The 54927-nt window shown below is 68.5% G+C and carries 59 protein-coding genes and 1 tRNA gene (1 of these 60 only partly in view); 34 read left to right on the top strand and 26 right to left on the bottom strand.

Annotation, left to right across the window (positions count from 1 at the left end):
- On the bottom strand, positions 1-295 hold the 5' portion of the coding sequence (locus ABZX37_RS36775; RefSeq protein ID WP_354747544.1) for a GntR family transcriptional regulator. The gene continues 467 nt to the left of window position 1, outside the view; only the first 295 of its 762 coding nucleotides appear in the window; the start codon lies at positions 293-295; the stop codon falls past the left edge of the window.
- Positions 296-392: 97 nt separating this feature from the next.
- Here ABZX37_RS36775 and ABZX37_RS36770 point away from each other — a divergent pair, with 97 nt between their 5' ends.
- Positions 393-680, top strand: coding sequence for a hypothetical protein (locus ABZX37_RS36770; RefSeq protein ID WP_354747542.1), 288 nt, complete (start codon positions 393-395; stop codon positions 678-680).
- Positions 681-779: 99 nt separating this feature from the next.
- Positions 780-1097 carry a helix-turn-helix transcriptional regulator gene (locus tag ABZX37_RS36765; protein ID WP_354747540.1) on the top strand — a complete coding sequence of 106 codons (318 nt, stop codon included), beginning with the start codon at positions 780-782 and terminating at the stop codon, positions 1095-1097.
- A 42-nt stretch (positions 1098-1139) separates the two neighbouring features.
- On the opposite strand, the gene ABZX37_RS36760 is transcribed toward ABZX37_RS36765, so the two are convergent.
- Positions 1140-1562: a nuclear transport factor 2 family protein gene (locus ABZX37_RS36760; RefSeq protein WP_354747538.1), complete on the bottom strand. Its 423-nt coding sequence runs from the start codon at positions 1560-1562 to the stop codon at positions 1140-1142.
- A gap of 102 nt (positions 1563-1664) precedes the next feature.
- On the opposite strand from ABZX37_RS36760, the gene ABZX37_RS36755 reads away from it, so the two are divergent.
- The 4 genes from ABZX37_RS36755 to ABZX37_RS36740 all read left to right on the top strand — a co-directional run bounded on the left by ABZX37_RS36755 (position 1665) and on the right by ABZX37_RS36740 (position 4803).
- Positions 1665-2039, top strand: a complete 375-nt coding sequence (locus ABZX37_RS36755; RefSeq protein ID WP_354747536.1) for a YciI family protein — start codon at positions 1665-1667, stop codon at positions 2037-2039.
- Positions 2036-3229 carry a DUF6596 domain-containing protein gene (locus tag ABZX37_RS36750; protein ID WP_354747534.1) on the top strand — a complete coding sequence of 398 codons (1194 nt, stop codon included), beginning with the start codon at positions 2036-2038 and terminating at the stop codon, positions 3227-3229. The genes ABZX37_RS36755 and ABZX37_RS36750 overlap by 4 nt, the downstream gene beginning before the upstream one ends.
- 109 nt (positions 3230-3338) lie before the next feature.
- The gene (locus ABZX37_RS36745; RefSeq protein WP_354747532.1) at positions 3339-3998 is read left to right on the top strand and encodes a DedA family protein; all 660 of its coding nucleotides are present in this window, start codon (positions 3339-3341) and stop codon (positions 3996-3998) included.
- Between the two features lie 175 nt (positions 3999-4173).
- Complete coding sequence (locus ABZX37_RS36740; protein ID WP_354747530.1) at positions 4174-4803, top strand: hypothetical protein; 630 nt, start codon at positions 4174-4176, stop codon at positions 4801-4803.
- Positions 4804-4806: 3 nt separating this feature from the next.
- Here ABZX37_RS36740 and ABZX37_RS36735 read toward each other — a convergent pair whose 3' ends face one another.
- Positions 4807-5706, bottom strand: coding sequence for an EamA family transporter (locus ABZX37_RS36735; RefSeq protein ID WP_354747528.1), 900 nt, complete (start codon positions 5704-5706; stop codon positions 4807-4809).
- Positions 5707-5793: 87 nt separating this feature from the next.
- On the opposite strand from ABZX37_RS36735, the gene ABZX37_RS36730 reads away from it, so the two are divergent.
- A complete protein-coding gene (locus ABZX37_RS36730; RefSeq protein ID WP_354747526.1) occupies positions 5794-6699 on the top strand; it encodes a LysR family transcriptional regulator in 906 nt (301 codons plus the stop codon).
- Here the strand turns inward: ABZX37_RS36730 and ABZX37_RS36725 are convergent.
- Positions 6696-7250: a TetR family transcriptional regulator gene (locus ABZX37_RS36725; RefSeq protein WP_354747524.1), complete on the bottom strand. Its 555-nt coding sequence runs from the start codon at positions 7248-7250 to the stop codon at positions 6696-6698. The two genes, ABZX37_RS36730 and ABZX37_RS36725, sit on opposite strands and share 4 nt — an antisense overlap.
- A 64-nt stretch (positions 7251-7314) precedes the next feature.
- On the opposite strand from ABZX37_RS36725, the gene ABZX37_RS36720 reads away from it, so the two are divergent.
- Positions 7315-8445, top strand: coding sequence for a serine hydrolase domain-containing protein (locus ABZX37_RS36720; protein WP_354747522.1), 1131 nt, complete (start codon positions 7315-7317; stop codon positions 8443-8445).
- Here the strand turns inward: ABZX37_RS36720 and ABZX37_RS36715 are convergent.
- Positions 8399-8959 carry a DedA family protein gene (locus ABZX37_RS36715; protein WP_354747520.1) on the bottom strand — a complete coding sequence of 187 codons (561 nt, stop codon included), beginning with the start codon at positions 8957-8959 and terminating at the stop codon, positions 8399-8401. The two genes, ABZX37_RS36720 and ABZX37_RS36715, sit on opposite strands and share 47 nt — an antisense overlap.
- A 155-nt stretch (positions 8960-9114) precedes the next feature.
- Between ABZX37_RS36715 and ABZX37_RS36710 the strand changes: the two genes are divergently transcribed.
- Positions 9115-10032: an SDR family oxidoreductase gene (locus ABZX37_RS36710; RefSeq protein ID WP_354747518.1), complete on the top strand. Its 918-nt coding sequence runs from the start codon at positions 9115-9117 to the stop codon at positions 10030-10032.
- Between the two features lie 55 nt (positions 10033-10087).
- Here the strand turns inward: ABZX37_RS36710 and ABZX37_RS36705 are convergent, their stop codons facing one another.
- Both ABZX37_RS36705 and leuA read right to left on the bottom strand, forming a co-directional pair.
- The gene (locus tag ABZX37_RS36705; protein WP_354747516.1) at positions 10088-11056 is read right to left on the bottom strand and encodes a WYL domain-containing protein; all 969 of its coding nucleotides are present in this window, start codon (positions 11054-11056) and stop codon (positions 10088-10090) included.
- 128 nt (positions 11057-11184) lie between these two features.
- Positions 11185-12969, bottom strand: coding sequence for a 2-isopropylmalate synthase (gene leuA, locus ABZX37_RS36700; protein WP_354747514.1), 1785 nt, complete (start codon positions 12967-12969; stop codon positions 11185-11187).
- A gap of 244 nt (positions 12970-13213) precedes the next feature.
- Here leuA and ABZX37_RS36695 point away from each other — a divergent pair, with 244 nt between their 5' ends.
- Positions 13214-13591: a hypothetical protein gene (locus ABZX37_RS36695; RefSeq protein WP_354747512.1), complete on the top strand. Its 378-nt coding sequence runs from the start codon at positions 13214-13216 to the stop codon at positions 13589-13591.
- Positions 13592-13940: 349 nt separating this feature from the next.
- Here ABZX37_RS36695 and ABZX37_RS36690 read toward each other — a convergent pair whose 3' ends face one another.
- On the bottom strand, positions 13941-14606 hold the full coding sequence (locus tag ABZX37_RS36690; protein WP_354747510.1) for a hypothetical protein: 666 nt from the start codon (positions 14604-14606) through the stop codon (positions 13941-13943).
- Positions 14607-14713: 107 nt separating this feature from the next.
- A complete protein-coding gene (locus ABZX37_RS36685; RefSeq protein ID WP_354747508.1) occupies positions 14714-15304 on the bottom strand; it encodes a nitroreductase family protein in 591 nt (196 codons plus the stop codon).
- A gap of 236 nt (positions 15305-15540) precedes the next feature.
- On the opposite strand from ABZX37_RS36685, the gene ABZX37_RS36680 reads away from it, so the two are divergent.
- Both ABZX37_RS36680 and ABZX37_RS36675 read left to right on the top strand, forming a co-directional pair.
- On the top strand, positions 15541-16806 hold the full coding sequence (locus ABZX37_RS36680) for an aspartate kinase (protein ID WP_344265876.1): 1266 nt from the start codon (positions 15541-15543) through the stop codon (positions 16804-16806).
- The gene (locus ABZX37_RS36675) at positions 16806-17846 is read left to right on the top strand and encodes an aspartate-semialdehyde dehydrogenase (protein WP_354747506.1); all 1041 of its coding nucleotides are present in this window, start codon (positions 16806-16808) and stop codon (positions 17844-17846) included. Before ABZX37_RS36680 ends, ABZX37_RS36675 begins: the two co-directional genes overlap by 1 nt.
- A gap of 71 nt (positions 17847-17917) precedes the next feature.
- On the opposite strand, the gene ABZX37_RS36670 is transcribed toward ABZX37_RS36675, so the two are convergent.
- Together ABZX37_RS36670 and ABZX37_RS36665 are read right to left on the bottom strand one after the other, a co-directional pair.
- Positions 17918-18973: a DUF4034 domain-containing protein gene (locus ABZX37_RS36670; protein WP_354747504.1), complete on the bottom strand. Its 1056-nt coding sequence runs from the start codon at positions 18971-18973 to the stop codon at positions 17918-17920.
- 56 nt (positions 18974-19029) lie between these two features.
- Positions 19030-20478, bottom strand: coding sequence for a M48 family metalloprotease (locus ABZX37_RS36665; protein ID WP_354747502.1), 1449 nt, complete (start codon positions 20476-20478; stop codon positions 19030-19032).
- 176 nt (positions 20479-20654) lie between these two features.
- On the opposite strand from ABZX37_RS36665, the gene ABZX37_RS36660 reads away from it, so the two are divergent.
- Both ABZX37_RS36660 and ABZX37_RS36655 read left to right on the top strand, forming a co-directional pair.
- A complete protein-coding gene (locus ABZX37_RS36660; RefSeq protein ID WP_354747500.1) occupies positions 20655-21845 on the top strand; it encodes an RtcB family protein in 1191 nt (396 codons plus the stop codon).
- A gap of 58 nt (positions 21846-21903) precedes the next feature.
- The gene (locus tag ABZX37_RS36655) at positions 21904-22281 is read left to right on the top strand and encodes a hypothetical protein (RefSeq protein WP_354747498.1); all 378 of its coding nucleotides are present in this window, start codon (positions 21904-21906) and stop codon (positions 22279-22281) included.
- Positions 22282-22482: 201 nt separating this feature from the next.
- Here ABZX37_RS36655 and ABZX37_RS36650 read toward each other — a convergent pair whose 3' ends face one another.
- Positions 22483-23640: an MFS transporter gene (locus ABZX37_RS36650; protein WP_354747574.1), complete on the bottom strand. Its 1158-nt coding sequence runs from the start codon at positions 23638-23640 to the stop codon at positions 22483-22485.
- A gap of 662 nt (positions 23641-24302) precedes the next feature.
- On the opposite strand from ABZX37_RS36650, the gene ABZX37_RS36645 reads away from it, so the two are divergent.
- Entirely contained in the window at positions 24303-24848 is a 546-nt protein-coding gene (locus tag ABZX37_RS36645; protein WP_354747496.1) for a hypothetical protein, read from the top strand.
- Between the two features lie 112 nt (positions 24849-24960).
- On the opposite strand, the gene ABZX37_RS36640 is transcribed toward ABZX37_RS36645, so the two are convergent.
- Positions 24961-26013 (bottom strand): alpha/beta hydrolase, encoded by a 1053-nt coding sequence (locus ABZX37_RS36640; protein WP_354747494.1) that lies wholly within the window; start codon positions 26011-26013, stop codon positions 24961-24963.
- Positions 26014-26142: 129 nt separating this feature from the next.
- Here ABZX37_RS36640 and ABZX37_RS36635 point away from each other — a divergent pair, with 129 nt between their 5' ends.
- The 5 genes from ABZX37_RS36635 to ABZX37_RS36615 all read left to right on the top strand — a co-directional run bounded on the left by ABZX37_RS36635 (position 26143) and on the right by ABZX37_RS36615 (position 29914).
- Entirely contained in the window at positions 26143-26715 is a 573-nt protein-coding gene (locus tag ABZX37_RS36635; protein WP_354747492.1) for an NADPH-dependent FMN reductase, read from the top strand.
- A 133-nt stretch (positions 26716-26848) separates the two neighbouring features.
- Entirely contained in the window at positions 26849-27271 is a 423-nt protein-coding gene (locus tag ABZX37_RS36630) for an organic hydroperoxide resistance protein (protein WP_354747490.1), read from the top strand.
- A gap of 26 nt (positions 27272-27297) precedes the next feature.
- A complete protein-coding gene (locus tag ABZX37_RS36625; RefSeq protein WP_354747488.1) occupies positions 27298-27774 on the top strand; it encodes a DNA starvation/stationary phase protection protein in 477 nt (158 codons plus the stop codon).
- A 94-nt stretch (positions 27775-27868) separates the two neighbouring features.
- Complete coding sequence (locus tag ABZX37_RS36620; RefSeq protein ID WP_354747486.1) at positions 27869-29260, top strand: glutamate decarboxylase; 1392 nt, start codon at positions 27869-27871, stop codon at positions 29258-29260.
- A gap of 27 nt (positions 29261-29287) precedes the next feature.
- On the top strand, positions 29288-29914 hold the full coding sequence (locus tag ABZX37_RS36615) for a TIGR03085 family metal-binding protein (RefSeq protein ID WP_354747484.1): 627 nt from the start codon (positions 29288-29290) through the stop codon (positions 29912-29914).
- An 18-nt stretch (positions 29915-29932) separates the two neighbouring features.
- Here the strand turns inward: ABZX37_RS36615 and ABZX37_RS36610 are convergent, their stop codons facing one another.
- Positions 29933-31033 (bottom strand): hypothetical protein, encoded by a 1101-nt coding sequence (locus ABZX37_RS36610; protein WP_354747482.1) that lies wholly within the window; start codon positions 31031-31033, stop codon positions 29933-29935.
- An 88-nt stretch (positions 31034-31121) separates the two neighbouring features.
- A complete protein-coding gene (locus tag ABZX37_RS36605; protein ID WP_354747480.1) occupies positions 31122-32969 on the bottom strand; it encodes a prolyl oligopeptidase family serine peptidase in 1848 nt (615 codons plus the stop codon).
- A gap of 39 nt (positions 32970-33008) precedes the next feature.
- On the opposite strand from ABZX37_RS36605, the gene ABZX37_RS36600 reads away from it, so the two are divergent.
- Positions 33009-33752 (top strand): methyltransferase domain-containing protein, encoded by a 744-nt coding sequence (locus ABZX37_RS36600; protein WP_354747478.1) that lies wholly within the window; start codon positions 33009-33011, stop codon positions 33750-33752.
- Positions 33753-33763: 11 nt separating this feature from the next.
- Here the strand turns inward: ABZX37_RS36600 and ABZX37_RS36595 are convergent, their stop codons facing one another.
- The 4 genes from ABZX37_RS36595 to ABZX37_RS36580 all read right to left on the bottom strand — a co-directional run bounded on the left by ABZX37_RS36595 (position 33764) and on the right by ABZX37_RS36580 (position 37836).
- Positions 33764-34078 (bottom strand): hypothetical protein, encoded by a 315-nt coding sequence (locus ABZX37_RS36595; RefSeq protein WP_354747476.1) that lies wholly within the window; start codon positions 34076-34078, stop codon positions 33764-33766.
- Positions 34079-34337: 259 nt separating this feature from the next.
- Positions 34338-34411, bottom strand: a tRNA-Pro gene (locus ABZX37_RS36590).
- A gap of 29 nt (positions 34412-34440) precedes the next feature.
- The gene (locus ABZX37_RS36585) at positions 34441-35421 is read right to left on the bottom strand and encodes a metallophosphoesterase (protein ID WP_354747474.1); all 981 of its coding nucleotides are present in this window, start codon (positions 35419-35421) and stop codon (positions 34441-34443) included.
- Positions 35422-35682: 261 nt separating this feature from the next.
- Positions 35683-37836: a transglycosylase domain-containing protein gene (locus ABZX37_RS36580; RefSeq protein ID WP_354747472.1), complete on the bottom strand. Its 2154-nt coding sequence runs from the start codon at positions 37834-37836 to the stop codon at positions 35683-35685.
- Between the two features lie 337 nt (positions 37837-38173).
- Here ABZX37_RS36580 and ABZX37_RS36575 point away from each other — a divergent pair, with 337 nt between their 5' ends.
- Complete coding sequence (locus ABZX37_RS36575) at positions 38174-38467, top strand: WhiB family transcriptional regulator (RefSeq protein WP_116205781.1); 294 nt, start codon at positions 38174-38176, stop codon at positions 38465-38467.
- Positions 38468-38504: 37 nt separating this feature from the next.
- Here the strand turns inward: ABZX37_RS36575 and ABZX37_RS36570 are convergent, their stop codons facing one another.
- Genes ABZX37_RS36570 through ABZX37_RS36560 form a run of 3 tightly spaced genes read right to left on the bottom strand, consistent with a single transcriptional unit; the run spans position 38505 to position 40898 of the window.
- Positions 38505-39623, bottom strand: a complete 1119-nt coding sequence (locus ABZX37_RS36570; protein ID WP_354747469.1) for an ArsA family ATPase — start codon at positions 39621-39623, stop codon at positions 38505-38507.
- The gene (locus tag ABZX37_RS36565; protein WP_116205783.1) at positions 39623-40627 is read right to left on the bottom strand and encodes an ArsA-related P-loop ATPase; all 1005 of its coding nucleotides are present in this window, start codon (positions 40625-40627) and stop codon (positions 39623-39625) included. Before ABZX37_RS36565 ends, ABZX37_RS36570 begins: the two co-directional genes overlap by 1 nt.
- A gap of 22 nt (positions 40628-40649) precedes the next feature.
- Positions 40650-40898 carry a hypothetical protein gene (locus tag ABZX37_RS36560; protein WP_354747467.1) on the bottom strand — a complete coding sequence of 83 codons (249 nt, stop codon included), beginning with the start codon at positions 40896-40898 and terminating at the stop codon, positions 40650-40652.
- A gap of 141 nt (positions 40899-41039) precedes the next feature.
- On the opposite strand from ABZX37_RS36560, the gene ABZX37_RS36555 reads away from it, so the two are divergent.
- From ABZX37_RS36555 to ABZX37_RS36525, 7 genes are all read left to right on the top strand, one after another.
- Positions 41040-41201, top strand: coding sequence for a DUF4177 domain-containing protein (locus ABZX37_RS36555; protein WP_020664158.1), 162 nt, complete (start codon positions 41040-41042; stop codon positions 41199-41201).
- A 10-nt stretch (positions 41202-41211) separates the two neighbouring features.
- Positions 41212-41667 (top strand): RidA family protein, encoded by a 456-nt coding sequence (locus ABZX37_RS36550; protein WP_116205785.1) that lies wholly within the window; start codon positions 41212-41214, stop codon positions 41665-41667.
- Positions 41667-42296 (top strand): hypothetical protein, encoded by a 630-nt coding sequence (locus ABZX37_RS36545; RefSeq protein ID WP_037808399.1) that lies wholly within the window; start codon positions 41667-41669, stop codon positions 42294-42296. The genes ABZX37_RS36550 and ABZX37_RS36545 overlap by 1 nt, the downstream gene beginning before the upstream one ends.
- A 38-nt stretch (positions 42297-42334) precedes the next feature.
- Entirely contained in the window at positions 42335-43519 is a 1185-nt protein-coding gene (locus ABZX37_RS36540; protein ID WP_354747464.1) for a hypothetical protein, read from the top strand.
- A 295-nt stretch (positions 43520-43814) separates the two neighbouring features.
- Positions 43815-44639, top strand: coding sequence for an NUDIX hydrolase (locus ABZX37_RS36535; protein WP_354747462.1), 825 nt, complete (start codon positions 43815-43817; stop codon positions 44637-44639).
- Complete coding sequence (locus tag ABZX37_RS36530) at positions 44640-45416, top strand: MBL fold metallo-hydrolase (protein ID WP_354747460.1); 777 nt, start codon at positions 44640-44642, stop codon at positions 45414-45416.
- Positions 45413-45667 (top strand): glutaredoxin domain-containing protein, encoded by a 255-nt coding sequence (locus ABZX37_RS36525; RefSeq protein ID WP_344265796.1) that lies wholly within the window; start codon positions 45413-45415, stop codon positions 45665-45667. The genes ABZX37_RS36530 and ABZX37_RS36525 overlap by 4 nt, the downstream gene beginning before the upstream one ends.
- A gap of 517 nt (positions 45668-46184) precedes the next feature.
- Here the strand turns inward: ABZX37_RS36525 and ABZX37_RS36520 are convergent.
- Positions 46185-47258: a DNA polymerase III subunit beta gene (locus ABZX37_RS36520; RefSeq protein ID WP_354747458.1), complete on the bottom strand. Its 1074-nt coding sequence runs from the start codon at positions 47256-47258 to the stop codon at positions 46185-46187.
- Between the two features lie 101 nt (positions 47259-47359).
- On the bottom strand, positions 47360-48619 hold the full coding sequence (locus ABZX37_RS36515; protein WP_354747456.1) for an MFS transporter: 1260 nt from the start codon (positions 48617-48619) through the stop codon (positions 47360-47362).
- Between the two features lie 92 nt (positions 48620-48711).
- On the opposite strand from ABZX37_RS36515, the gene ABZX37_RS36510 reads away from it, so the two are divergent.
- The gene (locus tag ABZX37_RS36510; RefSeq protein ID WP_354747454.1) at positions 48712-49869 is read left to right on the top strand and encodes a glycosyltransferase; all 1158 of its coding nucleotides are present in this window, start codon (positions 48712-48714) and stop codon (positions 49867-49869) included.
- Between the two features lie 411 nt (positions 49870-50280).
- On the opposite strand, the gene ABZX37_RS36505 is transcribed toward ABZX37_RS36510, so the two are convergent.
- Positions 50281-50955: a Crp/Fnr family transcriptional regulator gene (locus tag ABZX37_RS36505; RefSeq protein ID WP_009084463.1), complete on the bottom strand. Its 675-nt coding sequence runs from the start codon at positions 50953-50955 to the stop codon at positions 50281-50283.
- 159 nt (positions 50956-51114) lie between these two features.
- On the bottom strand, positions 51115-51366 hold the full coding sequence (locus ABZX37_RS36500; protein ID WP_037369289.1) for a hypothetical protein: 252 nt from the start codon (positions 51364-51366) through the stop codon (positions 51115-51117).
- Between the two features lie 237 nt (positions 51367-51603).
- On the opposite strand from ABZX37_RS36500, the gene nth reads away from it, so the two are divergent.
- From nth to ABZX37_RS36480, 4 genes are read left to right on the top strand one after another with little or no spacing between them, the layout of a single operon-like run.
- Entirely contained in the window at positions 51604-52287 is a 684-nt protein-coding gene (nth, locus tag ABZX37_RS36495) for an endonuclease III (protein WP_354747572.1), read from the top strand.
- Positions 52284-52886, top strand: a complete 603-nt coding sequence (locus ABZX37_RS36490; RefSeq protein ID WP_354747452.1) for a TlpA disulfide reductase family protein — start codon at positions 52284-52286, stop codon at positions 52884-52886. The genes nth and ABZX37_RS36490 overlap by 4 nt, the downstream gene beginning before the upstream one ends.
- Positions 52883-53596: a CoA pyrophosphatase gene (locus ABZX37_RS36485; RefSeq protein ID WP_354747450.1), complete on the top strand. Its 714-nt coding sequence runs from the start codon at positions 52883-52885 to the stop codon at positions 53594-53596. Before ABZX37_RS36490 ends, ABZX37_RS36485 begins: the two co-directional genes overlap by 4 nt.
- Before the next feature lie 7 nt (positions 53597-53603).
- Positions 53604-54788, top strand: a complete 1185-nt coding sequence (locus ABZX37_RS36480) for a MarP family serine protease (RefSeq protein ID WP_354747448.1) — start codon at positions 53604-53606, stop codon at positions 54786-54788.
- Positions 54789-54927 lie beyond the last annotated feature (139 nt).

Genomic DNA, 54927 nt, shown 5'->3' with positions numbered 1-54927 from the left:
ATGCGCCGCGGTTCTTCGCCCGCGCCTCTTTCGACAGACGAGACCGGGCGATGCGCTGAATGCTGGCGGGCGGCCGCACGAACACGCCGCGACCATGTTCAGCGATCACGAGACCCTCACGCCGCAACACGTCCACCGCGTCGCGCACCGTCGGACGGGACACGCTGTAGACATCCACCAATTCGCGTTCGCTCGGCAGCTGATCGCCTGGCGCGTACTGACCGGCTGCGATCTTCTCGCGAAGGTCGGCCGCCACCTGTCGAAACGCGGGAACTCCGCTCGTGCGATCCACCATGCACCCATTCTGCCACTGGTCCGCTTGTCTTGACCAGTTGCGAGTGACGTGCGACGGTTGGTGGATAAGACGTCAATACCAGTTGGCGAGGTGGGATGTGGAAGCGATACGGATCGCGGGCGAGCTGCCCTCCGGCGAGGTGGCCACGGTGATTTATTCGGTGCACAGGTGGACGTGTGACGGCTGGAACCATCAGTTCGAACGGAAGCTGTTCACTCCTGGGGCGGAAGTGTTCTGGCCGAAGTGCACGTCCGGCTTGCAGCTGCCGCAACGGATGGCATTCGCCGATGAACTGTCCGAGGAACTGGGGTCGGACCGCGACCATCGCTACGACTGCCGGACGTGCTTCTGCAAAGGACTGCGCAGTCCGAAACGGGCGTGGTGAGCGTGGGCCATTGGATCCAGTACGACGGCACCGAGATCGTCACCGATCCCGATACTGGCGAGATCATCGCCGACAGGACCGAAGAGCAGGACACGACGAGTGAGCACGAACGACCCGGAGGGCCAACCGAATCTGTTGCCGAAGATGGTGGGCAGCGCGCTCCGCGAAGCCCGGGAGGCAAAAAAGTGGGGCGTCCGCGAGCTTGCCCGGCGGATCGGCGTCTCTCCCGGGGCTATCCCCGAGTGGGAGCAGGGGCGGCGCACGCCTAGTCCGTTGATCGTCGCGCGCATCCTCGGCTCGCTCGGCACCGTCGGCGATGAGCAGGAACGGATCTTGAACCTTGCGCTCCATTACCGGCTCCGAAAAATCGTGTCCGCCTACCCGATCTGTACCTGCCGCGACGACCCCGACGCCTGAACTCCCGGCCGCCGAGATCCTCCGACTGTCCTTCACGGCTTTTCAGGGCTGGAGATCGACGGCGGCGCGGAACGAACCGTCCATGTGGAACGGCGTCGAGCTGTGCTCGTGCGAGATCAGCCAGCTGTTTTCGCGACACTGCAAGGCAAACGTGCTGCGGAACCAGAGAGTGAACGATTCGCTTTGGCCTTGCGGGGTCGCGGTCAGCTTGGTCAGCGCCGTCACCACCGCCAGATCGCCGGACACGGTGATCTCCTCGTCGTGGTAGGTGCGGGAAATCGGCCCGTCGAAGGTGCTGAACCACTGCGTGACGTACTCCGCGGAAGCGCCGGTCGTGCGCAGCGGCGGGGCGAGGTCGAACCGGACCGCCTTGTCCGCGTAGCAGGCGACGAGCCGCTGCGGGTCCTTCGCGTGCGTCGCGGCGGTGTGCTCGGCCAGCAGGTCGCGGATCTCGTTCTCGGACATTTTGTGTTCTCCTTTTCCCGGATGGTGCGTTCGTCCGGGACGTCGAAGCTGTCCGCGCGGCTTCGACATCAGGGGTAGAAAACTTTTTCGAGGAGGCTTCGGATGAAGTATCTGGTCCTGATCTACGGCAACCCGGCGTCGCGCGCGGCCTGGGCGGGGATGACCGACGAGCAGAAGGCCGAGGGCCTGCGCGCCTACCAGCGGTTCCACGAGGAGCTGGAAGGCGAACGGATCGTCTCCGAGCGGCTGGCCGCGCCGGAGCTGACGAAGCAGGTCCACGTGCGCACCGACGGCGTGAGCACCACCGACGGCCCGTTCGCCGAGATCAAGGAACAGCTCGCCGGGTTCTATCTGCTGGAATGCGATTCGGAGGACCGCGCGCTGGAGATCGCCGCGCGGATCCCGGAGGCCCCGTTCGCGACGATCGAGGTGCGGCCGGTGATGGGGCTGACCGGCGACGTGGACTTCGAGCTGTGATCGACCGCCTCCTGCGGGACCTCATCCCGCAGGTGCTGACCGCTCTCGTGCGCCGCTACGGCGATTTCGGCAAATGCGAGGACGCCGTGCAGGAGGCGCTGCTCGCCGCCGCCGTGCAATGGCCGAAGGACGGTGTTCCGGACAATCCGAAGGCCTGGCTCATCACGACGGCCTCGCGACGGCGGATCGAGATGTGGCGCAACGAAGCCGCGCGCATCCGTCGTGAGGAGACGGTGGCCGCGCTGGAACCGCCGTCCTTCGAACTCGTGCCGCAGCAGGACGACACCCTCACCCTGCTGTTGCTGTGCTGCCATCCGGCGTTGACGCGACCGTCGCAAGTGGCTCTCACCTTGCGCGCCGTCGGCGGCCTGACCACCGCCGAGATCGCGCGGGCCTACCTCGTCCCGGAGCCGACGATCGGCCAGCGGATCAGCCGGGCGAAACACAAACTGCGCGGGGCGGAGTTCGCTCTGCCGCCGCAGGACGAGCTTCCGGAACGCGTGGCCGCGGTATTGCAGGTGCTGTACCTGGTGTTCACCGAAGGCCACACCGCCAGCTCCGGCAGCGCGGTGAACCGCGTCGAGCTGACCGCCGAGGCCATCCGGCTCACCCGGCAACTGCACGCACTGCTGCCTGCCGACGGCGAGGTCGCCGGACTGCTCGCCCTCATGCTGCTCACTGACGCCCGCCGCCCCGCCCGCACCGGCCGGGACGGAATCCCCGTGCCGCTGGCCGAACAAGACCGCTCGCTCTGGGACGCGTCCGCGATCGCCGAAGGCAGCGCACTCATCGAACATGCGCTGGCGACCACCCCGGTCGGCCCGTACCAACTGCAGGCCGCCATCGCCGCCGTGCACGACGAAGCCCCGACCGCCGACGCCACCGACTGGCCGCAGATCCTGGCGCTGTACGACCTTCTCCAGCAGATCGCCCCCGGCCCGATGGTCACCCTCAACCGCCTGGTCGCGCTCGCCCGCGTCGAAGGCCCGGCACTCGCGCTGAGTGAACTCGACGCCACCGACGCGGACCACTACCGAGCCGACGTCGTCCGCGCGCATCTCCTGGAGCTGTCCGGAGACCTGCAAGGCGCGCACGATTGCTACGTCCGCGCCGCCCAGCGCACCCTGAGCCTGCCGGAACGGGAGTACTTCGAATCGCGTGCTTTGCGTGTTATGTCGGAAAAACCCTGAAAAACCCCTGCCGGAAGACGGACCCCACCCCCGACTCCAGGTGGACGCGAGGATCCCCGCGAGCTGGGTACCCTGCGGAGACCAGGCACGAATCACAAGGGGGTTGGCAGTGAACATCGACCACGTGCTGGAGGCGATCCCTCCGCTCTCGGTCTACCTGTTGGTGGGCTTGGTGGTGATGGTCGAAAGCCTGGGCATCCCGCTGCCGGGGGAGATCGTGCTGGTGAGCGCGGCGCTGCTGGCGTCGTCGCACAGCGGGCTGAACCCGGTGTGGATCGGCGCGCTGGCCACCGCGGGCGCGATCATCGGCGACAGCATCGGATACCTGATCGGCCGCAAGGGCGGCAAACGGCTGTTCGCGTGGGCGGGCCGGAAGTTCCCCAAGCATTTCGGCCCCGATCACATCGCGAGCGCCGAACGGATGTTCCACAAACGCGGCATGTGGGCAGTGTTCTTCGGCCGGTTCGTCGCGGTGCTGCGCATCCTGGCCGGCCCGCTCGCGGGGTCGCTCAACATGCACTACCCGCGCTTCCTGATCGCGAACGCCCTCGGCGGCATCGTGTGGGCGGGCGGAACGACGGCGCTCATCTACTACCTTGGCGTGGTCGCCGACAAGTGGCTGAAGGGCTTCCAGTGGGCAGGCCTGGCAGCGGCCCTGGTGATCGGCGTGGTGGTGACGCTGGTGCTGAAGAAGCGCATGGCCCGCCACGCGGCGGAGTCGGCGTCATCCTCGTCGTCGTCGGAAGAGAAGAACGACGCGGTGGCCTGAGTTTTCGCCTCTGGATTCCCCGGTGAGTCTTCGGACTCGCCGGGGTTTTCCGTTCCGGGCCCGGAAATAAGCGATGCCCCGGGCGGCATGCGGAAAGCAGAGGCGACCCGGGGCGTACTAAGCCATACTAGCACATCCCCTCTCGCCCGAGAGGGAAGAAGAGGAGGGGCGGCTGATGCCGGAGGAGCCGGGGTGGATCCGGGACGGCTTGTCGACCCCGAGGTTCGCGCCGTATCTCGCGAAGACAGACGGCGATCTCGCCCGGGCTTGCGCGCTGTATTGGTGGAACATCGAGGTTTCCGCCGCCTTCTACCCCGCGCTGCACTGCTTGGAGTTGGCGCTTCGCAACGGCCTGCACCGCACGTTGGCGACGGCGTTCGACCGGGAAGACTGGTGGCGGGTGGCCCCGCTGCGGTCCGACGGCGTGCGCAAACTGGCTGAGGCCCGGCGCAAGCTGACCGTCCGCGAACGGCGGCAGACGCCCGACGATCTCGTGGCCAACCTGTCCCTCGGATTCTGGGTGTCGACCCTCAGCAGCGCTTACGACCGGACGCTGTGGGTCCCGCACCTGCATCGCGCGTTCGCCTTCTACCGCGGCAAACGGCGCGATCTGCACACCGATTTGCGCACCGTTCTGCTGTTCCGGAACCGGATCATGCACCACGAGCCGATTCACCACCGGCATCTGTGGAAAGACCACGAGACGATTCTGCGTGTGCTCGGCTATCTGGTGCCAGAGCTGGCCGGTGAGCTCAAGGCGTACGACCGGGTGCCAGAGGTGCTGCGGCAACACCCCGCCCGATGACCGTCACACCGGCAGCAATTCCTCCGGCGTAACCGCGGGCTTCCGCCTCAGCGACCCGAGCAAAACCCCGCCGATCACCACTGCCGCGGCCACCAGCGTCAGCACTGTCGGCACCTCGCCGAGGATGAAGAACGACGCCGTCAGCCCCACCACCGGCACCAGCAGCGAGAACGGCGCGACCACGCCCGCTGGGTTGCGGCGCATCAGTGTGGTCCAGATGCCGGAGCCGATGACCGTCCCGAAGATGACCACGTACGCCAGCCCCACGACGCCGATCAGGCCGGTCTTGGTGCCGAGCGTCGTCAGCGAGTGCAAAGCGGCGCCGGGGCCCTCGAAGATGCTCGACAGCGCCAGCATCGGCAGCGGCGGCACCACGGACATCCACAACGTCAGGTGCAGCGGGTTGTCCGGCTCCGCGCGGCGCATGCTCAGGTTGCCGATCGCCCAGCTCAGCGCGGCCAGCAAGGTCAGCACCACCGGAATCAGCGCGGCGTGGGCGGACTGCTGCCACGCGATCGCGGTCATCCCCGCCACTGCGAGCAGGATCCCGGCCAGCTGCCGCCCGGAGACGCGTTCCCGCAGCAGCACCGCGCCCAGCAGCACGGTGAACGGCGCCGACGCCTGCAGCACCAGCGACGCCAGCCCGGTCGGCATGCCCAGGTGCATCGCGACGAACAGGAACGCGAACTGACCGGTGCCGAACCCGAGCCCGTAGCCGAGGAGATACCGCAGCTTCACCCGCGGCCACGGCACGAGGAAAACCGTCGGGATCGCGATCAGCAGGAACCGCAGCGCGCCCGCGAACATCGGCGGGAACTGGCCGAGTGTGGCGTGGATCGCAATGAAGTTGAGGCCCCACAGGACGGCGACGAACACGGCGAGCAGACGGTCCCGGATGGCCATGCTTCTTACTCTGCCTAGGCAAACTTTGAAGCACTAGCGAGAATAACTGCACTGACTGTGTAGCGTTGCTTCACATACACTGCCCGGATGGACTTGGGCAGGCTCCGGACGCTGCGCGAATTCGCCGATCGGGGCAGCGTCACCGCCGCCGCTCAGGCGTTGCACTGCACGCCGTCGGCGATCTCGCAGCAGCTTCGCGCGTTGCAGACGGAGGTCGGCATCGCGCTCACCGAACCGGCTGGCCGCGGCCTTCGGCTCACCGACGCGGGCCGCGCGCTCGTCGCCCGCGCCGACGACGTCCTGGCCGCGATGGACCGCGCCGAGGCGGAGTTGGACACCTATCGCAGGGCCCCGCGCGGACGCGTGCGGATCGCGATCTTCCAGTCCGCGGGTCTCATGCTCCTGCCGGGATTGCTGCGCCGCATCGATCAGCACGAAAACCTCGAGGTCGACGTCCGCGACGTCGACATGGTCCCGCCGCAGGTGCCCGGCTTGGTCGCGGACTACGACGTCGTCGTCGCCCACCGAGACGAGCACGCGGCCGAGTTCGACACTGAACGCCTCGACGTGGTCCCGCTGCTGCGCGAACCTCTGGACGTCGCCCTCCCGGTCGGCCACCGCCTGGCCCGCAACCGCCGCGTCGGCCTCGCCGATCTCGCGGACGAACGCTGGATCTCGGTGGACCACGGCTTTCCGGTCGACGACGTCCTCCGCTCGCTGACCGTGCGCACCGGAGTGCGGCCGCAGATCGTCCAGCGCATCAACGATTTCCGCATCACCGAACGGCTGGTCGCGGCCGGGCACGGGATCGCGCTGATGCCTCGGTACACAATGGACACTCGGCGCGGCAGCGGACTGGTCGGCCGCCCGCTGGCGGGGATCCGCGCGGCGCGACTGGTGGAAGTGGTGTGCCGCACCGGTGCCGCGAACCGGCCAGCGGTCGCGACCGTGATCGACGAAATGCGCGCCGAAGTGGCCGCACTCACGACCTAGCTGGGTTCCCGGGCGGGCAGACCGCGCAGCAACGTGTCGAGGAAAAGCTCGAACCGGGGAGCGTCGGGCCCGAGGTCGAGCGGGTTTTCCCGGACCGCGAGCCAGCTGACCGTGCAGGTGATGAAGATGTACCAGCTCTGCTCGGCCAGTTCCGGCGGCACACCGGCGTTCGTGAACGCGGCGACCACCTCGGTGCGCAGCCGGCCGAACGAATCCGCGTTGTGCCGATGCGGCCGGGACAGCCGGGTCGCGTAACCGGGTACCGCGAGAAACTGGTCGTGCATCGCCCACGCGACCTTCGCGAGCCACGGCCGCCAAGACCGGCGCGGCGGCCCCTCCTCGGGAAGCACCCGATCCAGCACCACCTCGCTGACCAGGTCGAACAGTGCGTCCCGATTGGCGACCCAGCGGTAGAGCGCGCCATGCGTCACGCCGAGCCGCGCGGCCAGTTCGCGCATGGTCAACGTGTCGAGGTTCCCGGCAGACAACGCCGCGTCGACGATCCGCTCGCGATCGAGCTGTGCGGGACGGCCGGGCCGCGGTCGAGTCATAGCCGGGGACTCTACCGAGAAGAATTAGTGACCATTGGTTACAAACCGGTGTAGCGTGGCGGGCATGGCAAACATCAAGGGCACCGTGCGGCCCGGCTTCGAGCAGGTGCGGGACGAGTTCGCGGCAGTGGCCGACGGATCCGCGCAATTAGCGGCGTACCACCGCGGCGAGCAAGTGGTCGATCTCTGGACCGGCGAGGACATCGACGGAGATTCCCTGATCGGCGCGTACTCCGCGTCGAAGGGGGCAGCGCACCTGACCGTCGCGCTGCTGGTCCAGGACGGCGTGCTGGATCTGGACCAGCGAGTGAGCCATTACTGGCCGGAGTTCGCCGTCGAAGGCAAGCAAGACGTCACCTTGCGAGACCTGCTGGCGCACCGAGCCGGACTGGTCGGCTCGGACGAAGGTTTCAGCCGCGCAGAACTCGCAGACGACCGCATCGTGGCCGAACGCTTGGCCCGCCAGCGCCCGTTCTGGCGGCCCGGCACCGCATTCGGTTACCACGCGCTGGTAATCGGTGCACTCAGCGGCGAAGTCGTCCTCCGCGTGACCGGCCGCACCCTCCAGGAGAACTTCGCCGACCGCGTCAGCAAGCCGTACACAGTGGACTTTCACCTCGGCTTGCCCGCCGAACTGGAGCCGCGATTCGTTGCCACGCAACCGATGGTGCTGACTCCCGAACGACAGCTCCCGCTGCCCGCCGCGAACAGCCTCCAGGGCATCGCGTTCAACCGGCAGCACCCAGCCGGCCCGGAGGTGTGGGAACTGCCGAACCTGCCGGAAGTCCGACGGCTCGGCCCGGCGTCGTTCGGCGGGGTCGCCTCGGCCCGCGGCCTGGCCCGGATGTACGCGGCGGCGATCAGCCCGCTCGACGGCGAATCGCCAGTGCTGAAGCCGGAAATCGCCGCCGAGTTCGCGCAGATCCATTCCATCGGCCGCGACGTGGTGCTGAGCGAGCAGAAGGCGTTCGGGATCGGATTCCACGCCACCGGCGAGCGCTACCCGGAGTTGGGCCAGGGCAGTTTCGGCCACAGCGGCGCGGGCGGCCAGCAGGCGTTCGCCGACCCACGGAACGGCATCGCGTACGGCTACACCCGCCGTCGCATCCCGTTCCCCGCCGCGGCCGCTCCGGAGAACGAATCGCTGATCAGGGCGCTGTACTCGGCGCTGCGTGCCGTCGAATCCCGACCGTGATCGCCGAGCCCAGCAGCACCGCGATGGTCAGCGACAACGCCAGGCTCACTCCCGGCTCGGCAACCAGTTGGCCACCGGCGTAGCCGAGAAACGCGACATACGACGTCCACAGCAGCACGCCCACCGCGGACGCGGTCAGAAACTCGGTGAACCGCCACCGCAACGAGCCGGCCAGCAGCGCGCCGACCGTCCCGCCGGAGGGCAGCCACCGCGCGACCACCAGGACCGGCCGCGGGTGCCGCTGCAGGCGTCCGTCGAGCCAGGTCAGCCCGGCGGCCAGCTTGCGCCGACGGCCCAGCCGGGTCAGCATCCGCGCCCCGCCGAACCGTCCGAGCGCGTACAACGCCTGGTCAGACAGCAGGCAGCCGACGCTCGCGACCGCGATCACGACAGCCAGCGAGGTCCCGTGCTGCGCGGCGGCCACGCCCATGCCGAGCAGCGTCACCTCGGTGGGCAACAACGGCACCAGCGAGACGACGAACAGCACCACTAGCCCAGCCGTCGTAGCGTCCATGTCTCTATTAACCGCCTTGCCAGTCCAGATGAGTCCCAATCACCGGCACTTCACAGCAAGGCACAGCCGGGACACAGATTTCGGAAAACCCGGACAGGGGATGTCAGGGTTCGCGCGCACGCTGGTGGTCAGCCGAGAGAAAGGGGACGAACGGAATGAGCGGGGAACTGGCGGGCAAGGTCGCGCTCGTGGCGGGCGGCACGCGCGGGGCGAGCCGGGCGATCGCGGTCGAACTGGGCCGGGCCGGGGCGTACGTGTACGTCACCGGTCGCACGACGCGTGCCGGACGGTCCGAAGTGGACCGTCCGGAGACCATTGAGGACACTCTGGACCAGATCGAAGCCGTCGGCGGCAAGGGAAGCGCGCTGCGGGTCGATCATCTGGTGAGCGACGAGGTCGCCGCGCTCGCCCGGCGGATCGACGCCGAACACGGCGGTCTCGACATCCTGGTCGACGGCATCTGGGGCGGCGACCGCTACCTGGAGTGGGGCAAACCGGTCTGGGAGCATTCGCTGGACGCCAGCCTGCGGATGATGCGGCTGTCCCTCGACGCCCACCTGATCACCAGTCACCATCTGTTTCCGCTGGTCATCCGGCGTCCGGGCGGGCTGGTGATCGAGTTGACCGACGGCACCGCCGAGTACAACCGGAAGTACCGCGAGGGCACGTCGCTGCCGTACTACCTGGCGAAGGCGGCGATCAACGTCCTGGCCGTCGGCGAGGCGGCCGAACTGAAGGCGCACGACTGCACGGCGATCGCGTTCACGCCGGGTTGGCTGCGTTCGGAGGCGATGCTGGAGATCTTCGAGGTCACCGAGGAAAACTGGCGCGACGCGACGGTCCGGGAGCCGCACTTCGTGATCTCGGAGTCGCCGACCTTCTCCGGCCGCACGGTCGTCGCGCTCGCCGCCGACGCGGACCGGCACCGCTGGACCGGCCAGACCGTTTCCAGCGGACAGTTGGCGAAGGTCTACGAGATCGACGACGTGGACGGCAGCCGTCCGGACGCGTGGCGGTACATCGACGAGGTCCAGGAACCCGGAAAGCCCGCCGACGCCACTGGTTACCGCTGATGCCGACTGTCCGTGAAGGGCTCCTTGAAGGAATCTGATTCCCTCAAGGAGCCCTTCACGGACGATTGCGGTCGGCGAGCGCCTGACCGAAGTCCGCGACCGCGGCGCGGATCTCCGGCGGGCTCAGCACCTCGACGCCGGGGCCGAGGGAAACCAGCTGTCCGACGGCGACTTCCTTGCCCTCCATGGCGAACTCGGCCTCGGCCCACCCGTCGTCGTCCTTCGGGCCGAGCGACACGAGCACCTCGTTCACGTGCTCCGGCCCGAAAACCCGCCGCAACGCACCCGCCGCGGATCGGTCGAGCCGAGCCGTCACCTTCAACGGCAGCGGCATCTTCTCGAACTCCGCCGACGACGCACGCCACCAATCAGCGAGCGAGAATTCTTCCGGCCGCGCAAAGGTTTCTCCGGTTTCGGCGACCGCTTCCAACCGAGAGACGCGATACGTCCGCAGATCTTCTTCGATCCGCGCCACCAGGTACCAAACCCCGGCCTTCAACACGAGCCCCAGCGGATCGAGCGTCCGCCGGGTGATCTTGTCGCGCCGCCGATACCGCACGTCGAGCTGCCGTTGCGTCCACACCGCCTTGGCGACGGCAGGAAGTGCGGCGGCGTCGTCCGGCGAGCTGAACCAGGCAGAGGCGTCGAGATGAAACCGCCCGGCGACCGTCCGCGCCTGTTCCTGCAGCTGAGCAGGCATGCTCGCGGACACCTTGGCGTGCGCGGCGGCCACCGCGGTGCCGAGGCCGAGCCCGGCGAGCGCGTCCGGCACGTCGAGGGCCAGCAGCGCGACGGCCTCCCGCGAGGTGAGGCCGTCGAGCCTCGAACGCCAGCCGTCCACGAGCCGAATGCCGCCACGGCGCCCTGGTTCACTCCAGAGCGGCACGCCGGCTTCGCGCAACGCGGCGAGATCGCGCCGCATCGTCCGTTCGGTCACGCCGAGTTCGTCGGCCAGCTCCCCGACGGTGCCCGCGCGTTTGCGGTGCAGCGTGAACAGCAGCGCGACCAGCCGCTCAGCCCGCACACCTACCTCCCGCCCGGCCCCGACCGCCTAACCGCCCCAATGTGGCATTGGGTGCATGCGATGCACCGAACGCCACATTGGGTGCGTGTGACGCACCCAATGCCACATTGGGGCGCATCAGGCGCGGGTCAGCGGTTGGCCCGGTTGACCGCGCTCACCACAGCCCGCAGCGACGCGGTGACGATCGACGGGTCGACGCCGATGCCCCAGAACACGCGGTCGGAGATCGCGCATTCGATGTAGGACGCGGCGCGCGAGTCGTCGCCAGGGCTCAGCGTGTGCTCGCTGTAGTCCAGGAGCCGCAGGTCGTAGCCCACAGTGGACAGTGCGTCGAAGAACGCGGCGATCGGCCCGTTGCCGCGGCCGGTGATCTCGTGCTCGTCGCCCTCGACCTTCACCGTGGCCTCGAGGTCGTACTCGCCGCCGCCGTTGTCGGTGACCCGCTGCTTGATCAGCTCCAGCGGGGTCTTCGCCTCCAGGTACTCGGCCGAGAACGCGCGCCACATGGTGGCCGGGTCGACCTCGCCGCCCTCGGTGTCGGTGTAGGCCTGGATGACCTTCGAGAACTCCATCTGCAGCCGGCGCGGCAGGTCGAGCTGGTGCTCGGCCTTCATGATGTAGGCGACGCCGCCCTTGCCGGACTGCGAGTTCACCCGGATCACGGCCTCGTAGGTGCGGCCGACGTCCTTCGGGTCGATCGGCAGGTACGGGACCTCCCACGGGTGCTCGTCGACCGGGACGCCCTTCTTGTCCGCGGCGTCCTTCATCGCGTCGAGACCCTTGTTGATCGCGTCCTGGTGGCTGCCGGAGAAGGCGGTGAACACCAGGTCCCCGCCCCACGGCGAACGTTCCGGGACGGGCAGCTGGTTGCAGTACTCGACGGTCCGCTTGATCTCGTCCATGTCGGAGAAGTCGATCTGCGGGTCGATGCCCTGGCTGTAGAGGTTCATGCCCAGCGCGACCAGGTCGACGTTGCCGGTGCGCTCGCCGTTGCCGAACAGGCAGCCCTCGATCCGGTCCGCGCCCGCCTGGTAGCCCAGTTCGGCGGCGGCGATGCCGGTGCCGCGGTCGTTGTGCGGGTGCAGCGACAGGACCACCGAATCGCGGCGCTCCAGGTTGCGGCTCATCCACTCGATCGAGTCGGCGTAGACGTTCGGCGTCGCCATCTCGACGGTCGCGGGCAGGTTCAGGATCACCGGCTTCTGCGGCGTCGGCTGCCAGATCTCGGTGACCGCGTTGCACACCTCGAGCGCGTACGACAGCTCGGTGCCGGTGTAGGACTCGGGCGAGTACTGGAAGCGGAAGTCGGTGTCCGGCTGCTTCGCCGCCAGCTCGACGACCATTTCCGCGGCCTGCGTCGCGATCTTCTTGATGCCCTCGCGCTCCTCGCGGAACACCACGCGGCGCTGCAGGATCGAGGTGGAGTTGTAAATGTGGACGATCGCCCGCGGCGCGCCTTCGAGCGACTTGAAGGTGCGCTCGATCAGCTCGGGGCGGCACTGGGTCAGCACCTGGATGTGCACGTCGTCCGGGATCGCGCCCTCTTCGATGATCTCGCGCACGAAGTCGAAGTCGGTCTGCGACGCGGCCGGGAAGCCGACCTCGATCTCCTTGTAGCCCATGCGGACCAGCAGGTCGAAGAACTTGCGCTTGCGCGCGGGCGACATCGGGTCGATCAGCGCCTGGTTGCCGTCGCGCAGGTCGACCGCACACCACAGCGGCGCGCGCTCGATGCGCTTGTCCGGCCAGGTGCGGTCGGGTACGTCGATGTTCTCGACTACGTCGTACCAGGGGCGGTAACGGTGCACCGGCATGGACGTGCCGCGCTGCGGATTCCACGAGGGCTGTCCGGCGGGCGCGGGACGAGAGGGCGTGCGCAGACGGGAGTTAGTGGTGCGGGGGTCGGTGCTCATCGCGGGAAAATCTCCTGACGGGTTCGGTGCGGACGACCGGCACCACAAAGCCCCGCGACGAGGAGCCGGTCAGATCAGGCCCCGTCGCGGCAGCGAAGCAGGAGTTCACGCGCCACGGGGTCACTGTAACCACCGGACGCGCCGAAAGGAAAGCCGCCCGCCGCGATCGAACTGTTACGTCGGGTGGCTGATACCTGTTACTAGCGGGTAGCGGCTCGCGAGGCGACGTGCCAGACTGCCCGGCATGGGCGAGCACGCGGAACAAGCGCAGGAAACCGAGGCGAAGGCGCGACCCCAGCGCACCCCGGTGGACTGGCGGCGCACTCGTGAGCGCGCGGTGTCGTTCATCGCGTCGCTCGTGCGCTGGGTCGGGCTGCTGTTCGCCGCGGTCTTGGTGCTGCACGTGATTTTCGTCATCGGCGAGGCCAACCAGGGCAACGGCATCGTCTCGTTCGTCCGCAGCTGGGCCGACGGGTTGTCGCTCGGCTTCAAGGACCTGTTCACGCCCGGCGACGCGAAGCTGCGGGTGCTGGTGAACTACGGCATCGCGGCGGTGTTCTGGCTGGTTGTGTCGGGGATTCTGGCGAAGATCATCCGCCGTGTCGGGGGCGCTGGCGCCTGACCGGCCGCCGCCCGCGACATTTCAAGGTTCCTGAACTGCGGGTGAGCGAATTCAAGGAAACAGCTGCTTCCTTGAATTCGCCCGTTGACCAGCCGCTTGGCTGCCGAGCCGCCCCCGCCTCGGCATCAGGTCCCATGCCAGGGGCTTAAGCCGCGTGACCTCGGCCCGCCGACCGTCCACAAAGGGCGCCAACAGCACCGGAATTCCCGATTTGTCGCCATGCGACTGTGTCTTGAAGTACGTGAGGGGAACCCTGAGGGAATCAGATTCCCTCAGGGTTCCCCTCACGTACCAGTGCCCGGTTTCCGCTCCCGGGTCCGGGGCCTACGGCGACGTACGCTCAGCGGCTTCAGGACTGCCAGGTCACCGCGTCCTTGCCGTAGTCAGTGTTCGGAGCCAAGTCCCGATACGTGCTAGCCCCGTAGCTAGCCCCCTTGACCTCCGCGCCCGCCGGGGCCAGTGCCAGGACGCAGCTGGTGTACGAAGCGCCCTTGGTCGTGAACGCCTTGCCGGAGTTCCCGCTGTCGCACTTCTCGAACTTGCCGATCACCGTCACGTGCGGGCCGCTGGTGCCGTCCGCGAGGAGGCCGTTCATCAGGCCCAGCGAGCTGTACGCGAAGTCCGAGCCGGTCTCGTTCGTGACCTTGACCTGGATGTAGTACGGCGTCATGCCCTTCGCCCGGTCGCCGAGTTTCAGCGGGGCGAGGTCAGCCTCGACGCCCTTGTCGATGCCGGTCACCGTCACGCCGATCGCGCCGGTGTTCTTCTGCGACTTGAACGGCACCACGGCCTTCTCGCCGATCTTCAGCTTCGTGCCCTGCTTCGTGTACTCAGCCGAGGCGGAGTCGCCAGCGGGCGCGGCGGCGGAGGAAGACGGGGCCGCCGCCGAGGACGAAGCGGGCGGCGTGGCGATCGGCGGGGTGGGAGCCTTGTCGTCCGAGCTGGAACATCCGGACAGCGCGAACGCCATCGCCGTTGCGGAAATCGCCATTACAACCGGCAGCCCAGTACGCATCTCGTCACTCCTTGAGGGATGTCCCACCGATTCAGTGGCCTGACCGGTTTGGTGCCTATCTGACCTCGAAGCGGTGACGCCGGTTCCCCCGATTGCTCACGAAACGGTCACAGTGCCGGAGACCCCCATCGGTCCCCGAAGGCGAACTCCTCGAGCGGCAGCCTTCGTCGCGGCGCGAGTTCCCGTTCGATGCGGCGCGGGTCCTCCAGTACCGAAGGGTCGGCGGCGGACCCGACGGCGATCGCCACCCGGGCCACCGCGTCGGAAGGCAGACCGAAATCCTCGTGCACCCGCTCCGGCGAGAAGCCCGCCATCTGGTGTGCGATCAGCCCGAGTTCGACGGCCTGCAGGACGAGGTTCTCGGTCGCCAAGCCCAGTCCGTAGTCGGTGTAGGGCACCTCGCCCTTCTCGTTCGTGGTGACCATCACGCCGATCAACAGCGCGCTCGCCCGGAACGCCCACGCCTGGTTCCCGGAGTTCAGCGTCGCGAGGAGGCGCGGGAAGACCGGATCGCCCCGGCGGCCGACGAGGTAGCGCGCCGGCTGGGTGTTGCCGAAAGACGGCGCCCACCTGGCGGCTTCGAGCAATGCGGTCAGCTGGGCGTCGGTGATTTCGGCGGTCTCGTCGTAGGCCCGCGGGCTCCAGCGCTCGGCGATGGCCGGCGCGACGGGGACGCTCGTCTCGGCTGGTTTGCGCATGCGCCGAACCGTAGTACGACCGGGAGTGCTCTCCGTCACTCCGGAGGAAGGGCTTCGAGCTTTCCCCTGGCGTCAAGGAAAATTTACTTCCAAATGCTCCGAAGAGGCGGTGGCGGACCACTCGATGGGGTGGCGGGCGCCGTTCTCGCCGGTAGGCTCTTCTCCAAATGAAGGGCCGTGGGCGCTCCTCGGTGCCCTCCAAGGAGTACGCCCCGGCCCGTCAAGGAGGTTCGGGCGTGGCCCTCGTGGTCCAGAAGTACGGCGGATCGTCGCTGGAAAGTGCCGACCGGATCAAGCGCGTGGCAGAACGGATCGTCGCGACCAAGAAGGCGGGCAACGACGTGGTCGTCGTGTGCTCGGCGATGGGCGACACCACTGATGAGCTGCTCGATCTGGCGCAGCAAGTGAACCCGGCGCCGCCGGAGCGGGAAATGGACATGCTGCTCACCGCCGGTGAGCGCATTTCGAATTCGCTGGTCGCGATGGCGATTTCCGCCCAAGGCGCGCAGGCCTGGTCGTTCACCGGTTCCCAAGCGGGTGTGGTCACCACATCGGTGCACGGCAACGCGCGCATCATCGATGTCACTCCGAGCCGCGTCACCGAGGCGCTGGAGCAGGGTTACGTCGCGCTGGTGGCCGGTTTCCAAGGCGTGGCACAGGACACCAAGGACATCACGACGCTCGGCCGCGGCGGTTCCGACACCACCGCGGTGGCGCTCGCCGCCGCGCTGAACGCGGACGTCTGCGAGATCTATTCCGATGTGGACGGTGTGTATTCGGCTGACCCGCGCATCGTGCCGGACGCCAAAAAGCTCGACACCATCCCGTACGAGGAGATGCTGGAGCTCGCGGCGAGCGGATCGAAGATCCTGCACCTGCGTTCGGTCGAGTACGCGCGCCGCTACGGCGTGCCGATCCGAGTCCGTTCTTCTTACAGCGACAAGCCGGGCACCACGGTGGCCGGATCGATCGAGGAGATCCCCGTGGAACAAGCGCTGATCACCGGTGTGGCACATGACCGCTCGGAAGCGAAGATCACCGTGACCGGCGTGCCGGACCACGCCGGGGCCGCGGGCAAGATCTTCCGCGTCGTCGCCGACGCCGAGATCGACATCGACATGGTGCTGCAGAACGTGTCGAGCACGTCGTCCGGCCGCACCGACATCACCTTCACGCTGTCGAAGGCCAACGGGGCCAAGGCGGTCAAGGAACTCGAGAAGATCAAGGCGGGGATCGGCTTCGAGTCGGTCCTGTACGACGACCACGTCGGCAAGGTGTCGCTCGTCGGCGCCGGGATGCGCTCGCACCCGGGCGTCACGGCGACGTTCTGCGAGGCGCTGGCCAACGCGGGCGTGAACATCGAAATCATCAACACCTCGGAGATCCGCATTTCGGTGCTGATCCGCGACGCGCAGCTGGACGAGGCCGTGCGCGCGATCCACGAGGCGTTCGAACTGGGCGGCGACGAGGAAGCCGTCGTCTACGCGGGGAGTGGTCGCTGATGGCACCGGGTCTTCGCGTCGGCGTGGTCGGGGCGACCGGCCAGGTCGGCGCCGTGATGCGCAAGCTGCTCGACGAGCGGAACTTCCCGGTCGAGCAGATCCGGTACTTCGCCTCGGCCCGCTCGGCGGGACGCACCTTGCCGTGGCGCGGCGAGGAAATCACCGTCGAGGACACCGCGACCGCTGATCTGTCCGGTTTGGACATCGCGCTGTTCTCCGCGGGCGGCGCGACCTCGCGCGAGCAGGCGCCGCGGTTCGCCGAGGCGGGCGCGATCGTGGTCGACAACTCGTCGGCCTACCGCCGCGACCCGGACGTGCCGCTGGTCGTCAGCGAGGTCAACCCGGAAGCCATCAAGGACGCGCGCAAGGGGATCATCGCGAACCCCAACTGCACCACGATGGCCGCGATGCCGGTCCTCAAGCCGCTGCACGACGAAGCCGGCCTGGTGCGGATCATCGCGAGCACCTACCAGGCAGTCTCCGGAAGTGGCCTGGCTGGCGTCGACGAGCTGGCCGCGCAGGTGAACGCCGTCGCCTCGCGCGCGGCCTCGCTCACCCACGACGGTTCGGCGGTCGAATTCCCGGCCCCGGCCAAGTACGTCGCGCCGATCGCGTTCAACGTCCTGCCGATGGCCGGGTCCATTGTGGACGACGGCACGTTCGAGACGGACGAGGAACAGAAGCTGCGCAACGAAAGCCGGAAGATCCTGGGCATCCCGGAGCTGCTGGTTTCGGGCACCTGCGTGCGCGTTCCGGTGTTCACCGGGCACTCGCTGTCGGTGAACGTCGAATTCGAACGGCCGCTGTCGGTCGAGCGAGCGACGGAGCTGCTGTCGACCGCGCCTGGTGTGCAGTTGGCGGATGTGCCGACGCCGCTGCAGGCTGCCGGTATTGACCCGAGTTTGGTCGGCCGCATTCGTACTGACCCGGGTGTGCCGGACGGCCGTGGGCTGGCGCTGTTCGTTTCCGCCGACAACCTCCGTAAGGGGGCGGCGCTGAATACTGTGCAGATCGCTGAGCTGGTGGCGCAGAACCGCTGAGCTTCCCAGTAAAACTGCCCGGTCCCTGGTTCAGGGGCCGGGCAGTTTCATTCTCCGTGGTGCCGGTCTTGCTACTTGGCCAGCCGGCAGGCCCGGCTCCGGTAGGTCCGGAATTCGTGGCTCGCTCCGTAACCGCTGTAGGACCACACTCGTCCGGACGCGCTCCGGCCGAGGTGGCGGAACTGCTCCACCGCTTCGGGACCGCGCCGGAGTTCGACGAGCGCGCGGGCGGCGTAGGCGCGGCTGTTCGGGGTGTCCGGCGCGTCCCGGCCCTCGCCGTCGAGCCACGGCAGCAACCGGTCGAGCGCGGCTTCGACGCGCTTGTCCTTCCACGCGTCCTTGACCCCGGAGAACGACGCCTCGAACGCCGCGGCAAGCGGCAGCCATGCCAGCTTCGGATGCTTCGCCGCGCCCTCCTCGGCGAATGTCCACATCAGATCGTTGGTGCCGAACCACTTGGCGCACCAGTACTGCAGGGCGCGCGCGTGCGCGTGGACGTGCAACGGATCGCGCGCCAGCACACCGTCCCACACCGCGCGGAATTCCTCGTGACCGTACTGCCGGCCCATCGCGATCATGCACCGTATCGCCCACGGCGTCGGATCGTCGGGAGCGAGTTCGGCGGCGGCCTGGCTCGCTTCGTCGGCCTCCTCGAGCACGCGCCGGAATCCCGCGAATTGCTCCCCGCTGACGTACTTCGCCTGCCGTGCGCTGCGGATCTGCCACGCCACGTTCGTGAGCGCGTCGGCGTGCACCGCGGCGGCGCCCGCGTCGTCGGGACGGGCCGCTCGCCAAGCCTTGAGCGCGGTGTCGTCGTCGGCCGCGACCTCGCCGAGGAGACTCACGATCGAACTGCGCCGGTCCCAGTCCTGCCCGATTCCGGCGAGCAGGTCAGCGCCCTGCTGCCAGTTCCCCGCGGCGTGTGCGACTTTGGCGTCCCGGACCGGCTTCGCCAGCAGCGGCTTTGTGGTGATCTTGGCATCAGGGGGCAGGCCGAACCGTTCGACGTCCATCGGCTTGATCGGCGGCACGAGATAGCGGGCCAGGTCGCTGCTGCCGAGCGTGCGCATGTAGTCGGAAGTGGTCAGGCCGCGCTTCTTGGCGTCTTTCGCGATTCCCCTCATCATCCGGCGATACTTCGGAACGGTGTACAGCTTGATAAAGCCGAGCAAGGGTGTTCCTCTCAGGAATGAACCGGGGCGAGCAACGCGCGGAGCGGAGCGGTGTCCCCGTCGATCGCCGCGCTGACGGCGGGATCCAGTTCGGTGGCATACGGTTCGGCCAGTACCAGCTTCGCCGGTCCGGACCAGGACAGTTCCCAGTGCGCAGCATCGGCTTTGGCGAGCTGCGCGTGCACCACAATGGACAGTCGGCTGTGGACTTGCGGCCGGTAGAGCTCGCGCTTCGCCCGTGCTCCGGCCGTCGCCGGGGCGTTGGGGCCGGCGATGTCCTCGAGGCGTCCGGCGTCGAGCAAGTCGAGCAGTTCGTCGAGGCTGCGGCTGCGGCGGATCCGCAGCGCTTCGACCTGATTCGAGTTGCGCATCCCGACGTCGACCAGGCTGGCCCAGTCGAGCTTCTTCTTCGAGGACGCTCCCGCCGTGAAGCCGGTCGCCAGCACCGCTTCGAGCAGCGCCGTTCCGTTACGGAGAAGATCCGTCGCCTGCCGTTCGCCGCCGGGCGGCACGGGGACGTCCGGCGCGGCTTCCAGCAGCGCGATCCGTTCGGAAGTCGGCGGGTGGCTGTCGTACTGCGACGTCGGCTCGGAGGGCGGATTCTTCCGCACGGAAGCCAATTTCTTCGCGCGTTTCTCGTCGGCGAGCAGCAATTGGTAGCCCTCGGCCATCCGTTGCGGCAGGTAGCCGGCGGACCAGGCGATGGTCGCGTACTTGCTCAGGAAGAGCCGCCAAGCCGTGTCGAGCACCTCGACCTCGCGCAACGCGGTCGCCGCGGCCGTGGAGCCCGCTACCCGCGCGGACGCGGCGTCGGCGGCGAGTTCCTGCTGCCGGTTCACGCTCATCGAGACCCGGAAGTACAGGGCGGCGTACGCGCTGAAGACCGGCCGCAGCATCCGGGCCGACCAGGTCGAGTCGAGTCCATTCAGGACTCGCCCGATCGTCTGCCGTCCGCGGTAAGTCGCGCCGGCGAACCGGGTGTGGCGATTGCTGTAGTGGCCGAGCTCGTGCCCGAGAATCGCGCGGAGCTGACTGACCCGCATCCCGGCGAAAAGCTGCGCGCCGATGAACATCCGGCGCCGCCGCACGCGCAGCCCCAACCAGTGCGTCTGCTCGTACACCGACGCGTTGACCTGGGGAATCAGGTAAATCTCGTCCGGCGGCCGGGTACCGATTTCCTGGGCGAGCTCGCGGACGGCCGCCCACAGTTCTGGCTGCTCCCCGGGCGTGACGGGCAGGCCGGGCACGTCGTCGTCGCGGGTCCGCTCGAACGTCAGCAGGGCGGTGAACAGCACGTACAGCACCGGCGCGACAAGGAAGCCGAGCCGTCCCGCGGTGAGCGGACTGTGCTGGTACGCGGCGATCTCCAGCCAGATCATCGCCCCGGCGACGGCGAGCACCAGCACCGGAAAACCGGCCAGCAGCAAGACAGCGAGCAACGCCCGCGACGAGTTCTTCATCGAAAAACGGAATCCTCCCCAAGACCGGCACCCTGGGCGAACCGGTCGTCCGAGCCCGTTATCGACGCGGGGGCCGATTTCGTTTCACCCGTGCTCCGATGACAGAAAACCCGTTGTCGCGAGCGGCGCGGTGCCGGATGCTGAGCGGGCAAACTTCGTTCTGGGAAAGGAAAGTCATGTACACGGCAGTGGACGGCGAGCGGGTTCCGATCCGGATGTGGGCAGACCCCGCGTCGGTCGAAGACCAAGCGATGCGTCAGCTGCGCAACGTCGCCAACCTTCCGTGGGTGCACGGCGTCGCGGTGATGCCCGACGTCCACTACGGCAAGGGCGCGACGGTGGGCAGTGTCATCGCCATGCGCGACGCCGTCTCTCCCGCCGCGGTCGGCGTCGACATCGGCTGCGGGATGAGCGCGGTGCGGACGTCGCTCACCGCGAGCGACCTGCCAGACGACCTCGGCAAGCTGCGCAAGCGGATCGAGTCGGCGGTGCCGGTCGGGTTCGGGCTGCACAAGACGCCGGTCAACACCGCGAAGGTGCACGGCGTCGGCGGCTGGGACACGTTCTGGAAGTCGTTCGGCGATCTGCACGAGGGCGTCCAGGACCTGCACGACCGAGCGGCGCGGCAGATCGGCAGCCTCGGCGGCGGCAACCACTTCATCGAGGTCTGCCTCGAACAGGGCGGAGCCGACGAGGGCCGCGTGTGGCTGATGCTGCATTCGGGTTCGCGCAACATCGGCAAGGAACTCGCTGAGCGGCACATGGCGATCGCGCGGAAGCTGCCGCACAACCGGGATCTGCCGGATCCCGACCTCTCGGTGTTCGTCGCGGACACGCCGGAAATGCAGGCGTACCGGCGCGATCTGTTCTGGGCGCAGGACTACGCGGCGCGGAACCGGGCGACGATGATCGCTTTGGTGAAGCTCGCGGTCGCGGAGGTCATCCCCGGAACGTCCTTCGACGACGCGATATCTTGTCACCACAACTATGTCGCCGAGGAAACCTACGACGGTGTCGACCTGCTCGTCACCCGCAAGGGCGCGATCCGGGCCGGCTCCGGCGATCTCGGGATCATCCCGGGCAGCATGGGAACCGGCTCGTACATCGTGCGCGGACTCGGCAACACCGCGTCGTTCGAGTCCGCGTCCCACGGCGCCGGGCGGCGGATGTCGCGGACGAAGGCCCGCAAGACGTTCACCGCCGCCGACCTCGCCGAGCAGACCGCGGGCGTGGAATGCCGGAAGGACACCGGGGTCGTCGACGAGATCCCGTCCGCGTACAAGGACATCGAGACGGTGATCAAGGCACAGACCGACCTGGTCGAGGTGGTCGCGCACCTCAAGCAGGTCGTGTGCGTGAAGGGATGAGGGATTCCCGCGGGCGAACCGCACTGGTCCGCTCGCGGGAACCGCTACCCTGAAGTGCATGAAGTACTGGGGGGTGGCTGTCGCCGCGGTGGCGGCCGGAACGTTGCTGGCCGGATGCGACCAGGTCGATTCGGCGGTCAATCAGACGAATTCCGCGGTGGACAAGGTCTCCACGTGCACCGAAGCGCTGGGGCTGGCGGACCTGAACCCGTTGGTGGACGGCGAAAAGCTCAAGGCCCGCGCGCAGGACAAGGAACGGCGGCTGCGCGAGCTGGCGGCCAACGTCAAGGAGGAGGACGTCAAGAACGCCCTTCTCGGCATGGCCGACTCGTACGTCCAGGTGCAGAAGGAACACCTCGAGGACGCCGGGGTGATCGCCCGCTGGACCAAGCGGAACCTGGAGAAGCTCGACGGGCTGCGCAAAGCCTGCACCTGACCGGGCCCCGCGGCCTTGGCCCGCCCCGACCCGGCGACCTGCTTCGACCTGCCCCGCTCCGATCTGACGGCCCGCGAGCGTGACCCCAATGCCACATTGGGTGCGTTGAACGCACCGAACGCCACATTGGGTGCGTGGGATGCACCGAATGCCGCATTGGGTGCGTGGGACGCACCCAATGTGGCATTGGGACAGCTCAAGTCAGCGGCGAGCCCGAACCGCGGCCGCCAGCGAAGGCGTCCGCACCGAGCTCCGGCGCAGCGACCACACCAACCCCAGCGCCGCCAGCGCCAGCCCGCCGAGCCCGGCCGCCGCGAAACCCCACGCCGGGCTCGAATGGTCGATCGCGAACCCGACCACCGGGCTCCCCGCCGCCAGCCCGAGCCGCGTCGACGCGTCCTGCAGGCCCATCGCCTCGCCGCGAACGGCGGGCGGCGCGAGTTCGCTGACCGCCTCCGTGGTGGCCGCGAGCGTCGGGGCGCAGACCAGGTTCGTCGGGATCAGCACGAGCATCAGCAGCCACCACGGCTGCGTCGCGAGCCCGACCGGGATCACCAGCAGCGCGAGCAGCAGCATCAGCAGTCCCTGCGGCAGCGACTTCCGCACCGCGCCGTGCACGATGCCGCCGATCATCGACGCCGCGCACATCACCGCGATGACCAGGCCGGTCCAGCCGACGTCGCCGTGCGAGCGCAGCGCGGCCAGCGTCGCGACCTCCGTGCCGACCAGGCAGAACAGCGTCCCGGCGGCGATCAGCAGCGTCGCCAGCAGCCGTCCGGTCAGCCAGGACCGCAGCGGCGGCCGCACGGTGCCGGTCGGGGCGAGTTCGTCCTCGTTCCGGATCGGCGGGTTGAGCAGGAAGATCAGCAGCGCGGTGACGCCGAAGATGGTGCCGATGCCACTCAGCGTCAGCGTGGCCGACAGCCCCGAGATCGCCGCGATCCCGGCCGCCGGGCCGATCATGAACGACGCCTCGACCAGGATCGTGTCCAGCGAGTACGCCGCGCGCCGCTGTTCGGCGGGCACGAGCGCGGCCAGGATCTGTCGGGCCAGCGAACCCGCGGGCACCGACAGCACGCCGGCCGGCAGCGCGCACACCACCAGCGCCCCGTAAGAAAGATGCGGTGCCGCGAACCAGAACGCGGTGGACGACAGCCCGCACACCGCGACCACCGGGCGCAGGCCGTACCGGTCGATGGTGCGTCCGATCAACGGCGCGCCGAGCGCCATGCCCAGCGTGACGGCCGCGCCGACGATGCCCGCCGCGCCGTAGCCGCGGCCGAGACCGCTGACGACGTACAGCGTCAGCGTCACGCCGGTCATCGTCATGGGCACGCGTGCGAAGAACATCAGCGCCATCGACGGGCGGAGTCCGGGGACGCTCAGGACGCGGCGGTACTGCTGAAAAGGCACGTACCCCATGAGAGCAAGAGTTGGTACGAGCGTGCAACTTCTTTTCGTCACACCCTCCGCGCTGCCGTCGCGCACCCGGTCGGGTGTCGCGCAGGCGTTCGGCGGGGCCGGAAAATGCGGTGGCGACCTGGGTGATAACTTCATCGGCGACGCGAAAAAGCATTCTCACCGCCCATTCGCGAACAATTTTTCATATTTCCGCGCCGACCTTGGAGTTCTCCGGTCGAAGCGGCAGCGGCTCCCGGAAAAAGGGGAGCGGACCCGAATGCGGCGGCGGTGCGTGCGTGGGGGACCCACCACGGTCGGACGAGCGAAATCGCGCCTCCCGACGGGGTGATGAAGGTAATCGATCACGAACTACGCCTGTGTGAGTGAGCAGTGCCGCCATTCGGGCAATCCGGCTACTATGAGTCAGATTCAGGTCCGCGGTCCGTGATCGTCGGGGGACGCGCAAGCCGTCCACGTTAATCAATTGCGGGCCGGTTCCCCGTTCTTGGATTCGGCACGTAAGGGTTAGAAAAACTCCCTATCCGGTGATCGGCTGGTGTTGGGCCGACACGGCGGGTATCGATTTACCCGGCAGGTCCCAAAGGCCAGGGAGGTAAAGAATGAAAGGCAAGATCGGGCGGATCATCGCCGTGGTCGCCGCGGGCAGTCTGCTGGCCGTCGGCACTTCGGGGATGGCCTCCGCGAGCCCGGCGGGCGGCAAGGGCTCCTCGGCCACTCAGGCCGTCGCCGCGCAGGTGCTGCAGATGCGCGACGACCTGACCAAGGTGGCGTACGCGGGCGACGTCGCGAAGACGAGGGCAGACCTGGGCAAGCTCAGCCCGGTGCTCGCCGACATCGCGGCGGGCAAGCGCTACCAGGTCCAATCCGAAACCCAGCAACTCTCGTCGGCGGCGAAGGTCCGCGCGGACGAGTCCAACCGGCTCCTCGCCGACCCGACGGCCACGCCGCGGCAGATCCCGCCGTTGCCGATCCCGCCGCTGCCGGACCTTCCCGGACCGCTGAAGGCGGTGAGCGACCTGGTCAAGGGCCTGCTCGCCGCGGTCACCAGCCTGCTGGGCGGTCTGCTCGGCGGGGTGCCGGTGCCGCCGCTGCCGGTACCGACGCCGCCGCTGCCCGCACCGCCGGTGCCAGTACCGGGCACCTGAGCAGCCTGAACAGGAGGGGAAAGGCCCGGAGCCTGGTGCGGTTCGCCGCGCCAGGCTCCGTTCCATGTCCGGGCTCGTCAGTGGCGATGCCGGTGCTAACCGGCATCGCCGCTCACGAGCGCTTCGCGAGTCCCACCCGCAACGCACCGGCCATCTCCGCGATCGCCTCCCGGAACCGCGTCCCGACCCCGGCGAAGTTGAGAAATCCGTGGATCAGGTCAGCCTGCCGGCTGAGCGCCACCGGAACCCCAGCGGCGCGCAGTTTTTCCGCGTACGCCTCGCCTTCGTCGCGCAGCGGGTCGAAGCCCGCGGTCACGATGTAGGCGGGCGGGAGTCCACTGTGGTCAGACGCGAGCAGCGGCGACATCCGCGGGTCGGCCTTGTCGACGCCCTCGGGCGTGTAATGCCCTTCGAACCACACCATCGCCTCGTCGGTGAGGAAGAGGTCTTCGCCGAACAGTTCGCGAGACCGGCGTCGCGTGGTGAAGTCGACGGCCGGGTAGATCAACAGCTGGAACGCGGGCGCCGCGCCGCCGCGCCGGGTCGCCTCGAGCGCGACGACGGCGGACAGATTGCCGCCCGCGCTGTCGCCGCCCACAGCGATCCGATCCGGGTCCGCGCCGAGGTCGGCCGCCTTGGCGTGCGCGTAGTCGAACGCGGCCAGCGCGTCCTCGACCGGCCCGGGGAACGGGCTCTCCGGCGCGAGCCGGTATTCCACCGACAGCACTCGAACCCCGGCGTGCTTCGCGAGGTAGCGCGCGGCGTTGTCGTGGGTGGCCCGGCTGCCGATGACCCAGCCGCCGCCGTGGAAGAACACCAGCAGCGGCGACGGTTCGGGCAGTCCGGCCGGGGTGTAGAGGGTGGCGTCCAGCGACGCGTCGCCGGACGGGATGGCGACGTCGCGGGTCGCGACGGGGTTGACCCGCTTGCCATTCACCAGGTGCTGGCTCGCTTCCAACAGCGCGCGCGACCGTTCGACCGACCCGTTGACCAGCGAAGCGCCGGAAAGCTTCTGCAGCCGCAGCAGCAACTGGGCGTCGAGGGCGAGTTCCTGGCCGTCCAGCCGCAGCGGCGCTCCGGCGATCAGCCTGCGCACCGGACGGGGCAGCCAGAACAACAACTGCGCGGCGGCAGTCTGCGCGCGGATCTGCAGCGGAATGGCCATCGTTCCTCCTCGAACGCCGGATGAACCGAGGTTACTTGCCAGTAGGTACGTTGGTCCAGTCGGTGTGTGACCCAGCCCTCCGTCCCAGATTCTGGTCCTCCAGTTAGGTGGAGGGGTTAGCCTCGACCTGTGACTTCAGCGAATACGGTCCGGGTCCTCGGCATCGGCGGCTCCCTGCGGGAGGGCTCGCAATCCGAGCGCGCGTTGCGCATCGCGCTCGCCGCCGCCGAGGAACGCGGCGTCGTGACCGAGCTGATCCCGGGGCCCGAGCTGGTCCTGCCGTTCTACGACACCGCCACGCTGGAGCGGGACGAACGCGCGAGGAAGCTCATCGAGGGCATCCGCCGGGCCGACGGGCTCATCGTCGTCTCGCCCGGCTATCACGGCGGGCTGTCCGGCCTGGTCAAAAACGCCCTGGACTACGTCGAAGACCTCCGTGAAGACTCTCGCCCCTACCTCGACGGCCGCGCGGTGGGTCTCGCCGCCGTCGCGTACGGCTGGCAGGCCGCGGTCACCACGCTCGAACAGCTCCGCACGATCACGCACGCGCTGCGCGGCTGGTCCACTCCCTTGGGTGGTTCGATCAACTCCGCCGAGACGAAGTTCGACGAGGGCGGCGGCGCTTCCGACGAGAAGAGCGTCCGCACGTTGCGGCTCATCGGAGAGCAGGTCGCGGAGCACGCGCTGCTTCGCGCACGCTGACGTTTGGCCTCCTGCGATCCCGGTTATTCCTGGGGTGATGACTGCCATGCCGGGGCACTGTTCCGCGGATGCGGAGTGTTGAACTCATTGAGACGCTGACTCCGGAGGCGTCCCCGATGAGGAGGTAACACGCATGGCCGAGCCGATCTACACCGCCGTCGCGACCGCGCGAGGAGAAGGCCGCAACGGCGACGTGACGTCCTCGGACGGCGTGATTGACGAGTCGCTGGCGATCCCCAAGGAGATGGGCGGTCCCGGCGGCGACAAAACCAACCCGGAGCAGCTGTTCGCCGCGGGGTACTCCGCGTGTTTCCTGAGCGCGCTGCAGGCCGTGGCCCGGCAGGCGAAGGTCGCGCTGCCGGCGGCGACGGTGACCGGTTCGGTCAGCGTGTTCAAGAAGGACGTCGGGTTCCAGCTCGGCGTGCGGCTCGACGTCTCGCTGCCCGGCTTGGCCAAGGCCGACGCCGACCAGCTGGTCGAGCAGGCACACCAGGTCTGCCCGTACTCCAACGCGACCCGCGGCAACATCGAGGTGGAGTTGACCACCACCGTCTGAACCAAGACCGAGGAGGGACACCCGAGATGACCACTTCCCCCATCAAGAGCCCGCTTTCCGACGCGGACAAGGAGATCACCGGCAACGCGCTGCAGGCGACGCTGACCGATCTGATCGACCTCTCGCTCATCGCGAAGCAGGCGCACTGGAACGTGGTGGGCCAGAACTTCCGCAGCGCGCACCTGCAGCTCGACGAGCTGGTGTCGACCGCGCGGCAGTACGTCGACGAGGTGGCCGAGCGCGCCGCCGCGATCGGGGTTTCGCCCAACGGCAAGGCGAAAACCGTCGTCGCGACGTCCGGGGCTCCGGAGTACCCGGACAACTGGCAGTCCGTCGACTCGACCATCTCCGCGATCGTCGACACGCTCGCGACGCTGATCGAACGGCTCCGCAAGCGCATCGACGAGACCGACAAGAGCGACCTCGTGACGCAGGATCTGCTCATCGAGATCACCCGCGCGCTGGAAGAGGCGCACTGGATGTGGCAGGCGCAGCAAGCCTGACCCGCTCCGCCGGAGAAAAGCCGTCCGCCTCGTCGCGGACGGCTTTTCCCGCATCCGGTGGTCGGCACCGGCACCCCGCAGTAGGTTCGCTGGCATGGTGCTGCATCAGGGGAAACAAGATCGGGCAGACCGGAAGACGGGCACGAATCCGTTGTACGCCGGGAGCAATCCGGCGCTCGCCGCGGACTTCACGATGCCGCGCGACCGGCTGCGGGACGATTCGCTGCCGCCGGACACCGCGCTGCAGCTGGTGCGCGACGAGCTGATGCTCGACGGCAACGCGCGGCTCAACCTCGCCACGTTCGTCACGACGTGGATGGAGCCGCAGGCGCGCGAGCTGATGGCCGAATGCGTCGACAAGAACATGATCGACAAGGACGAGTACCCGCAGACCGCCGAACTCGAGCGGCGCTGCGTCAACATCCTCGCCGATCTGTGGCACGCGCCCGATCCCACCGACATCATGGGCTGTTCGACCACCGGGTCGTCCGAGGCCTGCATGCTCGCCGGGATGGCGCTGAAGCGGCGCTGGTCGAAGCTGGGCCGGACCGGGAAGCCGAACCTGGTGATGGGCGTCAACGTCCAGGTGTGCTGGGAAAAGTTCTGCGAATACTGGGAAGTCGAGCCGCGCCTGGTGCCGATGGAGGGCGACCGGTACCACCTGTCCGCCGAAGAATCGGTGAAACTCTGCGACGAGAACACGATCGGCGTCGTCGCGATCCTCGGCTCGACTTTCGACGGCAGCTACGAGCCGGTCGCCGAGGTCGCGGCCGCGCTCGACGCGCTGCAGGAACGGACCGGCTGGGACATCCCGGTGCACGTCGACGGCGCGTCCGGCGCGATGATCGCCCCGTTCCTGGACGAGGACCTGGAGTGGGATTTCCGGCTGCCGCGCGTCGCTTCGATCAACACCTCCGGGCACAAATACGGCCTCGTCTACCCCGGCGTCGGCTGGGTGGTGTGGCGCGACAAGGCCGCGCTGCCCGAGGAATTGGTGTTCAACGTCAACTACCTGGGCGGCGACATGCCGACCTTCGCGCTCAACTTCTCCCGCCCTGGCTCGGAAGTCGCCGCGCAGTACTACACCTTCGTGCGGCTGGGCCGCGAAGGTTTCCGTGCTGTACAACAAGCTTCGCGCGACGTGGCGATGTATCTGGCCGACGAGATCTCCAAGCTGGAACCCTTCGAACTCCTCACCCGCGGCGACCAGCTGCCGGTGTTCGCCTTCACCACTCGCTCGGACATCACCGCGTTCGACGTCTTCGACGTGTCCCGCCGCCTCCGTGAACGCGGCTGGCTCGTGCCCGCGTACACGTTCCCGGACAACCGCACCGATCTGGCGGTGCTGCGCGTCGTCGTCCGCAACGGCTTCACCCACGACCTGGCCGACCTGCTGCTCGCCGACCTGAAGCGCGTACTGCCGGAACTGAACAGCCAGCCGTCGCCGCAGCACGACCCAGCCACGTCGACGGGATTCCACCACTAGCGACTACCAGCGAGTAACCTGGCTGGCATGGGCCTTGCCAAGGATGAACGCCAAGCGCTGAGCGACCTCTTCGAGCAGCTCGGCCCGGACGCCCCGACGCTGTGCGAGGGCTGGCAGACGCGGGACCTGGCCGCGCATCTGGTCGTGCGGGAGCATCGGCCGGACGCGATGCCCGGAATCGTGGTGCCTGCCCTCGCCGGTCACACTCAGAAGGTGCAAGACGGCGTCGCGGCGCGCCCGTGGGACGACCTGGTCGGCCAGGTGCGCCGAGGCCCGTCCCGCTTCTGGCCGACGTCCATCGGTCCGGTGGACGAGGCGACGAACAGTGCGGAATTCCTGGTGCACCACGAGGATGTCCGCCGGGCACAACCGGATTGGACCCCGCGCCCGGCCGATCCCTCGCGGGACAGCGCGGCCTGGCGGCTGGCGACGCGGACGGCGAAGCTGAACCTGCGCAAGTCGCCGGTCGGAGTGGTGCTGCGGACTCCGGATGGTCAGTCTGCTTCGGTGAAGTCGGGAACCCCGGTGGTGACCGTGGTGGGCGAGCCGATGGAACTCCTGCTGTTCGTCTTCGGACGGGACGCGGTGCAGGTGTCTTACGAGGGTGACGATGCTGCTGTGGAGCGGTTGAAGGGCGCTAAGCGCGGGCTGTGAGCCGGGCCAGTGGCTTGATTACTGGCTAAGTCGTTCGCTGATGTCGCTCCAGCTGGGCGAGCGGATGCCCTCAGCGGTCGCAAGCAGAACACGGCCGAACAGGTTGATGCTGATGGGATCTTCGGGGTCCTGCAGGCTGTTCGCTGCTGCCTGGGTGCTAGGCCTGAGTTCGTCCGGGAGTACGCCAATAAATAGCCGAGTACTCGACTGCGTAATTAAATCTGCAGTCACCCAATCACCACGAACTTCTCTGCCCTCGAGATACTGGATGCGATCGGATGTCGGCGCAGTTTCGTAGAGCGCTTCGGCTCCGTCGGGCGAACCGGACTCGTTGTCCGGTGTGACAATGTTGTCAACTAGGCGATCGAAGTCTGGAGTGCGACGGTGTGGGTCACGGTTCCTCGGACGAGGAGGACCTGTACCGCCGACTGGTTCGTCAGGGTACGGTAATGGTTCCGCAGACGCAGGCACGAAAAGGTCAACTGCGATGTGCGGGCCCTTAATGAAGGTATAAGCCATTGTGACTGGATGGCTTTGATAACGACCGGACCAGTCGAGCATCTCGTTGAGGCGCCCCCGTTGTTCGGAGTACGTGTGGTCGAGCCTAGGTTGCTTCCTTGCTCGCCCACGAGCTTCGCCCGCGATGGAAGACGGCGACTGGTGCTTGAACGAGAACATAAGATCCGGCCGAATTCCCTTGCGGGAAAACCGTGTCATCGAGGGTGGCGTCGGGTGAACGTCGAAGTGATCAAGGTCTTGGTGACCGCCGTTCCAGCCGCAGCGGGCGCGCATCGCTGCAGTGAGCATACCCAAGCCCACCGACTCGGTGAAGAAACTCCCGATTTGCCGAGCAGAAGCTAGAAGATCTGACCCGCGTGCTACGAGCATCCCAGCCGGTGACGAGTAGAGAAAACTGAGAATAAGCCGCAACTCGTGCTGCAACACGCGATAGGCCATTTTGCGATGCATTTGGGCAGCCAGCGTGTTGATTTGCAGCACTTGCGTCAGTTGTACCTGCATCGAACATGCGTCGGTGAGATACACGTCGTCAAGCGCGAGAGAGCCGGTGGCGGTGTACTTGCGAGTGTACTGGAACTCCCGAAACTTGACATTGGGCATATGCGTACCCTAGCGGCTCAGCGGTCCCACTGTGGTGCTTTCTGAAAACCTCGGGGGCCGTCCAGGAACCCCTGGACGGCCCGCTCCATCAGCGCATTCCCAACGCCCGCAAGGCGAAGTACACCTCAATCGACGTCTGCTTGATCGTCTCGGCGATCACCAGCGACCCGTGTCCGGCGTCGTAGCGGTAGAACTCGTGAGGCGCGTCGCGCTTGGCGAGGCGGTCCAGGTAGTTCTCGATCTGCCGAATCGGGCAGCGGGGGTCGTTGTCCCCGGCCAGGATCAGCACCGGGGCGGCGACCGCGTCCACGTACGTCAGCGGCGAGCATTCGCGGTACACCGCAGGCACGTCGTCCGGGGCGCCGCCGAACAGGGCGCGGTCGAACGAGCGCAGTTGTTCCATCTCGTCCTCGTAAGCGGCCACGTAGTCGGCCACCGGCACGCCCGCGACTCCGGCTGCCCACCGCGTCGGCTGGGTGCCCATTGCCAGCAGGGTCAAGTATCCGCCCCACGAAGCGCCGTTCACGACGCACTTGTCCTTATCGGACAGTCCACTTTCGACAGCCCAGTCGTGCACCGCCGCGACGTCTTCCAGTTCCGTCAGGCCCGGGCGGCCTTCGATGGCGTCGCGCCATGCCGAGCCGTAGCCGGTGGAGCCGCGGTAGTTGACCTCGACCACGGCGAATCCGGCGTCCAGCCAGGTCGCGCGGTAGGCGGAGAAGCGGTCCTCGTCGGCCGCGTGCGGGCCGCCGTGCAGGGAGAACACCGTCGGCAGCGGGCCGTCGGGAGCGTCCGCCGGACGGGACACCAGTGCGTGGATCCGGCCGCCGACGCCCTCGACGAACGCGTCGGTGACCGGCGACGAACCCGGTGCGCGGTCGCCCGGAGGCGTCAGCAGGACGGAGTCGGTGCCGTCGGCCGCGCGGGCACGGACCGCGGCGGGCTCCGCGGCGCTGGACCACGAGTACTCGATCGTTCCGTCCGGGCGCACGCCCGCGCCGCCGATCCGTCCGGCCGGAGTGTCCACAGCGGACAGTTCACCGCTGTCGAGGTCGTAGCGGTACAACGAACTGCGCGCCTCGTGGAAGTGCACGACCAGCAACGCGCGCGCGTCCGGATACCAATCCGCGACGACCTCGCCGGGCAAATCGATCAGCAGCTCGGTTTCGGTGTCCGCCTGCACATCCCACACCAGCAGTTCTTCACGGCCGCGGCGTTCGTGCAGCACCAGCACCCGCTGGTCGCCCGGAAGCGGCGAGAACTCCAGCGCCTGCAAGCCTTTTCCTTCGCCGTCCCACTTCTCCGCGACGGTGGTGAACCCGTTGGTGGACAGCACCCGCAACGCCGGATGCCGCGAATCCCCGTGCTCGGAATGGGAAATCGCGAGCAGGCTTTCGTCGCGCGACATCGACGCGATCCCGGCGTCATCCGAGTGCTGGTAGAAACGCTCGGTCACGCCGTCGATTTTCGCGAACAATTCGCTGCCGTCGTCGGTCGAAACGCCGGCCGCGATCACTCGCCGGCCGATCTCCAGACCGGCCGGATATCCGTCGTGAATATCGGGCAAGGCTTTGACGGCCGCGGAACTGTCGCCGTCGAACGGCTGGCTGCGCCACGATCCGAACTCGTCGCCGTCGGTGTCGTCGAACCACCAGATGGCCGTTCCGTCGGGCGCGGGCGTCGCGTGCAGGGTGCCGTTGGGTCGATTGGTGACGCGCCGGTGACTGTCGGTGGCCCGGTCCCACGCGTAAACCTCCCATACGCCACTGGCGTTGGAGACGTACACGTTGGCATCGGGTGCGTCGCGGGCCCATTCGGGCACCGAGATGCGCGGCGCGTGGAACCGCGCCAGCCAGCGCTTTTCGGCTTCGGCGTCGTCGAACAGGCGGTCCGGGACCACCGCGGGCGGATTTTGGTTGCCTGACTGCGTGCTCACCCCTCGATCCTGCCACCTTCCACCCGTACTCTGTGCGGGGTGCTGGAGGGTTACGCGCCGGGCTACGCCCAAGACGCGCTGTCGATGATGAACACGCGCACAGCGAGTGACCGCGCCGCGTTCGCCCGACCGCTCTGCACCCCAGGCTCGAGAGTCCTGGACCTGGGCTGCGGCCAAGGCTCGATCCTCAGTTCCGTGGCCCCGGACGTGCGGGTGATCTGCGTCGACGTCCGTCCCGCGGCACCCGCTTCGCCGTCCACAACGGACTACGTGGCCGGAGCGGTCTACGCACTTCCCTTTGCCGCTTCATCGATCGACGTGGTCTTCGCTCATTCGCTCTTCGAGCATCTGTCCGACCCGCACGCGGCTCTGGCCGAGATCCGCCGAATCCTGCGCCCTGGCGGCAGGCTGGCGTTGGCCGCGCCGGACTGGAGCCGGGCTAAAATCCGGCCCAGAACGGCAAACGTGGACGCCGCACTGCGCGGCTATTACCTCGTACGCCGCCGCGCGGGCGGCGACCCCTTCGCGGGTCGCGCTATCGCCGCCCACGTCGCCAACGCCGGATTCACCGACATCGTCGAGCGCGCTCGCTTCCGTGAAGAGCTGTCTTACCGATCCCTGGCCGCCTACATGGAATCCCGGCTGGCCGTCGCCCTGTCGGAATCCGGCGCGAACGATCGTGACCAGGTGACCTCCGCGGCTCGTTCCGCCTGGTCCTGGGCAAGAACCGCCGCCGTCGGCGACTTCCAGCAGTGCTGGCAAGAGCTGACCGCTACCTGCTAGCGCGGGCGGGATTACCGGGAATGGCCGGAAAAAACACCCGCTGCCGCGAGGACGGCGGGTATCGCGCCGAGCGCGACGCAGAACATCCCGGCGGGGCAGAGCGTCCGGCTGTACATCCGCCGAGACAGCCGGACCGCGAATCCGCCTGTCAGCAGGGTCCAGACCGCACCCGCCGCGAACGTGGTGAACGCCGCGTCCGCGTTGACCCAGCCTTGACCGCCGCGGCTTAACGCGAGAACGAAGAGAAGCCCGCAAACAGCGGCGATTCCCAGCGCGATCAGGGCCAGCCCGAGAACCAGGATTACCGTTCTCGCCGTCGAAACCACTGCGGCAGAATAGCCGCCGCGGTCCCGGAAAGGTAATTGCTTTCCGATTTCGTGGCGAGTGCAGAACCACCTGGATCAGCATCGCGGCTGCCTGTCCCCTGCACATCGCGACTCGACCGGCGTTCCAGGAAATTCCGCGACAGATGGGCACGCCTGCCGCACCCGGATCCCGATGTCGCGATCGGCACGGGGAGCAGTCGAACCGGGGAAACGTGAAGGCCGGGTAGTCGCGATCTCGTGACTACCCGGCCTTCATACGTCGGGGTGGCGGGATTTGAACCCACGACCTCCTCGACCCGAACGAGGCACGCTACCAAGCTGCGCCACACCCCGAGGTACTGCTTAGCGGGTCGGGAGTAAGTCTAGCGGACGGGTTTCGCGGCTTTACGCGGGGCCGGTTTGCGGGGGTCGGAAGCCCCGGATCCACGCGGGACCAGCGTCAACAGGCTCGCTTCCGGCGGGCAGGCGAAGCGGGCGGGGGCGTAGGGGGAGGTGCCGAGTCCGGCGGAGACGTGGAGCCACATGCGGGCTCCCCAGCGGGAGGCGCCGCGGGCGCGGCTGCGGTCGAGTTCGCAGTTGGTGATGATCGCGCCGTAGCCGGGGATGCGGAGTTGTCCGCCGTGGGTGTGGCCGGCGAGGACGAGGTCGTAGCCGTCGGTGGCGAACGTGTCGAGGACGCGCGGTTCTGGGCTGTGGGTGACGCCGAGGCGGACAGCCGCCGTGGTGTCGGCGGGTCCGGCGATGTCGGAGTAGCGGTCGCGGTGGAGGTGCGGGTCGTCGACTCCGGCGGCGAAGACAGCGCGGCCGCCGACGTCGACGGTGCGGCGGACGTGCGTGAGGTCGACCCAGCCGTGTTCGACGAAGGCGGCGCGGAGGTCGCGCCAGGGCAGCTGGGTGCCGTGGATGCGCTTCTTCTTGCCGCGCGGCATGAGGTAGCGCGCGGGGTTTTTGGGCTTGGGCGCGTAGTAGTCGTTGCTGCCGAAGACGAACACCCCGGGCCGGTCCAGCAGCGGGCCGAGCGCGCGGAGCACGGACGGGACCGCGGTGCGGTGGGAGAGGTTGTCGCCGGTGTTGACGACGAGGTCCGGCTCGAGCTCGCCGAGCGCGGCGACCCAGCGCTGCTTGGCTTGCTGACCGGGAAGCATGTGCAGGTCTGAGACGTGCAGGATGGTGAACGGCGGCGTGCCGGGCGCGAGTACGGGCAGTTCCGCGGTCCGCAGGGTGAAGCGGCGGCGTTCGATGCCGACGGCGTAACCGAGGGTGGCGGCCCCGAGGGCGATGGTCCCTGCGGCCAACCGCTTCGCGGTGCCCCCGGGCGGACTGGCGTTACCGAGCGTGCTCACAAGGTCGAGGATACGTGTTCGATCAGGTCGTCCGCTGTGGCCGGTGCCGGTTGGCGTAGGGCGAGAGTCTCAGCGGCGTTCTCTCGACATCGGACGCTGGGCGTCGTGGGATCGAAGTGGATTGGACCAGCCCGGCAGGGATGCGGAGTCGGGCGGTGGCGATCGCGGTTCTCTTTGCTGGCGGCGCTCAACGGATGACGCTGAGCCCGGACAAGCGAAACGGGGCGGGAGATCGCGTCTCCCGCCCCGTTTTCACCGGATTCAGTTGGTATACGCCGGATCCTCCGGCGGCAACGGAACGACCGGCTGGTCCTTCATGATGTTCGTCATCGCGCCGAACCACGTCTGCGCGGGCGTCTTGCCGCCGAACATGTTGCCGGTGCCGCAGGTGGACACGTCGCCAGGTCCGCCGTAACAAAGCCCGCCGCTGCCGCCTTCCGGACGGAACACCATGGCCGCACCGGCCATCTGCGGGGTCCCGGCCACGAAGGTCGCCGAGCCGTTGTTCTGGGTCGTGCCCGTCTTGCCGACCAGCGGACGGTTCCAGCCCACTGCTTGAGCGGCCTTGGCGGACGTGCCGCCGGGCTCCTGGTCGTCCCTGCTCATGCCGACCGCCATGGTGTTCGCGAGGCCTTCCGGCACGACCTGCTCGCACGCCGCTTCCTTGATCGGCACCGGTTTGCCGTCGCGGTCGGTCACCGACGCCAGCGGGGTCGGCGGGCACCATTTGCCGCCGCTCAGGATGGTCGCCGCGACGTTCGCCATTTCCAGGCCGCTCGTCGGGCTGAAGCCCAGCGTGAACGCACCCGTGCCCGGGTAGTTGCCCTTGGGGCCGTAGGCCTGCGCCTGCGACTGGTTCTTGCCCGCGTCGGTCGACTTCGGGTCGACCTTTCCGCCGCCGGGGTTGCTCGCCATGGTCTCGCGCATGCCCAGCTTCGTCGCCATGTCGATGGCGGGCCCGGTGCTGCCGAGCTTGTCCTCCAACGCCACGAACGCGGTGTTCGGCGAGGTCGCCAGTGCTTGCTGCAACGAACCCGACTCGGGGTAGCCATTACCGGCGTTGCCCACGCAGTACCAGCGGGTGTTCGGCGCGCCGGTCGCCGGACAGTGCGGCTGGCTGCCGGTGAAGACGTGCGAGACGTAGCTGCTGCCGATCGGGATGTTGCTGTAGATCCCGGCGATGTGCTGGTTCAGCACCGCCGCGGTGGTGAAGATCTTGTAGCTCGACCCCGCGCCGCCGGTGTTGAACACGCCGGACGGGAGCGCATACGTCGTCTGCCCTTGATCCGCGTCGATGCCGTAGTCCCGGTTCGCCGCGAGCGCCACCACTTCGTGCCGGTCCTTGCCCGGCCGGATCAGCGAAAGCGTGTTCGCGACGTTCTTCTGGGTTTTGCTCACCTGTTGCTCGGCCGAGACCTTCGCCTCGTGGTTGGCCTTCTCGTCCAGCGTGGTCTTGATCGTGTACCCGCCGGTGTACAGCTGGTCCTCCGACATCCCGGCCTTGAGCAGGTAGTCCTGGACGTACTGGCAGAAGAAGCCGTTCTCGGTCCCGGCCCCGGTGCAGTTCGACGCGGGCTTCTGCGGGGTGTCCGGCACCACGCCGAGCGGTTCCGTCTTGAACTTGTCCGCGTCCGCCTTCGCCAGCTTCTGGTTGCTGACCATCCGGTCGAGGACCAGGTTGCGCCGTTTGGTCGCCTTGTCCGGGTGGTTCCACGGGTCGAAGACGATCGGGTTGTTCACGATGCCCGCGAGCAGCGCGGCCTGCGGCACGGTCAGGTTCTCCGGCGTGGTGTTGAAGTAGGCGTGCGCGGCCGCTCCGACCCCGTAGATCTGCCGGGAGAACTCGACGATGTTGAGGTAGCCGGCGAGGATCTGGTCCTTCGAGAGCTTCGTCTCGAGGTTGATCGCGATCCGGGCTTCCTTGAGCTTGCGCGAGAGCGACTGCTCCTGCGCCTTGGCCTGGCCGTTCTTGTCGCCCCGGTAGACGACGTTGATCAGGTAGTTCTTCACGTACTGCTGCGTGATCGTCGAGGCGCCCTGTGTGTCCCCGCCCGCGGTGTTGGAGACGGCGGCGCGCAGCGTCCGGCCCCAGTTCACCCCGTGGTGCTCGTAGAACGCCTTGTCCTCGGCTGAGAGCAGCGCCCACTTCAGCGCCGGGTTGATCTGGTCCGGCCGTACCGGGATCCGGTACTGCTTGTACAGCGTCGCGATCGGCTTGCCGCCGGAGTCGGTGATGGTCGTCACCAGCGGCGGCGGGATGTCGGCGAGGTCGGAAGACGTCTTGTCGACCGTCTCGCTCGCCTGGTTGGACACGACCCCCGCGGCGCCAACCACCGGGAACATGATCCCGGCGACCAGCACCCCTGCCAGCAGGCACAGGCCGATGAGCTTGAAAAGACCATCCGTTTTGCGCACGAAAGCCAGGGTACTGAAGGTCCGTGTCGCCTCCGTGACCTCACACCCGCGCGCCCCCGCGAGCGATCAATAACGGGACCCCGTGTCGTGACCTCAGGTAACGGAATGCATGCTAGGTCTCGACGGAGGGAACCGAGGGACCCTACAGTCCGTCAACGTCTCACGTAGATGCCGACAGACGGAGCAGCCCGGGTGGGAGCCTGGCTGGTCCGGACAGCGGCAGCGGCACCGGGGAGGTGCCGTCACCGACGTGCGGCGCAGTGGGAAACGCTCGCGGGGGTGGGAGCGGGAGCTTCGCCTTCGCTGGTGCCATACACCAGATGAGGGAGCTGGGGGTATGCAAACCAATCAGGTTGGCTGGCGGGTCGATGCCTCGTGCCGGGACGCTGATCCCGACGGGTTGTTCGTGCGAGGCGCCGAACAGAACAGGGCGAAAGCCGTGTGCATGGGGTGTCCGGTCCGCACCGAATGCCTCTCCGAGGCACTCGACGGCCGGATCAATTTCGGGGTCTGGGGCGGGATGACGGAACGGGAGCGGCGCGCCCTGCTGCGCCGTCGCCCGGACGTGACCAGCTGGACTGACCTGCTCGAAGCGGCCAAGCGGGACGCGCTGGCCGCCGCGGCGGGCTGAAACCTGCTCGTGAGCGGCTGTGCTGAGGCGCAGCCGCTCACGACGTCAGTTTTGCTCCGATGTCGCGCAGACCCTCGAGGTCGTGCACGTCACCGGCGAGCGCGGGCACCCGGGTCAGCGGCACTTCCGGATGCGCGCGGGTGAAGCGCGCCAGCAGGCGGTTTTCGCGTTCGGCCAGCGCGACGCGGTCCGCGTGCAGCCGCAGCACGGCCTCGGCGAGCGGTGCGTTCTGCACCGACTCGGCGGCGGTCAGCGCTTCGGTCGCGGACAGCGGCGCGAGCACCGGGTGTGTGCGGTTGGCGACCAGACCGGCCAGCGGCATCGACTCTCCGGCCAGCCGCTCCACGAAGTAGGACGCCTCGCGCAGTGCGTCCGGCTCCGGCGCGGCCACCACGAGGAACGACGTGCCCGACGAGCGCAGCAGCTCGGCGGTCTTGCGCGCGCGTTCGCGGAAGCCGCCGAACATGCTGTCGAAGGCCTGCATGAACGCCGACGCGTCGGCGAGCAATTGGCCGCCGATGATCGTCGACACGGCCTTGGCGAACATCGAGAACCCGGCGCTGACCACCTTGCGCAGACCCCAGCCGCCCGCTTTCGCCGGGCCGGTGAGCAGCCGGATCATCCGGCCGTCGAGCGCGGTGGACAGCCGGGTCGGCGCGTCGAGGAAGTCGAGCGCGGACCGGCTCGGCGGCGTGTCGACGATGATCAGATCCCATTCGTCGGTCGCCGCGAGCTGGCCCAGCTTCTCCATCGCCATGTACTCCTGCGTGCCGGAGAACGACGTGGAAATGGTTTGGTAGAAGGGGTTCTGCAGCAGCTGCTCGGCCCGCTCCGGTCCGGCGTGCACGCGCACCATGTCGTCGAACGTGCGACGCATGTCGAGCATCATCGCCCACAGTTCGCCCTTGGGCTCGAAGCCCTCGACCTGCACCTGCTTCGGGTGATTGCCCAGTTCGCGCAGCCCGAGCGCCTGCGCGAGCCTGCGTGCCGGGTCGATCGTCAGCACCACGGTCTGCCTGCCGCGTTCGGCGGCCCGCAGCGCGAGCGCCGCGGCGGTGGTGGTCTTGCCGACGCCGCCGGAACCGCAGCACACGATCACGCGGCTGGCCGGGTCGTCGAGGAGGGCGTCCACGTCGAGCATCGTGTCGGCGGGCATCAGCGCACCCCCTGTTCCTGCAGTGTTTCGGCGAGTTCGTAGAGCGCGGCGACGTCGACGCCGTCGGTGAGATCCGGCAGCTCCAGCGTCGGCAGATCGGCCTCGGCGAGCTGTTCGCGGGCCCGTTGCTCGGCGGCGACGCGGACGGCGTGCTCGACGGTTTCCTCCACGAGCGCGTCGAGCGTCGCCTCCGGCAGGTTCAGCCCGGCCGAGGCGAGGCCGGAGCGCACCCGATCGGCGTCCACCCGGCCGTCGGCGGCCGCGGTCACCGAGCGCGCGGGCAGTCGCGGCGGGCGGACCCGGTTCACCAGCACCGCGCCCGGCCGCAGGTCGGCACCGTCGAGCTCAGCGACCGCCTCGACGGTTTCGCGCACCGGCATCTCCTCCAGCAGCGTGGTGAGGTGCACGGCGGTCTCGCCGGAATGCAGCAGCCGGACGACGCCGTCGGCCTGGCCGCGGATCGGGCCGGTCTTGGCGAGGTCGGTGAGCGCCTTGGTGACGTCGAGGAACTTCACCACGCGCCCGGTCGGCGGCGCGTCGACGACGACCGCGTCGTAGGTGTGGCGGCCGTCGGATTCCGTGCGCCCGACGCATTCCTTGATCTTCCCGGTGAGCAGGACGTCGCGAAGGCCCGGCGCGAGCGTGGTGGCGAACTCGATCGCCCCCATCCGGCGCAGCGTCCGCCCGGCGAAACCGAGGTTGTAGAACATCTCGAAGTATTCGAGCAGCGCCGCTTCGACGTCGATGTGCAGCGCGCGCAGTTCGCCGCCGCCGGGGACCGACGCGATCCGCTGTTCCGCGTACGGCAGCGGTTCGGTGTCGAAAAGCTGGGCGATGCCCTGGCGGCCCTCGACCTCGATCAAGAGCACCCGGCGCCCGCGCGAGGCGAGTGCGAGACCCAGCGCCGCGGCGAGCGTGGTCTTGCCGGTTCCGCCCTTGCCGGTGACGAAATGCAGCCGGGCCCTGGCGAGCTCGTCGGTCCAGCCGGCGGAGGGTGTGGTCACATCCTCAACACTAAACCGGTGCTCAGCTGGCCAGCATCATGACGCTGACCGCAGCTGCGACCGCCGCGACGACGATCCAGGTCACCAGGGCGGGCAGCACGGTCAGCGTGAGCACTGCCACCACGATCAGCCCGGTGAGGGTGACCGCGCCCGCGATCGCGACCTGGCCCGAATCGTTGACCCGGTCCCGGGTCTTGGCCATCACGGCCAGCACGAGCGGCAGTCCGGCAACGGCGAGCAGCACGGTCGCGACGATCCGCCAGGTCTCCACGTGCCCACGCTAGCGAGCGACGATCGGATGTGAAGTGACCCACACTCACCCGGCCTAGCCAGGCGTTGCCCTGGACGGGTGACGGGCTTTCGGCGGCGGCGGTCCGGAGGGGCCTTGCCCGCTTGGTTACGCTCCCGAGTCATGAGTGCGACCAAATGGGAGTACGCCACCGTCCCGCTGCTGATCCACGCTACGAAGCAGATTCTCGACCAGTGGGGCGAGGACGGCTGGGAGCTGGTGACCGTGCTGCCCAACCCGAGCGGCGAACAGCACGTCGCGTACCTGAAGCGGCCGAAGAGCTGAGGGGGCGGCGTTGACCTGGAGCGACCGGCTCGCCGAACTCGGAATCGAACTGCCCGGAGTCGCCGCACCGCTGGCCGCGTACGTGCCGGCCGTGCGCACCGGCTCGCACGTCTACACCTCCGGCCAGCTGCCTTTCGTCGACGGCGCGCTCGCCGCGACCGGGAAGGTCGGCGGCGAGGTCAGCCCGGAGGAAGCCAAGGGCCACGCCCGCACGGCGACGCTGAACGCGCTCGCCGCGGTGCACGCCCTCGTCGGCATTGACTCTGTTGTCCGGATTGTCAAGGTGGTCGGTTTCGTCGCCTCCGCGGAGGGCTTCACCGGCCAGCCCGCGGTCGTGAACGGGGCGTCCGAGCTGCTCGGCGAGATCTTCGGCGACGCCGGGGTGCACGCGCGGTCGGCCGTCGGCGTCGCGGAGCTTCCGATCGCTTCGCCGGTGGAAGTCGAACTGATCGTGGAGGTGGAGTGATGGACCCCGACATCGAACAGTCCCTGCACGAACTGCTGCTGCGGCTCGCGGGCCGCACGCCGGACCAGCTGTTGTGGCGATTCCGCGACTGGCTCGGCGAAGGCGCGATGGGGACGCTCGCGCGGACCCTGCCGAGGTCTTTGCTCAAGCACAGGATCGATTTGGACCAGGCGGAGTACCGCCTGCTCGTGGCCGGTCTGATCCCGCACGGCGCCGACTGGCACCAGGTGAGTTCCACCCTGGGGGTAGACGACGTCACCGAGACCAGGTACACATTCACGCAGAGTGCGCCCGAATGGGTGAACTCCGTCGACTCTGTGTCCGTCTTGCTCCACGCGACGTTGCGTGGACGCGCGGATGTGGGGGAAGTACGGCAGAGCTGGCGGCGCCTCGGCGCTTCCGGCGAGGGCGGGGCGAAGCGTGTCCTGCTGGTGACGGCGACCGCGGGACAGCCCCGGCTCACCGGTGAACTGCAGCGGGTGCTGCGGGTCATGGGGGACGAGGAACCCAGCGTCGAGGTCATCCCGCCGCGCTTCGACCTTCCCGGGTACCACCGGGCCGCGCTCGCCGAGTCCGAGCTGGTCTGCGTAGGCGCCGCGGGCGCCGGTCATCGACTTGTCGCCGCTTAACGCTCGTTGCCGCCAGGCGAGCTGGGAGGAGCAGAGCCATGGTGGAGGTTCACGACGGCCCGATGGACGGGTTCTCGGTGCCCCTGCGCCTGCATAACTTGTTGCTGGCCCTGGCGGGCCGCATCGACGACAGCGCCCTTACCGAAGCGCGGGAACTGATCGCCCGTGCCCACATCGACGAGGCGGTGGAACTCACCACCGGCACGTTGATCGCGGGCCGGATCGGGGTGAGCGAGGCCGAACAGCGCGAGCTGGCGCTGGTCCTCGAGATGAGCCGATCGGACGCGACGCTCGCGAACGACCTGCTGGTCACCGACCACGAGCCGATGCACACGCACCGGTTCACGGGCGACAACCAGCCCGAGTTCGGTCTCGCCGAGGCGCTCGACCGCACCCTGCAGGTGCTGCCCGACGTGCGTTCCGTGCACGCGGTGTGGCGCAACACCCCGGCGGGCAGCGTGCCGGGCGCGTTGCCGCAGCGGGTCGTGCTGGTCGAGCTGGGTCCGGAGGGCAATCCGCCCGCGGTCGCTTTCCGCGTCGACACCGCGTTGCGCCGGGCGGGCATCCGCTCGGTCGTCGAGGTGAGCGGCCCGGGGATCCCGCAGTCGGATTACCACCAGGCCGCGGGAGCTGTCGCGAGCCCGGTGTGGGTCACCGGCAGCACTCATTCGGCCCCGGACTACCGGCCGGAACCGACGCCGCAGCGCAGCGCCCCGGCGCCCGCTCCGGCCCCGGTGCCCGAACCGGTCGCCGAAGCCCCGAGCCGCCACGGTCACCGTCAGCCTGAGCCGGAACCGGTAGCCGCCGCGGAGCCGGTGGTTCCGGTCGCGCCAGTGGTGCCGATCGTGCAAGCCGTGCCCGCCCAACCGGTCGCCATGCCGGAGCCAGCGGCTGAGCCCGCCGCTTCGGAACGTCCGCGGACGGCCGGGTCGGAGACGCGCGCCGAGCGCACGTCGGACCTGACGCCGTCCGAGGTGGCGCAGCTGCGGCGCGCGCTGGCCGAGGATCCGGAGAAGGGTCGCGAGATCGCCGCGGGCAAGCCGAGCATGCACGAGGTGGTCGAGCTGCCCGCGCTGGATCTGGACGATCCGAGCCTGTCCGAACGCGACCGTGCCCTGTTGCGCGAGCTGCACGAGGAACTGGCTGAACGCGAACGTGCCGAGGCCGCCCGGTTGCGGCTCAACGGCGCGTCCCGTTCCGGCGGGGACCAGCACTGGTCCTGACTGTTTGTTTCGGTGAAGGGCCCCTCGCGATTCCGGCGAGGGCCCTTCACCGGTTTTCGGTCCGTGAGGGTCTCTGGGTACGTGAAGGGCTCCTTGAGGGAATCAGATTCCCTCAAGGAGCCCTTCGCGGCTTTCGGGCGACCGGACGCGAGGCGGCGGCTTTGGGCTGGCTCGCGTTGCGGTCCGTGAGGGCCACCCCGAGGGACTCTGATTCCGTGAAGGTTCCCCTCACGGACCGTCGCGAGGTGACACAAGTAATCCGCGACGCGTACGGATTGCGAGGTATGTTGCCCGGGTGGAACGGCCGCGTGAATTCGTTTTCGACATCCCCGCCCGTCCCGGCATCGCGATCCGGGACAACGCGGATGGCCCGCCGGCGACCCCGAAGGACGCCGCCACGGTGATCCTGCTGCGGGACACCTCGCCCGGCGTGGAGGTCTTCCTCCAGCACCGAGTGATGGGCATGGCGTTCGCCGGCGGGATGACTGTGTTCCCCGGCGGCGGGGTGGACCCGCGCGACGCCGACGCGTCCGTGGCATGGGCTGGTCCGCCGCCGTCGTGGTGGGCCGAGCAGTTCACCTGCGACGAAAGCCTCGCCCGCGCGCTCGTGTGCGCCGCGGTGCGGGAGACGTTCGAGGAGTCCGGCGTGCTGCTGGCCGGGACCGAGGACTCGGTGGTCGCCGACGTCGCGCCGTATCACGAAGCGCGGAAAGCCTTGGAGTCACGGGAAATCTCGCTCGCCGGTTTCCTCGCCGACGCCGGGCTTACCTTGCGTGCGGACCTGCTGCACCCGTACGCGCACTGGGTCACGCCGCCGCAGGAGCAGCGTCGATACGACACCCGCTTTTTCGTCGCGAAGCTCCCCGAAGGCCAGCGCGCGGACGGCGCGACCTCCGAAGCCGCCGCCGCCGGTTGGCAACCGCCCGCCGAGGCAGTCGCGGACGCGCGCGAAGGCCGTCGCACGCTGATGCCGCCGACCTGGCTGACCCTCGTCGAACTCACCGAGTTTTCCGAGGCCGATGCGGTGCTCGCCGAGCCGCGCGAGATCGTGAAGACCGTGCCGACCCTTGTCCGGGACGGCGAGAACATCCGCGTTGTCCTCGATACTTCGGAGTCCTGAGTGACCGCTCCTGCTTATGGCGTGCTGCGCCGTGTTTCCGCGACCGCGTCGGTGCTGTTGGAGAACAACCCGTCGACGATGACGTTGGAGGGAACCAACACCTGGGTCCTGCGCGGTGGTGACGCCGCTGGCGCCGTGGTCGTCGACCCCGGCTACCACGATCTCGACCACCTGGAAAAACTCGCAGGCGTTGGCCCCGTCGAGCTGATCCTGCTGACGCACCACCACCCGGATCACGCCGAAGGCGCACCCTGGTTCGCCTCGAAAACGGGCGCGCCCGTCCGAGCCTTCGACCCTTCCCTCTGCATCGACGCACCCCCCTTCGCCGACGGTGATGTCATTGCCGCGGGCGGCCTGGACTTCACCGTCCTGCACACCCCCGGCCACACCGACGATTCGGTATCACTGCTGGTAGCGGGCCAGATCCTGACCGGAGACACCATCCTCGGCCGGGGCACGACGGTCCTGCACGACCTTGGCGACTACCTGCGCTCGCTGCGCACCCTGATCGCCCTGCCCACCGGCACGCCGGGCCTGCCCGGACACGGCCCGGAGCTGCCGGACCTGCCCGCGACCGCACGGGAGTATTTGGCGCACCGGGAACAGCGCCTGGATCAGGTGCGTTCCGCCTTGCGACAGCTCGGCGAAGACGCGACCCCGCGGCAAGTGGTCGAGATCGTTTACGCCGACGTCGACCGCGCGCTGTGGGCTCCGGCCGAGGCGAGCGTGCGCGCACAACTGGACTACCTACGGGCTTCTTCGGAGGACGGACAATGAGCAACGTCGAGGTCGAGTTCTACTGGCGCCCAGGCTGCGGCTTCTGCTCGGCTTTGCGCCGCCCACTGCTGGAGAGCGGCCTGCCGGTGCGGGAAATCAACATCTGGGAAGAGCCGGGCGCGGCGGAGCGAGTGCGCGCAGTGGCAAACGGGAACGAGACCGTGCCCACGGTCATTGTCGGGTCGACCGCGCTGGTGAACCCGACCTTCGACGAGGTCAAGGCCGCAGTAGCTGCGGAGACGGCTGCCTGAGAGCGGTTCCGGGCGCGCTGCGGTTCGTGGCGCTGGGCGCTTGCCTCGGACGCGCCGGGGAGGCTCGGATGAGCTCCCGGCTTGCTCGGAGGTGCTGCGGCCAGCACCGGCCCGGCTCAGCGACAGGCGACCTGACTCAGGCCAGTTCGGCTCGGCCTAACCCGGCATGGCGTGGGTGAGCTGCACGCTGCTCGCGCAACCCGGCTCGCTCCGCCCAACCCGGCTCGGCCCGACCCGGCATGGCGTGGGTGAGTTGCACGCTGCTCGCGCAATCCGGCTCGCTCCGCCCAACCCGGCTCGGCCCGACCCGGCATGGCGTGGGTGAGTTGCACGCTGCTCGCCCGACCCGGCTCGCGCAATCCAGGTTGGTTCCCTCTCACTCCGGCAGCAGCGCCCCGGAGCGGGGCCTGGCACCGTGCGGTCGGACCGCGACGATTCCGGAGCGCATCCCTCCTGGTGCGAATCGGCCGTCCGCGCGAGCACGGAGTCGGCGAGCACTGGAGTCAGTGAGCGCCGGTCACCGAGGCAGCATCGGCATCAGGTAGTACTTCAATCCCACCTCCCGTCCGTCCTCGTCCGCCGGAGTCAGGACGCACGCTCGCAGCCCTGGCTGGATCGCCAGTCGCACTCGTCCTCCGGTGAACGGGGCTAGTGCGTCCAGGAGGTACCGGGCCTGGAAGGACGGCGAGGTCCGGCCGCCGCAAACGTTTGCCTTCAGGTGTTCCTCTGCCTCGCCGGTGTCTTGGCGGGCGCTGGCCAGGCGGAGGTGTGCGTCGCCGACTTCCAGGGTCAGGACGCGGCGGTCTTCGGAGTAGACGCCGACCCGGCGGATGGCGGCGGCTAGCTCGTCGGCGCCTACCTCGACTTCTGTGTCGACCGCATCGGACGGGATTGCGTCTGCGGACAGGAAGCCCGCGTCCAGGACTGCCGTCGTCACGATGCCGCCGGGCCAGCTCAGGGCGAAGTGGCCGGTGTCGGCGTGCAGTCCCATCGCACCGGCACCGTGGCGGGCGGCTTCGGTCAGCAAGGTGGCTGGGACCAGGACGTCGATGGGCTCCATGACCTCCTGCAGCGGCAGACGGGCTACGGCCATTCGGTAGCGGTCTGAGGCTGTCAGGCAGAGTTCGTCGCCGATGGATTGCACTCGTACGCCGGTGAAGACCGGGAGCGGGTCGTCTTTCGCGGCGGTGCCTGCGACGGTGCGTAAAGCAGCGCCCAGGGCAACACCGTCTACTTTGGACAGTAAGGGTGGCGGCGCTGGATCGTGCAGCAGGTCGCGGTCCAGGAGGGGCAAGGCGAAGCGGGCATTGTCCGTTCGGATCGCGAGGCGGGTTCCTTCGACGGCGAGCCGGACCTGGTCGACGTCCAGCATGCGGACCGTTTCGGCGAAAGGCGCGGCTGGCACTACGACTTCGCCGTCGAGATGCGTCGTCGCCGGGCAGGACAGCTGGACGGCCAGGTCGCGGTCGTTGCCGGACACGACGAGACCGTCAGCGTTCGCCCGCAAGCGCAGGCGGGCTTGCCTCGAGAGGAGTCGGCTAGCGGCGGTCACGACGGCCGCTAGCGGCCGTACGAAAGAAGTGAGATCCATGCCACGCAACGTAACGGCGACCACCGACAAAAACGTGAGCCAAGGCTGTTGAGCTGCGGAAACACATCGATATGCGCGGGCACGGACGGTGGGCGAAACGCCTAGCCCGCAGCCCCAACGAGTGCAGCGTCAGCAACCGCGGGCGAAGCAGCCCGTACGGTCCCGCGCAGCAGCCACACCACCCCGGCCAACGCGACCCCAGCCACCCCGGCGGCCAAGAAAGCCGCAGCCGTCCCGGAATGCTCGACCAGGTAGCCACTCACCGACTGCCCGGCCGCGAGACCCAGCGTGACCGCCGTGAGGACCCACCCGAACGCTTCGGCCGCAGTGCCGCGCGGAGCGACGACCTCGATCGCCGCGGAGTGGGTCGTCGACTGGGGCGTGATCATCGCGCCGGCCAGCAGCAACAGCAGCGCCAGCGCCCACAGGCTCGACGGAAGGGCAAGCAGCGCGACGAAAGCGCCGAATCCGCCCAGCAAAATCGGCAGGCGCAGGCCGAGGCGGCGCGGCCACGGGTGCAGGCTGTAGGCCACGCCGAACGCCACGGAGCTCAGCGACCACGCCGACAGCAGCAAACCGCTCAGCGAGGGGTGGCCGGATTCCGTTGCGGCGGCGGGCACAGCGACCTCCACGAACCCGATCACCATGCCGAAACCGAGCGCTGCCAACGCAAGCGTCCGCATGCCGGGGCTGGCCAGCGCGCCGAGCAGCGGAGTCTTGGCCTTCGGGGCCGGACCCCACGCACGCACGGTCGGGTTCAGCGCGAACAGCACCGCGCCGGTGACCATCGTGATCGAGCCGACGACCATGCCGGTGCCCGCCCACGGCGCGGTGATCAGCAGGCCCGCGATGCCGGGGCCGAGAATGAAGAAGACCTCCATGCTGATCGCCTCGTACGACAGCGCGGCGTTGCGGGCTGGCCCTTCGGGCAGGATTTTCGTCCACAGCGCCCGCGACGCGGAGCCGACCATCGGTTCCGAAAGCCCGGTCGCGGCGGCCAGCGGGATCAGCGCGAACGTCGGCAGGTGCGCCTCGATCGCGATCGCGAGCGACGCCATCGACAGCGCGAACACGGCGGCGACGATCAGCAGCGGACGGCTCGGGCCGAACCGGTCGATCAGCCTGCCCTGCACGACCGCGCCCACCGAGACCCCGGCGAGCGAACTCGCCGAGACCAGCCCGGCCGCGGCGAACGAACCGGTTTCGCGCTGCACGTACAGCAGCGCGGAAATGCCGATCATCGCGATCGGGAGCCGGGCCAGGATCGACGCGATCACCGGGCCGCGCGAGCCAGGGGCGGTCAGCGCGGCACGGTAGTCGGCGAGCGTGGTGCGGCCTTCGGAATGGGCAGACTGGGACACGCGTACCAGTATGGCGAAATTGGTACGGAGGTACCAGTTATTTTCTGGTCGTCTTGGTCACGCCCGATCGGGTCAGTCGCTACGCTCGCGCGATGCGGCTGATGTTCTCCTCCGGAGCTGGATACAGCCATATCGCGCCGATGCTGCCGCTCGCCCAGGCGGCACGGAAAGCCGGGGACGAGGTCGCGTTCGTGACCGGTCCGGAAGCCATGCGGTACCTGGAAAACACTGGGCTGCAGGCCGTCTCCGTGGGACGGCCGAGCGATCCTGCCGCCGCGGCTGCGATGTGGCAGCGGGCCCGCGAGGAGATGGCCGGGATGACCGCGGCCGAACGGCTATCCCACCTGGTCGCCGAGTACATGGTCGGCCTCGGGGCAGCCGCACGGCTCGACGACATGGTCGAGTTCGTCCGCGACTGGCGGCCCGATTTCATCATCGCGAACCTCGCCGAACGCGCGGCTGTGATGGCTGCGTGCCTGGTCGGCGTCCCGTACGCGATGCACGCGATCGGCCCGCCGAAGTCCGCCGCGACAATGGAACGAGCCTGGGAAGTCGCCAACGGCCTGGTCCGCCAGCGAGGCCTCGACGGGTTGCCGCCGCGCGACACCGTGCCGTACCTGGACTTCTGGCCCGAGGGGCTGAGTCCGGCCGACGTCCCGTGGGAGTACCCGACGCGCTGGCCGCTCCTGCCCGCCGACGTGGTCCCGACGCCTGGTCCGCGCCCGGCGGTGCTCGACAGGCTGCCGTACGACCGAACCGTCTACGTCACCCTCGGCACCACCCACAACGCACGGCCCGGTGTGCTGGAAGGGATGGTGGCCGCGCTTCGCGACGAGCCGGTGAACGTCGTGGCGACAATCGGCCGCGACGGCGACGTCGGCCGGTTCGGGGAGCAACCCGACCACGTGCGGATCGAGCAATTCGTGCCGCAGACCCAACTGCTGCCCGCGGTCGACGCGGTGGTCTGCCACGGCGGTTCGGCGACCGTTCTCGGCGCGCTCGCGCACGGGGTGCCGCTGGTGGTTTCGCCGCTGGCGGCTGATCATTTCGAAGTCGCCGCGCAGGTGCGGGCGGCGGAGGCGGGGATCGTGGCCGACTCCGGCGACGGGATTCTCGACGCGGTCCAGACGGTGCTCGGCGAGCAAAAGTACCGGGTGTCCGCCGAGTCCCTCGCCGCCCAGATCGCCGGGCAGCCCGCTCCGGCGGCGGTGGTTGCTCGCTTGCGCGAACTAGAGGTCTCGATCCGGTAACAGCAGCTGGATTCTTCGTGAACTAGTGCAACGAAGACGCGGTCTTGGCGTCCTTGAGGGTGAATGGCCTTGAATTCGTGAGTTTTGGCCGTGATGGTTGAACGACAGCCCATTGCGGGCTGGACAGCACTGCAGCACCCAGCTCCCTCCGGCATATGGGTCGGGGCCTGGTCCGGAGGGCGGGGAGCGCGGGTCGTCGGGGGATGATCCGTGCGCAGGCGAGGAGCCGGTGCGCCACGTCGGGGGTGGCGCCCGGCTTCTTGTCATTTTCCTGGCCGGACGCGCGGAAACCGGCGGCGACACGGGCCCGCGGCGGAATGCCGCTCTTGTGGGGGATAGATGCACGAAGGCCACCCCCGGTAGGAGGTGGCCTTCGAAAAACCCGTGCGGATTAACCCACTCGGGGGAAGATCAGCGGGCGCGGCGAGCGAGCCGCTCCGGGTCCAGGATCAGGACGCTCTTGCCCTCGAGCCGCAGCCAGCCGCGGTGGGCGAAGTCGGCCAGCGCCTTGTTGACGGTCTCGCGGGACGCGCCGACGTACTGGGCGATCTCTTCCTGCGTCAGGTCGTGCGTGACCCGCAGCAGGCCCGCCTCCTGGCTGCCGAAGCGCTGCGCCAGCTGCAGCAGCGCACGGGCCACGCGGCCGGGGACGTCGGTGAAGATCAGTTCCGCGACCATGTTGTTCGTGCGGCGCAGGCGGCGCGCGACCACGCGCAGCAGCTGCTCGGCGATCTCCGGGCGGGTGGCGATCCACTGCCGCAGCGCCGGGCGGTCCATGGTGACCGCGCGGACCTCGGTGACCGTCGTGGCGCCGGACGTGCGCGGGCCGGGGTCGAAGATGGACAGTTCGCCGAACATGTCGGACGGACCGGCGATCCACAGCAGGTTCTCGCGGCCGTCCGGGGACTTGCGGCCGATCTTCACCTTGCCGGACTGGATGATGTACAGCCGGTCGCCCGGCTCGCCCTCGTTGAAGATGACATGGCCGCGGGGGAACTCCACGGATTCCAAGGTCTGGGCCAGCGCCTCCGCCGCTGCCGGCTCCACACCCTGGAAAATGCCCGCACGGGCCAGGGTTTCGTCCACCTCGGGTGCCTCCTCGTCGAGAAACGATCACTTCCTTCGCATGCCGAAGGCAGTGTCGCCGATCACTTTCGCGTCAGTCTAGGGCGTGTCGGGCAGATCGCTCGTCGGCTCGCCGCGCCCGGCGCGGCTGCCTGGAACGATCACGTCCGACTGAGCAGCCTAACTCCGCACCTTGCGCGCGCGTAGCCTGGCTGCCCGTCCGCCGAGCCGGCGAAGCCGGAACAGCTCGAGCGCGCGGCCGATCCCGTGCCCGTACAGGGCCCTGACCTCGTTGGGCTGAGCCTGCTCCAGGAACTCCTCGACCTCGTTCTCCTGGACCGCGACGTGCTTGAGCCTGCTCTCGACCCGCTCCATGAACAACGCGAAGAACATGATCACCAGCGGGACCAAGATCACGAACCACACGGTCATGCCACAGCTCCGCTGTTGTCGGTGACGCACTCGGTCATGGATCTCCAGATCCTCGCTCAGGGCGGACGCGCGGCCCGCAGAGGTGGTGCTCTGGCGGTTCGGCCGTCCACCGGCGGATGCTCCCGACCGGCTCGTCCGACTCGCCCGTAGGCTATCGGGGTGCCCCCTGTTGTCCCGAACGGGCCCCGCGCGGACCGCGAAGAAAGCCGGCTCGCCCTCGTGAGACGCGCCCGGCGGATGAAACGTTGCCTCGACGAGGTTTATCCGGACGCGAAGGCGGAGCTGGACTTCACGAATCCGCTGGAACTGCTGGTCGCGGTGGTGTTGTCGGCGCAGACCACGGACGTGCGGGTGAACCTGGTCACGCCCGCGTTGTTCGCGAAGTACCGCACCGCCGCCGATTACGCCGGAGCCGAGCGTTCCGAACTCGAGGAATACCTGCGCACGACCGGGTTTTTCCGGGCGAAAGCGAATTCGCTGCTGGGTCTCGGCGCGGCGCTCGTGGAGCGCTACGACGGCGAGGTGCCGAAGAAACTGGACGACCTCGTCACGCTGCCCGGCGTCGGCCGCAAGACCGCGAATGTCGTGCTCGGCAACGCTTTCGACGTGCCTGGAATCACAGTGGACACTCACTTCGGCCGCCTCGTGCGGCGCTGGGGCTGGACCGCTGAAGAGGATCCGGTCAAGGTCGAACACGCGGTCGGCGAGCTGATCCCGCGGAAAGAGTGGACGATGCTGTCCCACCGCGTGATTTTCCACGGCCGCCGCGTGTGCCACGCGCGGAAACCGGCCTGCGGCGCGTGTCCGCTGCGCAAGGACTGCCCGTCGTTCGGCGCCGGGCCCACTGAGTTCGAAGTGGCCGCGAAGCTCGTCAAAGGCCCGGAGAAGGACCACATCCTCGAGCTGGCGGCGCGCGGGTGACCGCAGTCACCAAATGGGCGCTCGGGGTCGCGGTGCTGGCGGTGGCCGCGCTGGTCGCGGTGCTGACGCTTCGCGGGGGCGACGCGACCTCCGCGCCACCCGCGCCCGGCGACCTCACGGCCGCGCGAGGGTCGGCGAAGCTCGAGGCTTGCCCGCCCGCCGCGGCGAAGGAGGTCGGCCAGCTGTCCGGGATCGAGGCGGACTGCCTCGGCGACGGTTCCCGGGTGGACGTCGGCAAGGTTCTCGGCGGCGGTCCGGTGCTGGTCAATGTCTGGGCGTCGTGGTGCCAGCCGTGCCGCACGGAATTGCCGGTGCTGCAGCGGTACGCCGCCGAGCCGGGTGCCGTGCGCGTCGTTGGCGTGCAGGTCGCGAGCCCGGCTGCCGACGGGCTGGGCTTGTTCACGCGACTCGGTGTGCATCTTCCGTCGCTCTATGACGGCGACGGCCAGACCGGTCCCATCCGCACCGCGCTCAAGGCGCCCTCGTCGTTGCCCGCGTCGTACCTGGTCACCGCGGACGGCCAGGTCCGGTTCATCGCGAACCCGCGGTTGTTCGACAACACTGACCAGGTGCGCGCTGCTGTGAAGGACTACTCATGACCGGACCGCTCGTCGAACCCGAAGCCGTGCCGGAGTGGCTGCGGCCGCTGGTGAAGGTGTCCGCCGAGGTCGACAGCCGCACGTTCACCCGGTTCAGCCCGCCGGAAGACCTGCTCACCCGCGCCGCCGCGGTGCTGATCCTGTTCGGCGAACGGCCTGGCGGAGACGGTCCGGACGTCCTGCTTCAGCGCCGCGCGGACACGCTGGGCTCGCACGCCGGGCAGGTTTCGTTCCCCGGCGGCGGCGCGGAGAACGGCGACGACGGTCCGGTCGGCACGGCGCTGCGCGAGGCCGAAGAGGAGACCGGCGTCGACCCGTCGGGGATTCTGCCGGTCGCGGTGCTGCCGGAGCTGTTCGTGCCGGTGTCGAAGTTCGCGGTGACGCCGGTGCTGGCGCACTGGCACACGCCGTCGCCGGTGCGGGCGGTCGATCCGGCCGAGACAGCGGCGGTCGCGCGGGTTTCGCTGGCCGACCTCGCGGACCCGGCGAATCGGTTCACCGTGCGTCGCGGCGACGCGTCGTGGCGGGGGCCGGCGTTCACGGTTGACGGCCTGTTCGTGTGGGGTTTCACCGCTGGTCTGCTGTCCGTGCTGCTGTCGCTCGGCGGCTGGGAACGGGCGTGGGACACCGGCGATGTGCGCGAGCTTGACGTAGCGTGGGCCGAACATCAGGGCCGGTCGGCGGTCCGGGACGGCACTGGCGAGGAGTGACGGCGCGGTGAACTGGGTCGATGTCGTCGTCCTGCTGCTCGCGGTCATGGCGGCGGTTTCCGGCGCGTTCCAGGGCGTGATCGTCGCGCTGCCCGCGCTCGTGGGCGTCGCGCTGGGCGCGGTGGCCGGGGTGAAGCTGGCACCGTTCGTGATCAGCCTCTTCACCAGCCCAGTCGCGAAGGTGGCTTTCGCGTTCGCAGTGGTCGTGTTCCTGATCGTGCTCGGCGAGACGCTCGGTGTGTGGGCTGGGCGGAAGCTGCGACAGAAGATCAATCCGGACAAGCTCTCTGGCATCGACAAGACGCTCGGCGCGATCTTGCAGGCGGCCGCGGTGTTCGTGGTTGCTTGGCTGGTGGCGAATCCGCTGACTACCGTCTCGGCGATTCCTGGGCTGGCTAAGTCGATCAACTCCTCGGTGGTGCTGGGCGAGGTCAATGACCTGATGCCTGCTGAGGCGCAGGGGCTTCCCAGCGATTTGCGGAAGTTGCTGGATGCTTCCGGGTTTCCGTCTGCGTTGTCGCCGTTCGAGAAGGCTCCTTCCGCGGATACGCCGCCGCCGGATACTTCGCTCAATGTGTCCGCGGTGGCTAAGCGGGTGCATCCGAGTGTGGTGAAGATTCGAGGTAATGCGCCGTCTTGTTCTCGGGCGCTTGAGGGCAGCGGGTTTGTGGTTGCGCCGCAGCGGGTTATGACTAACGCGCATGTGGTGGCGGGGACTGACGAGGTCGGGATTGAGTCGACTTCGGGGGATTACCGGGCTCGGGTTGTTTATTTCAATCCTGAGGTTGATGTTGCCGTGCTGGCGGTGCCTGGGTTGAAGGCTCCGGTGTTGCCGTTTGCTCCGCAGACTGCGAAGGCTGGGGACAATGCGGTGGTGCTGGGGTATCCGTTGGATGGGCCTTATACGGCTACTCCGGCTCGGGTTCGGGGGCGGATTAACTTGCGTGGGCCGGATATTTACGACGCTAATACTGTGCAGCGGGATGTGTTCACTGTTCGCGGGACTGTGCGGAGCGGGAACTCTGGGGGGCCGATGATTACTCCTGACGGGGATGTCATCGGGGTGGTTTTTGGGGCTGCGGTTGAGGATCCGGATACTGGGTTTACGTTGACTGCGGATCAGGTGCGCAGTGAGGTTGATGCTGCTCCGTCGCAGACTGCTCGGGTTGCTACTGGGGCTTGTGCTAATTGACGGCTCGTCGCCTGGCGGCGACATTGCGCACGAGTTGGGCCCCCACCCCGAAGCCTAAGTGTGCTGACGGTTCGGGGGTGCTTGTCAAGGCGGGAAAGATGCCTTGACAAGCACCCCCCAACCGACAAGACGGCGTGGT

The organism is Amycolatopsis sp. NPDC004079, from assembly GCF_040610415.1.
GTDB lineage: Bacteria > Actinomycetota > Actinomycetes > Mycobacteriales > Pseudonocardiaceae > Amycolatopsis > Amycolatopsis halotolerans.
This window is presented reverse-complemented; position numbering and strand designations above follow the sequence as displayed.

Bases quoted from the DNA above. Each gene is read 5' to 3' on its own strand.
- ABZX37_RS36760 (WP_354747538.1), bottom strand. From the start codon at position 1,562: ATGTCCGAGAACGAGATCCGCGACCTGCTGGCCGAGCACACCGCCGCG.
- ABZX37_RS36755 (WP_354747536.1), top strand. From the start codon at position 1,665: ATGAAGTATCTGGTCCTGATCTACGGCAACCCGGCGTCGCGCGCGGCC.
- ABZX37_RS36740 (WP_354747530.1), top strand. From the start codon at position 4,174: ATGCCGGAGGAGCCGGGGTGGATCCGGGACGGCTTGTCGACCCCGAGG.
- ABZX37_RS36735 (WP_354747528.1), bottom strand. From the start codon at position 5,706: ATGGCCATCCGGGACCGTCTGCTCGCCGTGTTCGTCGCCGTCCTGTGG.
- ABZX37_RS36730 (WP_354747526.1), top strand. From the start codon at position 5,794: ATGGACTTGGGCAGGCTCCGGACGCTGCGCGAATTCGCCGATCGGGGC.
- ABZX37_RS36725 (WP_354747524.1), bottom strand. From the start codon at position 7,250: ATGACTCGACCGCGGCCCGGCCGTCCCGCACAGCTCGATCGCGAGCGG.
- ABZX37_RS36720 (WP_354747522.1), top strand. From the start codon at position 7,315: ATGGCAAACATCAAGGGCACCGTGCGGCCCGGCTTCGAGCAGGTGCGG.
- ABZX37_RS36715 (WP_354747520.1), bottom strand. From the start codon at position 8,959: ATGGACGCTACGACGGCTGGGCTAGTGGTGCTGTTCGTCGTCTCGCTG.
- ABZX37_RS36710 (WP_354747518.1), top strand. From the start codon at position 9,115: ATGAGCGGGGAACTGGCGGGCAAGGTCGCGCTCGTGGCGGGCGGCACG.
- leuA (WP_354747514.1), bottom strand. From the start codon at position 12,969: ATGAGCACCGACCCCCGCACCACTAACTCCCGTCTGCGCACGCCCTCT.
- ABZX37_RS36695 (WP_354747512.1), top strand. From the start codon at position 13,214: ATGGGCGAGCACGCGGAACAAGCGCAGGAAACCGAGGCGAAGGCGCGA.
- ABZX37_RS36690 (WP_354747510.1), bottom strand. From the start codon at position 14,606: ATGCGTACTGGGCTGCCGGTTGTAATGGCGATTTCCGCAACGGCGATG.
- ABZX37_RS36685 (WP_354747508.1), bottom strand. From the start codon at position 15,304: ATGCGCAAACCAGCCGAGACGAGCGTCCCCGTCGCGCCGGCCATCGCC.
- ABZX37_RS36675 (WP_354747506.1), top strand. From the start codon at position 16,806: ATGGCACCGGGTCTTCGCGTCGGCGTGGTCGGGGCGACCGGCCAGGTC.
- ABZX37_RS36670 (WP_354747504.1), bottom strand. From the start codon at position 18,973: ATGATGAGGGGAATCGCGAAAGACGCCAAGAAGCGCGGCCTGACCACT.
- ABZX37_RS36665 (WP_354747502.1), bottom strand. From the start codon at position 20,478: ATGAAGAACTCGTCGCGGGCGTTGCTCGCTGTCTTGCTGCTGGCCGGT.
- ABZX37_RS36660 (WP_354747500.1), top strand. From the start codon at position 20,655: ATGTACACGGCAGTGGACGGCGAGCGGGTTCCGATCCGGATGTGGGCA.
- ABZX37_RS36655 (WP_354747498.1), top strand. From the start codon at position 21,904: ATGAAGTACTGGGGGGTGGCTGTCGCCGCGGTGGCGGCCGGAACGTTG.
- ABZX37_RS36650 (WP_354747574.1), bottom strand. From the start codon at position 23,640: ATGGCGCTGATGTTCTTCGCACGCGTGCCCATGACGATGACCGGCGTG.
- ABZX37_RS36645 (WP_354747496.1), top strand. From the start codon at position 24,303: ATGAAAGGCAAGATCGGGCGGATCATCGCCGTGGTCGCCGCGGGCAGT.
- ABZX37_RS36640 (WP_354747494.1), bottom strand. From the start codon at position 26,013: ATGGCCATTCCGCTGCAGATCCGCGCGCAGACTGCCGCCGCGCAGTTG.
- ABZX37_RS36630 (WP_354747490.1), top strand. From the start codon at position 26,849: ATGGCCGAGCCGATCTACACCGCCGTCGCGACCGCGCGAGGAGAAGGC.
- ABZX37_RS36625 (WP_354747488.1), top strand. From the start codon at position 27,298: ATGACCACTTCCCCCATCAAGAGCCCGCTTTCCGACGCGGACAAGGAG.
- ABZX37_RS36620 (WP_354747486.1), top strand. From the start codon at position 27,869: ATGGTGCTGCATCAGGGGAAACAAGATCGGGCAGACCGGAAGACGGGC.
- ABZX37_RS36615 (WP_354747484.1), top strand. From the start codon at position 29,288: ATGGGCCTTGCCAAGGATGAACGCCAAGCGCTGAGCGACCTCTTCGAG.
- ABZX37_RS36610 (WP_354747482.1), bottom strand. From the start codon at position 31,033: ATGCCCAATGTCAAGTTTCGGGAGTTCCAGTACACTCGCAAGTACACC.
- ABZX37_RS36575 (WP_116205781.1), top strand. From the start codon at position 38,174: ATGCAAACCAATCAGGTTGGCTGGCGGGTCGATGCCTCGTGCCGGGAC.
- ABZX37_RS36570 (WP_354747469.1), bottom strand. From the start codon at position 39,623: ATGCCCGCCGACACGATGCTCGACGTGGACGCCCTCCTCGACGACCCG.
- ABZX37_RS36555 (WP_020664158.1), top strand. From the start codon at position 41,040: ATGAGTGCGACCAAATGGGAGTACGCCACCGTCCCGCTGCTGATCCAC.
- ABZX37_RS36545 (WP_037808399.1), top strand. From the start codon at position 41,667: ATGGACCCCGACATCGAACAGTCCCTGCACGAACTGCTGCTGCGGCTC.
- ABZX37_RS36540 (WP_354747464.1), top strand. From the start codon at position 42,335: ATGGTGGAGGTTCACGACGGCCCGATGGACGGGTTCTCGGTGCCCCTG.
- ABZX37_RS36525 (WP_344265796.1), top strand. From the start codon at position 45,413: ATGAGCAACGTCGAGGTCGAGTTCTACTGGCGCCCAGGCTGCGGCTTC.
- ABZX37_RS36520 (WP_354747458.1), bottom strand. From the start codon at position 47,258: ATGGATCTCACTTCTTTCGTACGGCCGCTAGCGGCCGTCGTGACCGCC.
- ABZX37_RS36510 (WP_354747454.1), top strand. From the start codon at position 48,712: ATGCGGCTGATGTTCTCCTCCGGAGCTGGATACAGCCATATCGCGCCG.
- ABZX37_RS36500 (WP_037369289.1), bottom strand. From the start codon at position 51,366: ATGACCGTGTGGTTCGTGATCTTGGTCCCGCTGGTGATCATGTTCTTC.
- nth (WP_354747572.1), top strand. From the start codon at position 51,604: ATGAAACGTTGCCTCGACGAGGTTTATCCGGACGCGAAGGCGGAGCTG.
- ABZX37_RS36485 (WP_354747450.1), top strand. From the start codon at position 52,883: ATGACCGGACCGCTCGTCGAACCCGAAGCCGTGCCGGAGTGGCTGCGG.